Genomic DNA, 53,111 nt, shown 5'->3' on the forward strand with positions numbered 1-53,111 from the left:
ATCTGGTTTCCTGCGCTCGACTTGCATGTATTAGGCACGCCGCCAGCGTTCGTCCTGAGCCAAGATCAAACTCTCCATGAAAGTGTTGATGCTTTGCTCGTTAGAGCTGACGTTGATCTTAATGATCATGTCGTTTAGTTCGTAATTGGTTGTTTTGTTCAGTTTTCAAGAATCAAGTTGTTGCCGCTTGTTTCAGCGACTAGAACATCTTATCATGTCTCAGTTGTTTTTGTCAACGACTTTTTATAAAAAACTTGATAATCTGTTTGGCGTGTTTTTTCGTCTTACCTTAGCGCCGTTTAACAGTATACGACCTATTTCGATATGAGTCAACAGCTTTTTTCTATTAAATTTCAAAAGCCGCCCAGAGGCCCTTGTATGAAGCTCTCTGGCCTTAGGAGAATAATGGTGTTCCCAACTCTAATCAGCTTATTTTAGCATAAAAAAAGCCCCGTGCATAACGGAGCTCTCCTGGTTTTATCTGATTCTATTGCGTATAGCTTTGATGATTTCCATCAAGATGACAGCTGCCAGGGCAAGCCCTGCGGCAATGGACAATTCCTCCAACCGAAAGCTTCCGGAATTGAAAAGATACTGCGCACCCCCGGCAATATGTAATCCCGTAAAGTAAGAAGCAAATAGCTACTGCACCGAGTACGTACTTATTTAGTCAGAAAACCTACTTTGAAAATCGTCTGCGTGTTTGATCTTGCAGAAAATGTCTGAAGTGTCCTTGCAAGTATAAGCGTCGCTCATCACTTAATGGCTGTTCCATTCCATCAATCAAGATGTGGGTGCATCTTTCGAACATGACATCGGATTCGCCTTTAGTCAGCATCAATCTTTTTTTCATCCAAATGATAGACAGTCGACATCATTTTCCGGTCAGAATCGAATGGCAGCTCCATTCCCGCTCATTTTTCTTCTCGCAGGCGAGCGGGATCCAGTCCCATATTCTTACCGAAATGAATCAGCGCCGTTTCTGTGGGATCTCCAATTTTGGGCTCCTTCCTCACTTACACTGGAGTCGTTACAGAGTACCGCGATGTCAAGAAGCAACTGCTCCGATTTACTCCGCTGGGATGCATCTTCTATCGTTTGCCCTGATTGTCCTGGAATGAATGTATCGGTTACGGTCATTTTGTTTTGCGTCAGCGTCCCTGTCTTATCGGTACAGATAACGCGTGTGGAACCTAACGTCTCTACAGCCCGGAGCCTGCGTATGATCGCCTGCTGCTTGGCCATCTTGGTCGTCCCGACAGCCATGACGATTGTAAAAATGGAGGATAATGCTAATGCTTCCGGTATGGCCGCCACCGCGACTGCAACCGAGAAAGTAAAGGCATTTAGGAAACCCTGGGTCATATCCGCTTGACCATCCCCGAACCAAAGCCGGGCAGCTTGGGAAGCGAAGATCAAAATACACAGTATCAGGACAGCAATCCCCAGTTTCTTACTGAATTCATCCCGCTTCTTCTGCAGGGGCGTCTGCTTGGATTCAGCTGTCTCGATCATATCGGCAATCCGGCCAATCTCCGTATCCTGGGCATAATAGCAGTTACGACAAAATTTCCTCTGCCATTTACTACAAGTGATCCGCTATGTACCATATTGACACGATCACCAATAGAAGCTTCTTCATCAATCACTTCGGTATTCTTCTCTGCTGCTTCCGACTCTCCGGAGAGCATACCTTCATTGATCTTCAACGCTTCACCGCTTATCAGCCTTCCATCAGCAGGCACGTAGTCCCCTGCATCAAGTTGGACGACCCCCCCTTTGTCAACTCTTTGGCGGGCACCGTCTTACTTTCTCCATTACGTACGACTTTAGCTGATGGAGCCGATTTCCAATGAGCTTTCTGCTTTCTTTGTCTGAACCACACTGATGACGCTATTGAGTATAATCACCAAGAAGATGATGACGGATTCGACCACTTCCCCCAATGCCAGCTGTACCGCAGCTGCGACAAGCAGGACGATGACCATCGCATCCTCAAAAGTGCCAAGGAACAGCTTCCATACCGGATCCTTTTCCTTCCCTTTTAATTCATTGTATCCATCCGATTCAAGTCTCCGCCGAGCTTCCTCTTCCAATAACCCTTCTTTCAAGGTCCCTAATTCCTGTAAGACTGCTTCTGTATCCATGCCGTGCGCCTTCACTTCATCGCTCCTTTCTAAGTTTCCCTCCTATTTGTTTCCACCAACTGACCGAAATGGAATCAACTTTTTTGTAAAGATACTGTCAGTTGTATTATCAGATAGCAGACAAGCATCATGTTTGAGGACAGGCATGCATAGAATGGAACTACTACGGGAGCAGCGAAGGGAATGATATGCATGCAGCACTTTTATGTATTCCGTTTCAACAAATGGAAAAGATGGGCGTTCGTCGTGGCAGCAGCAATGTTCACGGCATTGATCATCTGGATGGAGACGAGCAGTTCATTATCCGTCTTTTCTTCAAAGGAAAAGCCGGCAGCATTGACACAAGGAAGCAAGGATGAGCCCAATATCGCCCTCACCTTCAATATAAGCTGGGGAGATACACAAGCTATCCCTATACTGGATGAATTGAAGGAACAGAATGTGAAAGCAACCTTCTTCGTCAGCGGCGAATGGGCGGAGCGTCATCCGCAGATTGTCGACCGGATCGTCGAGGATAAGCATGAACTGGGAATGATGGGATACCGCTACAAGAGTTATATCGAACAAGAGCCCGCTCAAATCAGAAAAGATCTCTCCTACGCAAAAGAGATTTTCCGTAAACTCGGGCACGAAGATATCGAATTGCTTCGTGCACCAGCAGGAGATTTCAATACCGAAATCATTCAATTGTCTGAAACACTCGGCATGAAAGTGATCCAATACAGCGTGAATCCACAGGACTGGCGCAACCCAGGCACGCAGCTCATCGTGGATGAAGTCATGGAAGAAGCAAGCAATGGCGATATCATCCAGCTGCATGCTTCTGATTCAGTCAAACAGACCGAAAAGGCCTTGGAAACCATCCTGCCGGCACTGAAGAATAAAGGCTACCATTACGTGACCGTCAGTGAATTGATTGCCGGGGGATCTCCGGAACTGAAAGAAGTGAACTGATGCATAATCATTGCTCCTTCTGCGCAAAGTAAGAGTACTTACTATAGAGGAAGGAGCACGTGATTATGTTTGTAAGGTTAGTGCCGATCCTGATATTATCCCTGTTCGTGCTTGCTTCATGTACAGGCGGCCAAGCCGCAGAAAACAGCCAGCCGGATTATGATACGACCAAGCAGATGGTCGCAGATATATTGAAAACAGACGAAGGCAAGAAAGCCATTTCGGAAGTGATGTCTGATGAGACGATGCAGGATTTGGTTTCATTGGATGCCAGCAAAGTAGAAGATGCTATCAATAAATCGTGGACCTCGGAGGAAGGACAGAAATTTTGGAAAGAGCGCTTTGAGGATCCGGAATTTGTCGCCGCCTTTGCGAAGAATATCGGACCCGAGCAGAAAAAGCTCGTCAAAGATCTAATGAATGATTCCGATTTCCAAAAACAGATGCTGCAGCTCTTACAAGACCCGAAAGTACAGGAGCAAATGCTCCATGTCATGAAAAGCCAGGATTTCCGCAAAGAGCTGGAAAAGACCATCCAGGAATCAGCCGAAACGCCGATGTTTGAACAAAAGCTGATGCAAACTGTCCAAAAGGCATTGGAAGAAGCACAGTCCAAACAAAAAGAAAAACAATCATAAATAGCTTCCCCAAATAAAAATAGCTGAGAGCAAATCGCTCTCAGCTATTTTTATTGCATGTATTTTTCCAAGATCGCTCTTGCCAAGTCATCGTACGCATCTCCAAGCGGATGATCCTCCTGGTAGACAGCCGGCGCAAAAACATCTTCTTCTTTATAAGGCTGTGCAAGCGGCAAGCGGCCGATCACTTCTGTATCAAGTGCATCCGCGAGCTTGTCCCCTCCGCCTTGTCCGAATACATATTCCTTCTCACCCGTTGCCTGTACTTCGTAGTACGCCATGTTTTCCACTACACCTAGGATTTCATGCTCGGTGCGGATCGCCATCTGTCCCGCGCGTGCTGCGACGAAGGCCGCATTTGGATGCGGTGTAGTGACGATGATTTCCTTGGAGGACGGCAGCATTGTGTGGATATCCAATGCGACATCCCCTGTTCCTGGTGGCAGGTCGACAAGCAAGTAATCCAGATCATCGCCCCATTGTACTTCCTTGAAGAAGCTTGTCAGCATCTTACCGAGCATTGGTCCACGCCAGATGACTGGGCCGTTGTCCTCGACGAAGAAGCCCATGGAAATGACCTTCACGCCAAAGCGCTCCACTGGTGTGATTTTGTCATCGACAACTTCCGGCCGTTTCTCGATACCCATCATTTCCGGAACACTGAAACCATATATGTCCGCATCGATGATACCGACTTTGAAGCCGATTCGTGCCAGCGCCACTGCCAAGTTAACAGTTACAGTTGATTTGCCGACACCGCCTTTGCCGCTGGCGATGTTGATGAATTTCGTTTTCGTATCCTGGTCCAGCAACGATTTCTGTTTACCGGATGATTGCGTTTGGCTGTAGCGCTCGACTATTTCCTGTGGAAGCTGGTCGAAGCGCAATCCCACTGTTGCAGCACCCGCACTTTTCAGGACATTAACAATTTCTTGCTGCAGCTGCATCTGTTCTGCTGTATTCGTTTTACCAACCAAGATTTTCACGCTGACATGCCGTTTCTCTTCTTTGATCCGGATATCGGCGATGGCGCCGGTTTCCCCCAGCGTCGTATGTAGAAAAGGATCTTCGATATCATTCAGAAGCTCCCTTACTTTTTCTTCTGTCACCATGTGAACGCCCCCTACCTAGCTTGTTCCGGAAAACGGTTTCCAGACTGCTTTTACCGCTAGTATAACACATTCTGAACAAGGCTAGGCAAGCGGCGCTCGGTCATTCATCTTCCGGCATCTTCTCAGTTGTATAGCGGAGGATACCTTCATAAATACTGAAGGCCATTTTGTCCTGATAAACGCTGTCCTTCAAAAGCTCCAACTCCCGCGGGTTCGACATGAAGCCAATCTCGACAAGCGCACCCGTAGGTTCCGTATGTTTCAGAAGATACATCGTATTCAATGACAGCGGTACTCGTTTCGTATTCTCCAGATTGCGTTTGATTTCATCCTGGATGAATGTTGCCAACGCTTTACTACCTGTTCTATCTTCATTATAAAACGTCTGGGCTCCTGACCATTTGGTAGAGAGCAATGCATTTGTATGGATGCTGATATAAAAGTCCGCTTCCTTTTCTTCAATAAAAGCCACTCGATTCCGGATATCCTCTGATTTCCGATTGGAAAGCCCTTTTGTATCTTCATCCGCAAGATCCACATCATCTTCCCGGGTTAAATAGACAAGTGCTCCGCCCTGTTGCAAATAGTCCCGCAACATTTGCGAAACCGCTAAAGTTATACCCGCTTCCTGCGTTCCATCTGCACCTTCTGCACCGCCATCCACACCGCCATGGCCCGGGTCGATTACGATTGTCTTCCCGGCCAATGGCAAGGACCAGGAATGAGATGACTCTTCCGTCGTGACGATTTTCGGTACATAGTACGCGAGCAGCATGATAAACAGCGCAGCTGCTATTGCTCCTGCAATCCATCTTCTAGTCATTCATACTTCCTCCCATACCGCGCATTTGTACACTATATGGGACAACCATTCCGGATATACGCTCTTCTTTGGAAATCATGCCGGCACTGGTATAATGAAGCTAGCATTACCAAGTATGATAGAAAAGGACGTACAACATGAAATTCGATAATCAAACGAAACGCTTATATTTGAATGTTGGCATTTATATCGTGTTGGGTGGTTTGAGTGTTTTGCTCTACTTGCTCCATGACAACTTGATCATTGTGGGTATCTGTTTGCTTGTCAGCTACTTGATCAGTTACGGTATCTCCAATTCACTTTTTCCTCGCAGCAAAGATACTTTCTACCCAAAAGATGAAAGGAAGTAGTTAGGTTGGCAAACTATATCATGGATTTACGCGAAATGGTCGGCAGACGTCCGCTCGTCATGGCTGGTGCCGGTGTCATTGTCCGGAATAAGGAAGGCGAGCTGCTGTTGCAGCTGAGATCGGATACAAAAGATTGGGGACTTCCAGGGGGTGCGCTGGAGCTCGGAGAATCATTGGAAGGTACAGCCAGACGCGAGCTTTTCGAGGAGACGGGGCTGCACGCAGAACGCTTCAGCTTTTTGCGAATATGTTCAGGGCCCGAGTTCTATGCTCAGTATCCAAACGGAGACGAAGTGTACAATGTTATCTCTGTTTATGAGGCCAACGGCATTTCAGGTGAATTCTCCATGACTGATGGCGAAAGCTTAGACCTCCGCTATTTCCCGCTTGATGATCTACCTGAACTCAACCATATCACCCGGAAGATGCTTACAGACTTACTCATTCCATAAAGGGGCACGAGCATGACAAGAAAAACGTGGATGTACTTATTCATCATGCTGAGCGGTTTTGCAATCGGCATCTACAACAACTTCACCAACATCGGAACACTGCTGCTCATGACGGTGCTCATTGCAGCCGCAGTAATCATGATCCTTGTCAACATCAGTGTATTGCTTAAGAACCGGCGACAAAAAAAACGATAGGAGTGTTTACCGTGAATCAAATCAATCTTATTTGTTTAGGCGTCAAAGACATGCAAGCCTCACTCGCATTCTACCGCAATGGCCTGGATTTTGAGACAAGCGTCAAGGAAAACTCACCGAATATCGTATTTTTCAATAACAGAGGGACGAAGCTGGAACTGTATCCGCTTGAAGAATTGCAAAAAGATATCCATGCTGCTACCCCGCCCCAAGCAACTGCCGGATTCCCGGGATTTACACTGGCTTATAATGCCAAAACCGCGCAAGAAGTCGATTACGTGATTGACAAGGCGGCACGAGCTGGTGCCACAATCGTCAAGCAGCCACAGCGTGTCGATTGGGGCGGCTACAGCGGTTACTTCACTGATCCTGATGGGTATTATTGGGAAGTTGCATTCAGCGAGCATTGGAAGTTCGACGAAAACAATATGTTGATCATTGATTAAAGCAAAAAGCCAGAAGCATGTACGCTTCTGGCTTTTTATTGCGGCTCGACATGGACATTGACCCAATAGACACCGTGTTCCCGTTTCAGCGTCTTCTCGACTGTCGTCGCCACATCATGGGCTTTTCGGATATCCAGAGTGGAGTTGACCAAGATTTCTGTATCGACAATGGTATTATTGCCATAGCTTCTTGCTTTCATTGTCTTTATGCCCTTTACCCCTTGAATTTGCATAATGGTTTCTGTATAAGCTGCCATCAAGGTTTCATCAAAACCATCGGTGAGCTGGTGGGAAGAGGAAGTGAAAATTTCCCACGCTGTCTTACAGATAATCAAACCGACAATGATTGCTGCCAACGGATCCAGCCATGGCAAGCCTAGCTGGGAGCCAATAATACCAATAACCGTTCCAATACTTACAAGTGCATCCGATAGATTATCCTTTGCCGCTGCCTTAACAGATTGACTGTTTATTTTTGTTCCTAATCGCATATTGTACCGGTATACGAGGAACATGACGATTGCCCCGAATATGCCTGTCCAAGCCGCCATCATATCCGGCGCCTCATTAGAACCGTCAAACACATTCAATACCGCTGTATACAATACTTGCAGGCCGACTGTCATCATGATGAAGGAAGCAATGAGACTTGCTACTGTCTCCGCTTTCCAATGTCCGTATGGGTGATCGGCATCCGGCGGTTTCCGCGCCAGCTTCAACCCAATCAGCACAGCAACAGAAGCCACGATATCCGTAGCATTATTCAAACCGTCCGCCCGCAAAGCAGCCGATCCGCTTATGAATGCAATGATCAATTTTAAACAGGACAAGACAAGATAAGCACCGATGCTGATATAGACTCCGCGCTCTCCCATCCTCAGTTCCTTGTATTTTTCATTTTCCAACGCCTCGTCAGCCCTTTCATTCCAGTTCCATCATCATATCAGTCAACCAACAGGTGGGTCTATAGCAACGTTTTTTCAAGCTGCCATATGAATAGACGCCAGCTAATAGTTTTTCCTTGGGCAAAAGCGCAGACAATTCCTAAAATGTGAGCTAATCAAACGATTGATCAAAATAGGCACCATCCGCCCATCCGCGCATAAGCTAGCGTGAGGAAGGAGCGATGATCAGTTGAATAACAATAATACTGTCATTGTCGATGAGGAAAGATATGAGTTCATCGCAACAGTCATTTCTTATATAGGCTTGATTCTGACAGTGATTGGCGCAACGATTGCCTTGTATATTTCGTATGCCTCCTATAAAAGATCAATAAAGAATGCTGGTAGCGGAGACGGATATGACGCTGTTACAACTGCTGTTATTGCATAAGCATGAAGATGCCTCTTGTTTGCTACAATGGTAACAGAGGCTCTTTTTATGAAGAGTTTCGAAGGCAAGCCTAAGGAGGATGAAGAATGAAGGAAGACTTGGAACAACGCATCCGATTGCTCGAGCTCGAGGTAGAGAAAATGAAAGAAGAAAACAAACAATCCAGACACACCTGGATATGGGCCTTCGTTCCAATCCTTGCATTGTTAATCCCGATAGCAGCCATCTTTCGCGATACCTTCAATTAAAAAAGTAACTTCATTAGGCTGCTGTACTGCGCCTTCCGCTCTTGCCCTTCATACAATGGCACAGAAAGGAAGGTGTTTTTCATGCAAGAACAAAACCATACGCTTGTACCATATCAAGCTGACGAACAAGTTCACTATTCGTATCCGGTTTACACGGATGAATACCGACGTCGCCCAGGATTTGGCTTCGGTGGCTTCGGTCGCCCGGGATTCGGCTATGGACGTCCCGGTTTCGGTTATGGCGCCCCATTCCTTGGTGGTGTCGTTGGTGGATTGATCGGCAGCAGTTTGCTTTATCCGCCTTATTATTACCGGCCACGACCTTACCCATACTATCCTTATCCATACCCGTATTACAATTACCCTTATTACGGATACGGATATTAATATACGAAAGAGGGACGACACTCCCTCTTTTTATTTTTGTATCGTATTCAGAACCCTTTCAGTGATAGTTAGAATATCGTTTTCATCTCTTATGACGAATAGATAATCTGCCTAATCTGCCGAAGGCTCACTCGCTTCATTCATCTGCCTGTCCAAAACCTGCTCGAATCCGGGAACTGTCCGGAGTATGGCTGTGTCCCGATTTCCTTTAGCCATCCGTTTCCTGAGCGTCATAGTGAAGAATCTCTCCATATTCCCCTCCAATACACCAATCCACAATTTGGATTTTCGTGTTATATTTAGTGTGTCAGAGAGGTGGAATGTATGAAAAGATTCCTGATTATTTTCATTCCGTTATTCCTGCTTGCCACATCTCTTGGTGTGGGCGGACAAGACCTTGCATACTGGATGCAAAACCACGTGTATGATATGTGGCCAATCTATTATGTGACCATTTTTTGCGTGATTAGTATTGTGTTATACCTTATTGGGATCATTCTTTTAATCGTTTATCTTTATAAACAAAAGAAACAGATCTTTATATACATATTAGGTTATCTGATCATAGCCGGTAATGTATCGTTTTGGTCCTTCATCGCGACTGTTATGTGGTGGGGTTGAGAAAATGAAATTGAGTATAAACTTTGAATTCAACTCTGATTTCAATCATCTCTCCTCCCGTGAGAGAAGACAATTCGCCAACTTCCTGCTTGTTGAAGGTCTGTTGGAAATCAAGATAGATGGTATTGCATATTTTTACGAGGAAGGATGTCCCTTGCTGGAGTTATATTTGCAATTGGAGAGATGGCTGAGGAAGCCTTTCTCGAAACGCGGTGACTTCCTTTATCATACGCTGGAGCTGGATGGGGAGGAACCTTATTTAGCTATCCTTCACTTTCAGGATTTTGCCCGCCTGCGTGTCATTTGGCCGGAAACAGAATTGTACAATGTCTTTCATGCCACATACTTGCATAAGAAATTGGAAGAGCTTCGAGATCGGCTCGGACCCGTGATAGAGCAGCATTATCATTTAAAACTGAGACATTTCCGCTGAAGAAAGCACACCGATGTCTGCGGTATGCTTCCTTCAGTAACTGCTTCCTCTGCGGCTCATTTTCACAAATGCCGCGATGAGCATCAATGCACCCGGCACGAGAAAGTATAATAGCACGCCATAAATACCGACTGCTGCTGCCACAATCAAGAGAAATCCAGCGAGCATCGGTTTCCGCTCAATCAAGATAGCAGCGATGATACCAAGAATACCAGCTGCAATTCCAAGCAGTCCAAAGTTGCCTACAGTATACGAATCGTCGATTAAGGTGAAAAACATAGCGAGGAGTGAAGCGATGATCCCGAATATGCTTCCCACGGTTGCGACTGTTTTCATAGAAAAACTCCCTTCTTTGCTGCATAATATCTCTATATCACCCCAGACCGAAGCTAAACATACCGCCACAAAAAAAGGAATAAATCACTAGCTATGATCTATTCCTTCATCACATTCATCAAATATGCCGGATTATCAGAGAAGATACCATCTACTTCATGTTGGAGCATTCTCTTGGTCCACTCTCTTTCGTCACCTCGGTAATAAGCATGGATCTCCAATTCGTGCTGCTGAATCAGGTCCACTGTTGCTTCGTCCAAGATTCCTGCATAAATCCCGACACCAAATGCTGTCTCTTTCAATGCTTGAAGATCCTTTTCATTCAACTGCTCTGCGTCTTTCTTTTTCAGCAGCTGTACAAGCGTAAGTTCCGGATCCAGTTCATGCAAGGTGCGAATGCTGTCTTTACTGAACGACTGCAGGATCACTTGATTCCTCGGGATAGCATATTGATCCAGCAATTGCAGTAATCCCTCCTCCATCACAAGCTCTCCTGCTTCATCCTCCCGTGTCTCGATATAATAATACACTCCACTGCCATACCAATCCAGAATTTCTCCCAACGTAGGTACCGTTTGCCCTTCTCCGGCATCGAGTGCCTTTACCTCCTCCAAGGTCAGCTCCTCGACCAAGCCCTTGCCGTCAGTCGTCCTATCGACAGTTTCGTCATGCATTGCAACCAGTTCACCATCCGCCGTCCTGCGCAAATCGATCTCGATATAATCTGCTCCATCTTCCAGCGCCTGATCATAAGCAAAAAACGTATGCTCAGGCTGGACGGCCGAAGCTCCGCGATGTGCGATGATCAATGGTTCATAGTCCGTAACGCCTGAAGCCTCCGATTGAATCGAGGAACAGCCAGTCAGCAGCAACAGACCTGCCAATAATAATGTAATAGATTGTCTCATACTGCTAACTTAATGGAGCACGATACGAATTACCATGCAGGCAGTGTTAAGATTAAAAACACAGGCCGATTACAATTTACATTGTCTTTATATTGGAATGATATGTATCGATGATTGGATGGAATTCGCTGCATATTTCTCTTAACTTCCCTTGATCCGTCATAGCCAAGTCCAACACATCGGCACTGATATATAACACACGATCTTCTGTATGGAACATTAGATTGGAACACTTTCTGCCTTGGGCGGTTTGTTTACATAGGGCATACACAGCGTCTGCGGTAATGTCTTTAACCGTCATGGCCATGTATTTAGTTCCTCCCTCGTCTGTCAGGTAAGTTTCCTTCCAATTGGAAATTCTGACGGCATCCTTCAAGTGCTGCTTCTCCCAAATTCGCGTCGAGCCTATATAGTAACCAATAATGCCTGTCATAGATATGAGTGAATGTACAGGAAAGATAGAGTGAACAAAAGCCCGAAGTATAGGCAGATTCGAATTATTCTCGAAATCAGAAGTCAACAGCCGCAGCCGATGGGAAGCGGGCGTTTGAAAATAGATCGTAGTATCAATATTGAGGAAATCCAGTTGTTCAATCGAAAAGCTCATGTAGAACTCCTTGTCTTTTAAGTGAATTATGTTATGTTGCTAGTAAAAGGAGGGATTTCCATGACCGCATCCGAATGGCTGCTGGCACAAGGTCTATCTTTAAGAGATATCGATTTCATTGAAACGATGATCGTAAATCAATCTGTCTACGAACAAGGAGGATTGCATCAAGAACAATTAGTGACACTCATGCTCCGGCAATTCCCACACCATACATATTGTGTCTATCCAATCATGACCATGACTGATTTCAGCAAGCTGCTGGTAACGAACAAGCTTTCCGTCAATGGTCGGGAAATCATCAGCCGTTTTCGTGAACAGGGCTTATGTACAGCATTATGTATCCGTATGCTCGAAGAATGAGTGATATCTTTTCGTTGATAGGCAAATTATGATTTTTTCACCTCGTAATGCAGTTCCACAAACTGATTGAATGTCCTCGTCTGTTTTAAATTAAGGCTAGCCTGGTACTCTCCTTCTTTGAACAAAGGTATTCCACTGCCAAGAAGTACAGGTGCCAGTGTAAGAATCAATTCATCGACTAACTGCACTTTCATAAATGCAGAGAGAAGTTCCCCGCCGCCAACAATCCATATACTTTTTCCCTCTTGCTGTTTCAGCTGATTGGTAAAGGATACAATATCCCCATGGACAAACTGTACATGTTCCGTACCTTTTTCATCGGTACGCGTAAAGACATAACAAGCTTTATTCTGATAGGGAAAGTCTTCTGCATGGTCCATTATCCAATCATATGTCCGCTTCCCCATCAACACCGTATCAACCGATTCATAGAATTCTGTATAGCCGTTATCTCCTTCCACCGAAAAAAGCCAATCCAATGAATCTTCCTTGGTTGCTATATAGCCGTCAAGACTTGCTGCGATAAATAGTATTAGTTTGCGAGTTTGCATTACAGATCCTCCTCAAAACTAGAATCCTTTATTCAAGTTTATCAAAATATGCAATACGTTAGTCATATAAGTAAGAGATTGTCACACTACCCGTACTTTTAGATAAAACAGCCAACCAAATGGTATTCGATTAAAGGTATTAATGATTATATGGAAATATAGAGAATTAGTATTTAATTGAATATGATTACACATAAACTCACTTCTATTATAGGAAAGCGACCTTTTAGTGATTTCATCAAACTTTTCACTTTTAGTTCCTTCACCACCCCTAAAATGGTTTGACTATTCAGTTGAACTGTATTATCCTTTTATTAAGTTGAACTATATAGTCAAACTGAATAAAGGATGAGCTTATGAAACATAAATTATTACCGTTATCCGAAACCATGCACTATATCTTATTAGCTCTGCGTGAGCCGCTCCATGGCTATGCTGTAATGCAGAAAATAGAAAAAATAAGTAACGGTTCAGTCATTTTAGCAGCTGGAACGTTATACGGCGCAATCGAGAACTTGCATAAGCATGGTTGGATTGAACCTGTTGGAGAGTCCGGTCGAAGAAAAGTCTATATGATAACTTCAGAAGGAAATGCCATTTTGAAGATGGAACAAAATAGGTTATTGCATATTTTATCTCTTTACGAAAGAAGTGAATCGAATGAGAAAATTTAAGATGTTCTTTGATATTGAAAAACAAGAACAATGGCTGAACAAGCAGTTGCACAAAGGCTATCGTTGTACCCATATCAGCGGGTTAGGAATATACACGTTCGAGGAAACTGATAAAAGATATGTAATGCGAATGGACTATCAAGATTATCTATCAAAGCAAAAATTCAAAGATTATAAAGGGCTATATGAAGATTTTGGTTGGGTATATATAGCTGGATCTCGGCTTGGCGGGCATTATTGGCAAAAAGAAGATGATAATCAAAATGAAATCTTCTCAGATCGCCAATCAAGGAGTAATTATTATAAAAGGCTGATGAATTATTCAGCTGGCTTCGGTTTAATGCTTCTATTCATTTCTTATCTTATTTTCAATGATTCAGGATTATATTTAGCTGATGGCCTTTGGAGTATGGAAGGTACTTTATTTTGGAAAGCATTTTTATTTGAAACTCCATTTGTACTTTTGAGATCGATTCCCTTTCTGATGGCCGTTTTCTTTGGCTGCAGTTTCTATAAAGCTTTTCGAAAGTATTCAACGTTGAGGGAAGGATAAAACAAGGAATACGTAATACTTTAAATCATATAGATAACAAAAAAAGACCCCCAACCAAATGGTTGAGAGTCTTTCGTCCGTATCCCAAAATTAACGTTTTGAGAACTGTGGAGCGCGACGTGCACCTTTAAGACCGTATTTTTTACGCTCTTTCATACGTGCGTCACGAGTTAGGAAGCCAGCTTTTTTAAGTGTTCCGCGGTACTCAGGATCTGCTTCAAGAAGCGCACGAGAGATACCGTGACGGATAGCACCTGCTTGTCCTGTGAATCCACCACCCTGTACAGTTACAAGAACATCGTAGTTGCCAGCAGTTTCTGTTGCAACTAGAGGTTGGTTGATGATTGTACGAAGTGTTTCGTATGGGAAGTAATCTTCCGCACTACGGTTGTTTACTGTTACTTGACCTGTGCCTGGTACTAGACGTACGCGGGCAGTAGAGCTTTTACGGCGACCGGTGCCGTAGTATTGTACTTGTGCCACTATCGTTTACCTCCTTTTTAATTAACCGCGAAGTGTATAAGCTTCTGGTTGTTGTGCTTGGTGTTTGTGCTCAGCGCCACGGTATACGTGAAGCTTTTTGATCATTTTACGTGCAAGTGGTCCCTTAGGAAGCATGCCTTTAACAGCAAGCTCAAGCATTTGCTCAGGGTATTTTGTACGCATTTCGTCAGCTGTACGTTGTTTCAAACCACCTGGGTGGTTTGAGTGACGGTAGTAGATCTTGTCAGCAAGTTTGTTACCAGTAAGTTCAATTTTCTCAGCGTTGATGATGATTACGTTATCACCAGTGTCGGCATGTGGAGTGTAAGTTGGTTTGTGCTTACCGCGCAGGATAGCAGCAACTTCACTTGCAAGACGACCAAGAGTTTGGCCTTCTGCATCCACAACAAGCCATTTGCGTTCGATATTGCTTTCGTTCGCCATGAATGTTGTACGCATGTCATTTCCTCCATTTTTTCGATTGAATCGTTCATTTATTATTCTACACAATTAGTCTTCCGGGGCTAATCGTGGTATAGAAATAAAATGCCATGAACCATAGTATATCATCACAGACCCACATGTCAAGAGCATGTAACACCCGAACGCGTTGTTTTAGAAAAAAGTTTTCAGTAGTCCACTTTCCACAGGCACAGGCCGCTCGCTGCAGCGGTTTTGCTTGCCTCGTGCCGGTCCTTGGACGCGAGGATCCTAGCCATGTCTTCGGGCTCCTTGCGGCCGTTCCCGATGTCGATCAGTGTACCTGCTAAAATACGCACCATATTATAGAGAAAACCGCTGCCCGTAAACGTGAAGACAAGCATGTCCTCTTGCTTTTCACATACGGCTCCATAGATGGTCCGGATTTTATCTCCTTTGACTCCTGTCCTGGCGGAGCAAAAAGCGCTGAAATCATGTGTTCCTTCGATTGCTTTGATTGCCTGCTGTATCCTGGATGTCTCCAGCTGATAGGGTACATGATGCACATAGTGCCGCTTGAACACATCCTGCTCAGGCGCATTATGGACAAAGTACTTGTACTGCTTGCGCTTCACGCTGTAGCGCGCATGGAAACCTTCCTCTGCTTCCGTTATATCCGTTATCCTGACATCATCCGCAAGCAGCGTATTAAGTGCCTTGCGCCAGTTGTAGTCGCCCATTCGGAGTTCCGTATCAAAATGGATGACCTGGCCTCTGGCATGCACCCCCGCATCTGTGCGGCCTGATGCTTGGATCCTGATTGGCTGGCCTTTATGGATTTTCATAAGCGCCTTTTCCAGCTCACCCTGCACCGTACGGTTTTTCTCCTGCACCTGGAAGCCGGAAAAATGCGTGCCATCATAGCTGACTGTCGCCTTCATTCGTTGCGTCATCTTCGTAACTCCTAACTGTAATCTCTCGTTATCAAGGCCGCAGCGACCACCACAATGAAAAGGATAAGTGCCGCAACATCCCGCTTCATCACGCGCAGTTCCCGGAGCTTGGTCCGTCCTTCTCCGCCGCGATAGCCTCGAGCCTCCATTGCCATAGCAAGCTCCTCTGCCCGCTTAAACGCACTGACAAACAAAGGCACCAATAATGGGATAACGGCCCGTACACGCTCCCTGAATGGGCCTGTACGGAAGTCCACACCTCTGGAGGCTTGCGCATTGGATATCTTTTCGGTTTCCTGAAGCAAAGTCGGGATGAACCGCAAGGAAATGGACATCATCAATGCCAGTTCATGCACCGGGAACTTGAATCGGCGAAGTGGTCCAAGCAAGGACTCGACGCCATCAGTGATTTCAATCGGTGTTGTCGTCAGCGTAAGCAGCGATGTCAAAAGGATAAGCAAAAAGAATCGCAGCGAGATGACAGCTCCTTGCTCCAGTGCTCCGCTATAGATCGGCAGCCCGAATATATTCACTAATACAGTGCCTTCCTTTGTGACAAATAAGTGCAAGATAAAAGTAAAAACGATCAGGAACCATACCGGTGTTAATCCTTTGGCAATGAAACGCCATGGCACCTTCGTCAAGAGCGTACCCCCGATCGCAAACACCGTGAAAAGCGCATAACTAAAGACATTATTGGCAAAGAAAATGAAAATCACATAAAAGAAGATGATCAGCATCTTGATCCGTGGATCCATTCGGTGAACGATGCTGTTTGTTGGAACATATTGACCGATAATCAATAGATTGTTCATTCTCTCTCACCTGCCAAATCCGCCAGCTGCTTCGCTAGCCTGTCGATATCCTCTCCTTCATAAACGACCGTTTTACCGAAACGCTCAGATACTTTCTGAAGGAATTGAAATATCTCCGGCACATCAAGCTGCACTTTTTGAAGAGCCTGCCGCTGCTGGAATACTTCGACAGGAGGTCCTTCCATATACTTTTCCCCCTTATCGAGTACAAGCATATGATCAGCATAGGTGAGCGCATCCTCCATACTGTGCGTCACCAATATCGTCGTCAGCTCCTGTTCCTTATGAAGGCGATGGAACATGTCCATGATCTCCCGCTGACCACGTGGATCCAGTCCTGCCGTAGGTTCGTCCAGGACGAGAACACGCGGCCGGACGGCAAGCACACCCGCAATGGCTACGCGACGCATTTGACCACCGCTCAGCTCGAAGGGGGATCTGCTTAGCAAGGATAAATCCAACCCTACCGCTTCTGCACTTTCTTCTACCCGCTTGTGAATCTCTTTTTCCGGTACCCCGAAGTTACGCGGTCCGAAGGCAATGTCTTTCTCCACCGTCTCTTCGAATAGCTGATGTTCCGGATATTGGAATACGATCCCGACTTGTTTGCGGAGCTCTTTGGCTTGCTTGGGCTTCTTATTCGGTTCCAGCGTATGCCCCCCGATCCGCACGCTTCCGCTGGTAGGTCTGACGAGTCCGTTCAAGTGCTGCAGCAAGGTGGATTTGCCGCTGCCAGTGTGTCCGACGATGGCGGTGAAGCTCCCTCCGGGCAGATGGAAGGATAAATCTTTCAGTGCCTTGTGCTCAAACGGGGAGTTGGCCTGATACGTATAATCTACTTGTTCAAATGTAATGTCCATAGTGCATCCAACAACTCCTCGTGATCAATCGGCTGCTCAGTCAGGCTGATGCCCTGACTTTCCAAAGCATGAGCAAGCTGGGTGACAAACGGCACATCCAAGCCAATCTGCTGTAATTCTGACTGCCTTTTCACTAATTCCCTTGGCACAGTAGTCGTCCATATTTCCCCATCATTCATCACCAGCACCCGATGCGCCTGCATCACTTCATTCAAGTCATGGGTGATCGTAATCAAACCAAGTTGCTGCGCTGCTTGAACACGGTGAACAGTATCAAGTATTTCTTTCCTCCCAAGAGGATCAAGCATCGCAGTGGCTTCATCCAGTATGATGACGCTTGGCGAAATAGCCAATACACCTGCAATGGCCACACGCTGCTTTTGTCCGCCTGATAAACGATATGGCTCGTGCAGTAAGTATTCCTGCATCCGCACCTGCTCTAGAGAAGAAGTGATTCGGTTCATCATCTCCGAACGAGGCACGCCACGATTTTCTAAACCGAAAGCTACATCATCCCGCACAGTCGTACCGACGAATTGATTATCGGGGTTTTGGAATACCATACCGACCTGGCGCCTTATCTCCCAAATACTCTCTTCACTCAGCGGTATACCATTGATGAGAATTTCCCCTTCAGTCGGAAATAACAGTCCATTCATCAGTTTAGCAATCGTTGACTTGCCTGAACCATTATGTCCAATGATCGCCAGCCATTCCCCAGCTTTCACTTGGAAACTGACGTTGCGAAGTACATAGGGCTGCTCCTCTTCATAGCGGAAAGAAACATTCTTGAATTCAATCGCGTACATGCATTTCGTGCTCCTTCGTCATTACCCGACTATTTCCGGGGAAATACTTAAACGTGTCTGTCCGTTCCTGTCATTTCTATAGCTAGTATAAAGAAATCAGGCCAAAAAGAAAAGCAAGCGCACGTTAAAGGCGCTTGCTTCGTCTGTAAAAGAAAAAGGGCCGGAATACACCTCGTGGTAGAGATTTTCCTGCCCTTGTATTGCTTTATACTAGTTCAATGATTGCCATAGCCGCACCGTCACCACGACGCTGTCCAAGTTTCAACACGCGTGTGTAACCTCCTTGACGTTCTTCATAACGTCCGGCAATATCGCTGAATAGTTTTTGTACTGCGTCTTGGTTCTCATCTGCTTTAGTACCGTATAGGAAAGCTGCAGCTTGACGACGAGCGTGAAGATCTCCACGTTTGCCAAGAGTGATCATTTTTTCTACTACAGAACGAAGCTCCTTCGCTTTCGCCTCCGTTGTTTCCAATCTTTCGTGAACGATAAGATCAGTTGCAAGGTTGCGCAAAAGCGCCATACGAGCATCAGTAGTACGTCCTAACTTTCTAGCCATAGGTTATCCCTCCCTTTCCTGGTGTCAAAATGCTCCGCTAGACGGGATCAGTCTTCTTTACGAAGACCAAGTCCTAAATCGATTAGTTTCTTTTTAACTTCTTCTAATGATTTACGTCCTAGGTTACGCACTTTCATCATATCTTCTTCAGATTTATTAGCAAGCTCTTGCACCGTGTTGATACCAGCACGTTTCAGACAGTTGTAGGAACGGACAGACAAGTCCAATTCTTCGATCGTCATCTCAAGAACTTTTTCTTTTTGGTCTTCTTCTTTTTCAACCATGATTTCGGCATTCTGTGCTTCATCTGTAAGACCTACGAAGATATTCAAATGCTCCGTATAAATCTTCGCACCAAGAGAAACTGCCTCTTCAGGTCGGATACTGCCGTCAGTGTAAACGTCCAACGTCAGTTTATCGAAGTTAGCCAGCTGGCCAACGCGCGTGTTCTCCACTTGATACGTCACTTTTGAAACTGGCGTAAAGATGGAATCGATCGGAATGACACCAATCGGCTGATCTTCATGTTTATTCTGATCAGCTGGACGGTAGCCACGGCCGCGTTCAGCCGTTAGCTTCATATGGAAATGAGCGTTTTTGCCCAATGTCGCAATATGAAGATCCGGATTCAACACTTCCACATCACTATCGAATGTGATGTCAGCAGCGGTTACTTTCCCTTCACCTTGTACATCGATCTCCAACGTTTTTTCTTCATCGGAGTAGATTTTGAGAGCCAGTTTCTTCAAGTTCAAAATGATGGTTGTCACGTCTTCTACTACGCCTTCAATCGTAGAGAATTCATGGAGCACGCCATCAATTTGAATGGATGTTACAGCAGCGCCAGGAAGTGAGGATAATAGGATACGACGCAAGGAGTTTCCTAGTGTAGTACCATATCCACGTTCAAGCGGTTCTACAACGAACTTTCCAAATGTAGCATCATCGCTGATCTCAACCGTTTCAATCTTTGGTTTTTCAATTTCGATCATTTATAAAGCCCTCCTTTAAAACGTCGAAACCCCGGTTAGAATCGCTCCTAACCGAAATTCCCCATATTGCGGTTCCCGTTTCTGCATCTTGACGATACGGTCTTACTGTATGACCTGATCGCTTTTAAGCTATCATAACCCATTATAGACACGGATACAAATTCTATACAGCAAGCAGGAAAAACTTATACGCGACGACGTTTTGGCGGACGGCAGCCGTTATGTGGAACTGGAGTGACGTCACGGATCGCTGTCACTTCAAGACCTGCAGCTTGAAGGGAACGAATCGCAGCTTCACGACCAGCACCAGGGCCTTTAACTGTTACTTCCAAAGACTTCATGCCGTTTTCGACAGAACCTTTAGCAGCAGCTTCAGCAGCCATTTGTGCAGCAAATGGAGTAGATTTACGGGAACCTTTAAAACCAAGGGAACCTGAGCTGCTCCAGCTGATTACGTTACCTTGTACATCAGTAATCGTAACGATTGTGTTGTTGAAAGTAGAACGGATGTGAGCAATACCTGTTTCGATATTCTTTTTCACACGACGTTTACGAGTTTGTTGTTTACGAGCCATGTTCATTTACCTCCTTACTTATTTTTTCTTGTTAGCGATTGTGCGGCGTGGGCCTTTACGAGTACGAGAGTTGTTCTTCGTTTTCTGACCACGAACCGGCAATCCGCGACGGTGGCGAAGACCACGATAAGAACCGATCTCAATCAAACGTTTGATGTTAAGGGATACTTCACGGCGAAGATCACCTTCAGTAGTGTAGCTGTCAATTGCCTGACGGATTCTGGATAGTTCGTCTTCTGTAAGATCACGAACGCGCGTATCTTCAGAAACACCAGCTTCTTTTAGTACGTTTTTAGCTGTAGTTTTTCCAATACCATAGATGTATGTTAGGGAAATAACTACGCGTTTGTCACGTGGAATATCAATACCTGCTATACGTGCCATTAGCTACGTGCACCTCCTTGTATTATCCTTGTTTTTGCTTATGCTTAGGATTTTCACAGATTACCATTACTTTGCCTTTACGACGAATGACTTTGCATTTTTCGCAAATCGGCTTTACAGATGGTCTTACCTTCATCATCTATTCCTCCTTTAGTATCGGAGCTAGTCAAATTATTTATAACGGTACGTAATACGTCCTTTAGTCAAGTCGTAAGGGGAAAGCTCTACCGTTACTTTATCTCCAGGAAGAATTCGAATGAAGTGCATACGAATTTTACCGGAAACATGTGCTAAAACGGTGTGGCCATTCTCTAACTCCACCTTGAATTGCGCATTCGGCAATGTATCGGTGACAGTTCCTTCTACTTCAATTGCATCATCTTTCGCCATCGGTCTATCTCCCTTCTTCAAATCTCTTCACGGTATGATTGACATAAGTAGATATCGCAAATCGCAGTTTACCATTGGTTACGCGACCAGCTTCTAGAAGGCTGCGGCGGACTTCCGGTGATACGTAAGGCAGCAGATCCACATGGCGCAAAGCCTTGCGCTTCGGTGAATCGAACCTGCGTTTCTCCCCGTCGGCAAGCAACACAAAACGACTGTCAATTATTCGAATGACAATCGCAAGCTGGCCTGCTTCTCGCCCATGTACGATACGAACAACCTGACCGATCCGTGGACTTGCATCCGTTTCGCTCAAACATGATCACCTTCATCATAGCTTATTTCGAAGCTGTGCGTAAGTTAGCATTATATGCTGCAAACAAAGAGCATATTCTACCACTTTTCTGCCTGGAAGTCCAGGTTAGAAAAGCTGCATGTTAGGGAATCTATATTAAGTCCACAAATTGAATCACAATTTGTTTCATGATTGTTCATATTCAGCCTTGTCAATTAGCGTCAGGATATCAGTAAGGCTCGGTTCCGATGATGGAAGCTTGAACGAATCTCATATTGCAGATCGTTTCAACTCTACCACGAGGTCTATTATACTCTATCAAGGGACAGAATGCATCCTTACGCTATCTCGAGTGCAAAGAGCGATTCCATCCGTACAAAAGAGTATAGTTTGCACACCTGTATCAGCGAAGATTTTTCAAGCGCTGATCGATGTCGTGGAAGACCTGATCGATTGCTTGGTCACCGTTCACTGTTACAAGATAGCCCTTATCGTTGTAAAAGTCCAATATCGGCTTTTGCTGTTCGATATTGACTTCTAAACGTTTTTTCACCGTTTCCGGCTTATCGTCGTCTCGCTGGATCAGCGCCGTACCATCCTTGTTACAGACCCCTTCTTCTTTCGGAGGATTGAAAACAGTATGATACGTAGTGCCGCATGTCGGACAAACCCATCTGCCAGATAAACGCTCCACCAATTTCTCCTGCGGAACCTCTACATGTAAGACGTAATCTACATTAGCATTCAATTCGTCCAGCAATGCGTCAAGCGCCTGGGCCTGAGCAAGCGTACGAGGAAAACCGTCAAGTAAAAATCCGTTATTGGTGTCATCCTTGCCCAAACGGTCTCGGACTATACCAATTGTTACTTCATCCGGAACTAGTTTCCCCTGGTCCATGTAAGCTTTCGCTTCACGGCCAAGCTCCGTTCCTTCTTTTATTGCAGCTCGGAACATATCTCCTGTTGAGATATGAGGGATGCTATATTTATCAACAATCTTATCTGCCTGAGTACCTTTACCGGCACCTGGCAGACCCATAAGAATCAAGTTCAACGAAATTCCCCTCGCTCTCGTCTGTTTGTAGACTGTTCTCTATTTCATGAAGCCTTTGTAATGACGCTTCACTAACTGGCTTTCTAACTGCTTCATCGTCTGTAACGCTACCCCTACCACGATCAGTAGGCTCGTTCCTCCGATTTGGACAGAAGTCGGCAAGTTGGCAATAGAGCCTAATATGATAGGCAATACAGCTACAGCAGCCAAGAAGAGAGACCCAACGAAGGTTAAACGATACATCACACTGGTGAGGTACGTTTCCGTGCTTTTCCCTGGGCGTATACCCGGGATGTAGCCACCTTGCTTGTTTAAGTTCTCTGCCATTTGTTCCGGGTTCACCTGAACAAATGTGTAGAAATAACTAAATGCAAGAATCAGGACTACATAGATGACCATCCCAATTGGTTGCGTATAATCGAATACGTTCTCGATCGTAGTTGCTACATTTCCTTCAAAGAAGCTCGCGATGGTACGCGGTGCATAAATAAAGGAAACTGCGAAAATTACAGGGATTACTCCAGCAGCGTTCACTTTAATCGGTAAGTGGGTGGACTGTCCGCCTACTTGTGCACGATTGGAAGTACGCTTCGAATACTGGATTGGAATTTTACGAAGTGCCTGCGTGATATAAATCACACCTACAATTACGGCAATGATCACAATAGCGATGATTGCAACGATCACGACATTCAGGAATAGATCATCCCCTGGATTGCTGAAATACTGTTCCCAAAGCTGGTTCAAACCATTCGGGATCGCAGCAGCGATACCGCCGAAGATGATAATGGAAATCCCATTACCTACACCATGAGCTGTGATCTGTTCTCCTAACCACATCAAGAATGCTGTTCCCGCAGTCAAAACAAGTGCTATGACAGCGAATTTGTAGAAACTTGGATCGGATATCAGCATGCCGCCGGACAACTGGTTGAAGCCGATGGACATACCGACCGCCTGTATTAACGCTAGCACGATGGTGGCATAACGAGTCACCTGTGCCAACTTACGACGACCCATCTCCCCTTGCTTTTTCCACTCACTGAATGTCGGTACGACATCCATTTGCAGAAGCTGCATGATGATCGAGGCAGTGATGTATGGCATGATACCCATTGCTAAGATGGAGAAATTCTGCAATGCACCGCCGCCAAAAGTATTCAGGAAGCCGAATACGTTCTGCTGGTTCATGAAATCGATCGCTGTACGATCGGTGAACGGAACCGGAATGAACGTACCGATCCTGAAGATAATCAGCATAAGCAATGTGAAGATGATTTTATTTCGTATATCTTTTACACGCATAAAATTGGAGATTGTACGAAACATTAGATCACCTCTGTTTGACCGCCCGCTGCCTCGATAGCTTCTTTAGCAGAAGATGAGAACTTGTGAGCTTTAACAGTAAGTTTCTTTTCGAGTTTCCCGTTTCCAAGAACTTTGATACCGGCTCTCAATTTGCTTACAACTCCGCTTTCAAGTAGAAGCTCTGGAGTTACCTCTGTACCCTCTTCAAAACGGTTAAGGGTTTCAAGGTTGACAATTGAGTACTCAGTACGATGGATGTTAGTGAATCCACGTTTAGGAAGACGTTGGAATAGTGGCATTTGTCCACCTTCGAAACCTAGACGTACACCGCCGCCAGAACGTGCTTTTTGTCCTTTATGTCCACGGCCGGATGTTTTACCGTTACCAGAAGACATACCGCGACCTACACGATTGCGAGTTTTACGTGTTCCTTCTGCTGACTTCAATTCATGAAGTTTCATACTGGCACCTCCTCTTATTTACATTAAAATCATTATACTTCTTTAACTGATACTAGATGAGAAACTCTGTTGATCATGCCGCGAACAGTTGGATTGTCTTCCAATACAACTGTTTGACGGATCTTTTTAAGACCTAGAGCAGCGACAGTTTTGCGCTGTTTGTCAAGTCTTCCGATCGTACTGCGCGTGAGGGTGATTTCTAATTTGTTAGCCATGTGCTTTCCCTCCTTATCCTAACAGTTCTTCTACAGACTTTCCACGAAGTTTCGCAACTTCTTCTGCACGTTTCAATCTGCTAAGTCCGTTTAGAGTAGCACGAACCATGTTGATTGGTGTGTTGGAACCTAGTGATTTGGAAAGGATGTCTCCGATGCCACCAAGCTCAAGTACCGCACGTACAGGTCCACCGGCGATAACTCCAGTACCTTCTGCAGCTGGCTTCATCAAGATGTTGCCCGCGCCGAATTCACCGATGATTTCATGTGGAATAGTTGTACCGACGATAGGTATAGTGATTAGATTTTTCTTCGCGTCTTCAATAGCTTTACGGATTGCTTCTGGTACTTCTTGTGCTTTACCAGTACCGAAACCTACATGGCCGTTTTTGTCACCCACTACTACAAGAGCAGCGAAGCGGAAACGACGACCACCTTTTACTACTTTAGCAACACGGTTAACCGTTACTACGCGTTCTTCAAGATCAAGTTTGTTCGGGTCAATGTTTGTACGCAAGTTGTGTCCCTCCTTTTTGGATTAGAATTTAAGACCAGCTTCACGAGCTGCTTCAGCCAATGCTTTAACACGTCCGTGGTAAAGGTAGCCTCCACGGTCAAATACGATTGTTGTTACGCCAGCTTCTTTCGCACGGTTAGCAACTGCTTCTCCGACCTTTTGAGCTGCTTCAACATTGCTAGTAGCTTCCAAGTTAAGGCTAGCATCCTTAGTAGAAGCATTTGCAAGTGTTTTACCTGTTGTATCATCGATCAACTGTGCGTAGATGTGCTTGTTGGAACGGTAAACGTTCAAACGAGGACGCTCAGATGTTCCTGAAATGCTTTTACGAACACGATTGTGTCTTCTCTTACGCAATTCGTTTTTTGCAGGTTTTGTAATCATTCAGGTCACTCCTTTCTGGTTTAACAAAAACCTTATTTCGCTGTTTTACCTTCTTTACGACGTACGAATTCACCTTCGTAACGGATTCCTTTACCTTTGTAAGGCTCTGGAGGACGGATTGCACGGATGTTAGCAGCTACTGCGCCAACTGCTTCCTTATCGATACCTTTAACAACTACACGAGTGTTAGCAGGAACTTCGATTTCAATACCATCACGGTTCTCAACTTCAACTGGATGAGAGTAACCAGCGTTGATCACAACTTTGTTGCCTTGTTTTGTGGCACGGTAACCTACACCAATGATTTCAAGAGCTTTCTCAAAACCAGTGTGTACGCCTTGTACCATGTTTCCGATAACGGCACGAGTAGTACCGTGAAGAGTACGGTGTTCTTTACTGTCAGATGGGCGTTCAACAGTTAGAACGTTCTCTTCGATTTTAATCACCATATCTTGGTGGAATGTACGAGTCAATTCCCCTTTAGGACCTTTAACAGTCAACGTATTGTTATCATTTTTGATTTCAACACCAGCAGGGATTTCAAGAATCTTTTTACCTACGCGGGACATATGTGCACCTCCTTACTAATTGTTGGGAATTACCAAACGTATGCTAGCACTTCGCCGCCGACAGCTTGCTCACGTGCTTCTTTATCAGACAATACGCCTTTGGAAGTTGAAACTACTGCAATACCAAGTCCGTTAAGGACACGTGGGATTTCAGTGGATTTCGCGTAAACACGAAGACCAGGTTTACTGATACGTTTGATACCAGTGATAACACGCTCGTCGTTTTTACCGTATTTCAAAAAGATGCGTAGTACACCTTGTTTGTCATCTTCTACGAATTCGTAATCGCGAATAAAGCCTTCACGCTTAAGGATATCAGCAACATCCTTTTTCAACTTAGAAGCAGGAAGCTCCAGTTTTTCATGACGAACAGTATTTGCATTACGAATACGAGTTAGCATATCTGCGATAGGATCTGTCATAACCATTAATCATTACCTCCTTCCCTGATTTAGGGGATTACCAGCTTGCTTTTTTAACGCCAGGAATTTGACCTTTATAGGCTAGTTCACGGAAACAAATACGGCATAGCTTGAATTTACGTAGTACAGAGTGTGGACGTCCGCAACGTTCGCAGCGAGTGTACTCTTGTACTTTGAATTTCTGTGGGCGCTGTTGTTTCGCGATCATAGATTTTTTAGCCACAATATTCCCTCCTTTTTACCTTTATTTTTGGAAAGGCATGCCTAGCTGAGTAAGTAGCTCACGAGCTTCTTCGTCAGTGTTGGCTGTAGTTACGATAACGATGTCCATTCCACGTACTTTGCTTACTTTATCGTAATTGATTTCTGGGAAGATTAGCTGTTCTTTAACACCTAGCGTATAGTTTCCACGACCGTCAAACGCTTTGTTTGAGATCCCACGGAAGTCACGTACACGTGGAAGGGAAACTGCGATTAGCTTTTGAAGGAATTCGTACATACGCTCACCGCGCAATGTAACTTTCGCCCCGATTGGCATACCTTCACGAAGACGGAAACCGGCGATGGATTTCTTCGCTTTCGTGATGATTGGCTGCTGACCAGCAAGCAAAGCCAATTCCTCCACTGCAGAATCAAGTGCTTTTGAGTTTTGAACGGCGTCACCGACACCCATATTTACAACGATCTTTTCGATCTTTGGTACTTGCATAACAGATTTATAGCTGAATTTTTCCATTAGGGATGGAGAAATTTCACCTTGGTATCTTTGTTTCAATTCATTCATCGAGTAGCCCTCCTTTCAGAAGAAATTATTTATCGATAGCTTGACCGGATTTCTTAGCGATACGGACTTTTTTGCCGTCTTTCACTTCGTAGCCTACGCGAGTTGGCTCTCCAGTTTTAGGATCGATCAGCATTACGTTAGAAACGTGAATGGCTGCTTCGATTTCAAGGATTCCGCCTTGCGGGTTATCCTGGGAAGGTTTCGCGTGTTTTTTGACGATGTTTACACCTTCGACAAGAACACGGTCTTTCTTCGGATAAGCTTCAAGGATGGTACCTTCTTTACCACGATCTTTACCAGTGATTACTTTAACTTTGTCACCTTTTTTTACATGCATGTGTACTGCACCTCCTTAACAAGGCATTGAGTTGTATTACAATACTTCAGGAGCAAGGGATACGATCTTCATGAACTTAGCGTCACGCAATTCACGTGCAACTGGTCCGAAGATACGAGTACCTCTTGGGCTCTTGTCATCTCTTATGATAACAGCTGCATTCTCATCGAATTTGATGTAAGAACCATCTTTACGACGAACACCGCTTTTCGTACGTACGATTACCGCTTTAACAACTTCACCTTTTTTGACAACGCCACCAGGTGTTGCTTGTTTCACCGTACAAACGATCACGTCACCAATGTTAGCTGTTTTACGGCCAGATCCGCCTAGAACTTTAATAGTTAGGACTTCACGAGCACCAGAGTTATCAGCGACTTTCAAACGAGTCTCTTGTTGAATCATACGAGTGTTACCTCCCTTCGGAATCCTTCCGAGCGATCTTTAATTAGATAATTACTGCTTCTTCTACTACTTCAACCAAACGGAAACGTTTCGTTGCAGACAATGGACGAGTCTCCATGATACGAACCAAGTCACCAGTTTTTGCTGTGCCGTTCTCATCATGTGCTTTGAACTTTTTAGAGTACTTAACACGCTTGCCGTACAGCTTGTGAGTTTTGTAGGTTTCAACAAGAACAGTGATTGTTTTATCCATTTTATCGGATACAACACGTCCAACGTAGACTTTACGATTGTTACGTTCACTCATGTCGCGAACCTCCTCTCGGAATTTAGTTATTTACGCTTAATTCTCTTTCACGAACAACTGTCTTCATGCGAGCAATTGTCTTGCGGACTGTGCGAATACGTGCAGTATTCTCAAGTTGTCCTGTAGCTAATTGGAAGCGCAGGTTGAAAAGTTCTTCTTTAAGAGACTTAACTTTTTGTTCAATTTCGGCAGTGGTCAGTTCTTTGATTTCATTAGCCTTCATTGATTTCACCACCAATTTCTTCACGTTTTACGATCTTTGTTCTTACTGGCAGTTTGTGAGAAGCAAGACGCAATGCTTCACGAGCCACCTCTTCAGATACTCCAGCGATTTCGAACATGATCTTACCAGGTTTCGTTACAGCTACCCAGCCTTCAGGAGAACCTTTACCGGAACCCATTCGGACTTCTAGAGGTTTTTTCGTGTATGGCTTATCCGGGAAGATTTTAATCCATACTTTACCGCCACGTTTCATGTAACGAGTCATAGCGATACGGGCAGATTCGATTTGACGGCTAGTGATCCAAGCTGGATCAAGAGCTTGAAGACCCCATTCACCAAATGCGACTTCTGTACCGCCTTTGGCACGGCCATTCAATTTACCACGGTGTTGTCTACGATATTTTACGCGTTTAGGCATTAACATAATGCTTTTCCCCCTTCCTTATCGGTTGTTTTTAGTTGGAAGGACTTCGCCACGGTAGATCCATACTTTAACGCCAAGCTTACCATAAGTTGTATCAGCTTCGGCTGTGCCATAGTCGATGTCAGCACGTAGAGTATGAAGTGGAACTGTTCCTTCGCTGTAAGATTCTGCACGAGCGATATCTGCTCCGCCTAGACGACCGGAAACTTGTGTACGGATACCTTTGGCACCAGCACGGATTGCACGTTGCAATGTTTGTTTCTGAGCACGACGGAATGAGATACGGTTTTCAAGTTGACGAGCGATGTTGTCTGCTACCAATTTAGCATCAAGATCGACACGTTTCACTTCTACGATGTTAATGTGAACACGTTTGCCAGTAAGGCTGTTCAATGCTTTACGAAGTGCTTCCACTTCGGAACCGCCTTTACCGATAACCATACCAGGTTTACCAGTATGAATAGAGATATTTACACGGTTAGCAGCACGTTCGATTTCCACTTTGGAAAGCGCAGCATCTTTCAAACGTTGTTCTAGATAATCACGGATTCTAATATCTTCGTGTAGCAAATCGGCGTAATCTTTGCCACCGTACCACTTGGAATCCCAGTCACGGATGACGCCGACGCGAAGACCTGTCGGATTTACTTTTTGACCCACTGCTTAACCCTCCTTCTTTTCTGTAACAACCACTGTGATGTGGCTAGTACGTTTGTTGATTTGGCTTGCACGGCCTTGTGCACGTGGACGGAAACGTTTCAATGTAGCACCTTCGTTGACGAATGCTTCAGAGATAACAAGGTTATCCGTATCCATTTCATAGTTGTGCTCTGCGTTAGCAACTGCAGAACGAAGTACTTTCTCTACTGCCAATGATGCACCACGTTGAGTGTGACGCAGGATTGCAATAGCTTCTCCGACATTTTTTCCTCGAATTAAATCAACAACTAAGCGAACCTTACGAGGAGCAATGCGAACTGATTTTGCCATAGCTTTTGCTTGCATTTAGGATTGCCTCCCCTCTTAGCGTTTTGTTTTCTTGTCGTCCGCTGCGTGTCCTCTGTACGTGCGAGTTGGCGCGAATTCACCAAGTTTATGACCTACCATATCTTCAGTAACATAAACAGGTACGTGTTTACGGCCATCGTACACAGCGATCGTGTGTCCAACGAATGTTGGGAAAATAGTAGAACGACGAGACCAAGTTCTGATTACTTGTTTTTTGTCGTCTTCATTCAATTTGTCGACTTTCTTTAGCAAATGGTCATCTGCGAAAGGTCCTTTTTTCAAGCTGCGACCCATACATAAACCTCCCTTTGCGATATGGAGACGGGTGAAAATCCCCGCCTTGCTACCACATTATTTTTTACGCTTACGTACGATAAATTTATCGGACTGCTTGTTACGTTTACGTGTTTTGTAACCAAGTGTCGGTTTGCCCCATGGAGACATTGGTGATTTACGTCCGATTGGAGCGCGTCCTTCACCACCACCGTGTGGGTGATCATTAGGGTTCATTACAGATCCGCGAACTGTAGGGCGTTTGCCTAACCAGCGAGAGCGTCCTGCTTTACCAACAGTGAGTAGTTCATGTTCCAAGTTACCAACCTGACCGATTGTCGCACGGCAAGTACCTAGTACTAGACGTACTTCACCAGAAGTTAGTCTTACAAGAACATATTTACCTTCACGGCCAAGGATTTGTGCTTGTGCACCAGCAGAACGAGCCAGCTGCGCACCGCGGCCTGGTTTCAACTCGATGTTGTGGATGATCGTACCAACTGGGATTGTAGCAAGCTCCATAGCGTTACCCACTTTGAAGTCAGCACCTTCACCAGAATAGATCTCCATTCCTACTTCCAAGCCTTTCGGAGCAAGGATGTAGCGTTTTTCACCATCTACATAGTGAATTAGAGCGATATTCGCAGTACGGTTTGGATCGTACTCGATTGTAGCAACGCGTCCTGGTATTCCATCTTTGTCGCGTTTGAAGTCGATGATACGGTATTGACGTTTGTGTCCACCACCTTGGTGACGTACTGTCAATCTACCTTGGTTGTTACGTCCGCCACGTTTATGAAGCGGTGCAAGCAATGATTTCTCAGGCTTGTCAGTTGTGATTTCAGCAAAATCCGATACAGACATGTTACGACGTCCGTTAGAGGTCGGTTTATACTTTTTGATCGCCATCGTTGTTTCCCTCCTTCTCTTTTAGTTCTTAAACACCTTCGAAGAAGTCGATTTCTTTACTGTCTTCTGTAAGTGTCACTACTGCTTTTTTACGATCTGGGCGGTATCCACCATAACGTCCTTGACGTTTGAATTTACCTTTTAGGTTAAGAGTGTTCACTTGTTCCACTTTCACACCAAAGATTACTTCAACCGCTTGTTTGATTTCGATTTTGTTGGCACGTTTGTCAACTTCGAAAGTGTATTTCTTATCGACCATAAGGTCAGAAGAATGTTCCGTAATTACAGGGCGCTTAATAATATCACGTGGTTCTCTCATTATGCAAGCACCTCCCCTGCTTTTTCAGCTGCCTCTTTCGTTAAGATCAGCTTATCATGCGTAAGCAAGTCAAGAACGTTAACTTCGCTTTGAGTCAACACTTTAACGTTTTTAAGGTTGTTTGCAGAACGTGCAACAGTTTCGTCTTTATCTGCAGTAACGATCAATACCTTGCTATCTACGTTCAGTGCGTTAAGCATAGCAACGACATCTTTCGTTTTTGGAGCATCGAATGCAAGGTTCTCCAATACTAAGATGTTTTCTTCTTGTACTTTAGAAGATAGTGCTGATTTAAGCGCTAGACGACGAACTTTTTTAGGTAGTTTGTAGCTGTAGCTGCGTGGAGTCGGTCCGAAAACTGTTCCACCGCCAACCCATTGTGGCGAACGGATGGATCCTTGACGCGCGCGGCCAGTACCTTTTTGACGCCATGGCTTTCTTCCACCGCCTCGTACTTCAGAACGTCCTTTTACTTTATGCGTACCTTGACGCATGGAAGCACGCTGCATTAGTACTGCTTCGTGTAATACATGTGTGTGTGGCTCGATACCGAAAACGGAATCGTTCAATTCGATTTCACCGACTTGAGATCCGCTCTGGTTGAATAGTGCTACTTTAGGCATGATATATCCTCCCTTCGTATTGTGAATTAGTTACCTTTAACGGCACTTGATACTTTCACGTAAGATTTTTTCGCACCAGGTACGTTACCTTTAACAAGGATAAGGTTGCGCTCAGCGTCAACTTTAACGATCTCAAGGTTTTGAACAGTGATTTGCTCTCCGCCCATTTGCCCTGGTAGTGCTTTACCTTTGAAAACGCGCATAGGGTCAATTACACCCATGGAACCTGGTCCTCTGTGGTAACGGGAACCGTGTGACATAGGTCCGCGGGATTGGTTGTGGCGCTTGATCGAACCTTGGAATCCTTTACCTTTAGAAGTACCTGTTACATCTACTACGTCTCCAGCTGCGAAAATCTCTACGCTAACCTCTTGCCCAACTTCGTGTTCGTCAAGAGCAGCGTCACGGATTTCACGAATGTAGCGCTTAGGTGTTGTGTTTGCTTTCTCAGCATGGCCCTTTGCGGGTTTGTTAGAGTTGTTTGCTTTCTGATCAGCAAATCCTAGTTGCAATGCGTTGTAACCATCAGTTTCGACAGTTTTCTTTTGAAGAATTACGTTTGGTTCAGCTTGGATAACTGTTACAGCTTGAAGTTCACCACTTTCAGTGAATAGCTGTGTCATGCCGATCTTGCGTCCCAAGATTCCTTTCGTCATCCGTTACACCTCCTATTTTGTGTAAAATTATAGTTTAATTTCGATGTCCACACCGGACGGTAAGTCAAGTCTCATCAAAGAATCAACTGTTTGCGGTGTCGGACTAACGATATCGATAAGACGTTTGTGAGTGCGCATTTCGAACTGCTCACGAGAGTCTTTGTATTTGTGCACCGCACGTAGAATTGTGTATACAGATTTCTCTGTAGGAAGCGGAATCGGACCTGATACGTTAGCACCAGAGCGTTTCGCTGTATCTACGATTTTTTCTGCAGACTGATCAAGAATTCTGTGATCGTATGCTTTCAAACGGATTCTGATTTTCTCTTTTGCCATTATTTTCCCTCCTTTATCGCCCTTATTATTTAGGACATTCTCAGCGGAAATTAACTTGACCACCCTGCCATGGCAAAGGGGCCTGGTGTGCCAACAACCTCCCGCATCATCGCCTTTAAATGACCAACATTATAATTATATAGAAAAAACGTGGTCAATGCAAGTCTTATCTAAGTTTACAGCCTAATAGACTGCAATCCCCATAAGATGACACTTTATGTATTATACAGAGCCTGCAGTGGGTTTTCAAGTCATTTCAGCATTTTTTACATTTATCTGGTGTTGCCAATCTCTGGATTTTCATATACATAGAAAAAACAGACAGCACGTCTGCTGTCTGTTTTTTCTATAGTGTTATATCAGCTTACGCTTCGATAACAGATACAACGCCTGATCCAACAGTACGGCCACCCTCACGGATAGAGAAGCGAGTACCGTCTTCGATAGCGATTGGAGAGATAAGCTCAACGGACATCTCTGTGTTATCGCCAGGCATTACCATTTCAGTACCTTCTGGAAGGTTAACTACGCCAGTTACGTCAGTTGTACGGAAGTAGAACTGCGGACGGTAGTTAGTGAAGAATGGAGTGTGACGTCCACCTTCATCTTTAGAAAGAACATAAACTTCTGCTTTGAACTTTGTGTGTGGAGTGATTGTACCTGGTTTAGCAAGTACTTGACCACGGTTTACATCATCACGGGAGATACCGCGAAGAAGTGCACCGATGTTGTCTCCAGCTTCAGCGTAGTCAAGAAGCTTACGGAACATTTCTACACCAGTAACAGTTGTTTTCTTAGGCTCGTCGTTAAGACCGATGATGTCGATTTCGTCACCGACTCTAACTTCACCGCGCTCAACACGACCAGTTGCTACTGTACCACGACCAGTGATGGAGAATACGTCCTCAACTGGCATCATGAATGGTTTTTCTTTGTCGCGCTCTGGAGTTGGGATGTATGCATCAACCGCATCCATAAGTTCGAAGATTTTAGCTTCCCAATCAGCTTCGCCTTCAAGTGCTTTAAGAGCAGAACCTTTGATAACTGGTACATCGTCACCAGGGAAGTCGTATTCGCTTAGTAGATCGCGAACTTCCATTTCAACAAGCTCAAGAAGCTCTTCGTCGTCAACCATGTCACATTTGTTAAGGAATACAACGATCGCAGGTACACCTACGTTACGGGAAAGTAGGATGTGCTCGCGAGTTTGTGGCATTGGACCATCAGCAGCAGATACTACTAGGATAGCTCCGTCCATCTGTGCAGCACCAGTGATCATGTTTTTAACATAGTCAGCGTGACCTGGGCAGTCAACGTGCGCATAGTGGCGAGTTTCAGTTTCGTACTCAACGTGTGCAGTAGAGATTGTGATACCACGTTCTCTTTCTTCTGGAGCACCATCGATTTGATCGTAAGCCATCGCTTCACCAGAACCGGATTTCTTGTGAAGTACAGTTGTGATAGCTGCAGTTAGTGTTGTTTTACCATGGTCAACGTGTCCGATTGTACCAACGTTAACGTGGGATTTGGAGCGGTCGAATTTTTCTTTACCCATTAGTAATTCCTCCTTAAATATGGAAATATCTCATGTAATAGATAGTATGTTTCTTGTACTTCGGAAGCATACGCGTACGCACGCTTCCAATACAAGTTATACTTGATTACTGGCAAAAAATCAATTATTGACCAGCGTTTTTCTTGATAATTTCTTCTCCAACGCTTTTCGGCACTTCTTCATAGTGGTCGAATGTCATTGTGTAAGTTCCGCGACCTTGTGTGTTGGAACGCAACGCTGTTGCGTAACCGAACATTTCAGCAAGCGGCACGAATGCATTGACAACCTGAGAAGCTCCGCGTGTATCCATACCTTCTACACGTCCGCGACGGGAAGTGATGTCTCCCATGATGTCTCCCATGTATTCTTCAGGGATGACAACTTCCACTTTTACAAGTGGTTCCAAGATGACTGGGTTACATTTGTTCTTGGCGTTTTTAAGCGCCATGGAAGCTGCAACTTTAAAGGCCATCTCGTTGGAATCGACATCGTGGTAGCTTCCATCAAATAGAGATGCTTTAACGTCGATTAGCGGATAACCAGCCAATACGCCGTTTTCCATTGCTTCTTTGATACCAGCTTCAACAGATGGGATGTATTCACGTGGAACTACACCACCAACGATTTTGTTTTCGAATTCGAAACCAGCGCCTTCTTCGTTTGGCTCGAATTTGATCCAAACGTGTCCGAACTGACCGCGACCACCGGACTGACGTACGAATTTACCTTCGACTTCAGCAGCTGCACGGAATGTTTCGCGGTAAGCAACCTGTGGAGCACCTACATTTGCTTCTACTTTGAATTCACGACGCATACGGTCGACGATGATATCCAAGTGAAGCTCACCCATACCGGAGATGATAGTCTGACCAGTTTCAGGGTTTGTTTCAGTTCTGAATGTAGGATCTTCCTCAGCAAGTTTACCAAGGGCAACGGACATCTTATCTTGGTCCGCTTTTGTTTTTGGTTCGATCGCAACAGAGATAACTGGCTCTGGGAATACCATGGACTCAAGGATAACAAGTGATTTTTCATCACATAGAGTATCACCAGTCGTAGTATCTTTCAAACCAACTGCTCCGGCGATATCACCAGCGTAAACTTTGGAAATCTCTTCACGGCTGTTAGCGTGCATTTGCAGGATACGGCCTACGCGCTCACGCTTGTCCTTCGTGGAGTTTTTCACGTAAGAACCAGCTTCCAATGTACCAGAGTACACGCGGAAGAAAGTAAGTTTACCAACGAACGGATCAGTTGCAACTTTGAAGGCAAGTGCACTGAATGGTTCACTGTCACTTGATTTACGTACGATTTTCTCTTCAGTACCAGGAACGATACCTTCGATAGCCGCTACGTCTGTTGGTGCCGGAAGATAATCGACAACACCGTCGATTAGGAGCTGAACACCTTTGTTTTTGAATGCTGATCCACAGAATACTGGGTAGAATTCAACGGAAAGAGTCGCTTTACGAACAGCATTTTTAAGCTCTTCGTTAGAGATCTCTTCTCCTTCAAGATAGCGTTCCATAAGATCTTCATCTTGCTCCGCTACTGCTTCAATTAGATTCGTGCGGTATTCTTCCACAAGATCTTGCATGTCAGCAGGGATTTCGCGAGTCTCGAACTTTTGTCCAAGATCATCGAGATAGAAATGAGCTTCCAATGTAATCAAGTCGATAATTCCTTCGAAATTATCTTCTGCACCAATTGGAAGTTGTACCGGGTGCGCGTTAGCGCCCAAGCGCTCGTGCATCGTCTTAACGGAATAAAGGAAGTCTGCACCTGTTTTATCCATTTTGTTGACGAATACGATACGAGGTACACCGTATGTTGTAGCCTGACGCCAAACCGTTTCAGTTTGCGGCTCAACACCGGACTGTGCATCAAGAACAGTTACCGCACCATCAAGTACACGGAGAGAACGTTCTACTTCAACTGTGAAGTCTACGTGTCCTGGTGTATCGATGATGTTGATACGGTGACCTTTCCATGAAGCAGTTGTTGCAGCGGATGTGATTGTGATACCACGCTCCTGCTCCTGCTCCATCCAGTCCATCTGAGAAGCACCTTCATGAGTTTCTCCGATTTTGTGGATACGTCCTGTATAGAATAGAATACGCTCTGTTGCAGTTGTTTTACCAGCATCGATGTGAGCCATGATACCGATATTACGCGTATTTTCTAGGGAGAACTCTCTAGCCATTCGGTATTTCTCCTTCCTAGAGTTAATTTAAAATAGATCTTACCAGCGGTAGTGAGCAAACGCTTTGTTCGCTTCCGCCATTTTATGCATATCTTCGCGTTTTTTAACGGATGCACCAGTGTTGTTGGAAGCATCAAGAATTTCGTTGGCAAGACGTTCTTCCATTGTCTTCTCGCCGCGTAGACGGGAGTAGTTCACAATGTAACGAAGACCTAGTGCTTGACGACGCTCTGGACGTACTTCAACCGGTACTTGGTAGTTGGAACCACCTACACGACGTGCACGTACTTCAAGTACAGGCATGACGTTCTTCATGGACTGTTCGAAAACCTCCATTGGATCGTTTCCACTACGTTCTTTAACTAGTTCAAATGCTGCATAAAGAATCTTTTGAGCTTTACCGCGTTGTCCGTCAACCATGATTTGGTTGATCAAACGAGTTACCAATTTGGAGTTATACAACGGATCTGGCAACACATCACGTTTCGCTACAGGACCTTTTCTTGGCATATGTTCTCCTCCTTTCCTATGATGGTTAATTTATTTGAGTTTTATTTTTTAGGGCGTTTCGTACCATATTTGGAACGACCTTGCGCGCGGCCGTCAACACCTGAAGTATCAAGCGCACCACGTACGATATGGTAACGTACACCCGGTAAGTCTTTTACACGTCCGCCGCGAATCAAAACAACACTGTGCTCTTGCAAGTTGTGTCCGATACCAGGAATGTAGGCAGTAACCTCGATTCCGTTTGTCAAACGTACACGTGCATATTTACGCAATGCGGAGTTCGGTTTCTTCGGAGTCATTGTACCAACACGAGTACAAACACCACGTTTTTGTGGAGAAGACTGGTTAGTCAAAGATTTCTTGAAGCTGTTGTACCCTCTGTTCAATGCTGGAGAGTCAGATTTCTTTGTTTTGCTTACGCGACCTTTGCGTACTAATTGGTTAATAGTAGGCATGTTTTTTCCTCCTTTCAAAGCTTTTTGTAATACCACACATCCAGGTGGTTCATTTTTGGGCAAAAAACAAAGCTTTCACGAGCTGAGCTAGCATCAGCTGCGCCAAAACTATTTTTTGATTGCCACAGTAGCTGTCCCTACATCTATGCCACAAGCTTCACCTAATCGTTTCATAGAATCGACTTGGATCGCCAGTATGCCTAATTCTTCTGCCAGCTTTCTCACCTGGCTGGTAATATGCTTGGCAGCGTCATCTGCAATGACAACTGATTTCACTTGGCCTTGCTTCATGGCCTTGAGTGTTTGCTTGGTTCCGATAACGATTCCCGTTTTAGCTTGTGCTACTTTTTCATAAGACATCTGCATATCCTCCAAAGTATACAAGGAGAATCGGAAGCACCTTGAATATATTATCACTCAAGCAAGCTGATGTCAATCACCTTTACGAGAGATTTATAGTGCTTCCGACATTTTTTTGTTTCCTTGTTTATTAGGGACCGTTACGGTGTTACAGATTCGATTTCCTGTTCCTCTGTCACTTCTTCAGGCGTTTCCAATTTCGCTTTGATCTTGCGGTACTGCGGCATACCAGTACCAGCAGGAACGAGCTTACCGATGATGACATTCTCTTTCAAGCCGAGAAGTTCATCGCGCTTACCTTTTATGGCTGCATCGGTAAGGACACGAGTTGTTTCCTGGAAGGAAGCAGCAGACAAGAAGGAATCCGTTTCAAGAGAAGCTTTTGTGATACCAAGCAATACTGGCTTACCGCTGGCTGGCTGGAAACCTTCTCGCAAGACTTCACGGTTTGCTTCTTTGAATTGGTGGATCTCAAGAAGTGATCCTGGCAATACATCTGTTTGACCAGAGTCGATGACACGTACTTTACGAAGCATTTGGCGAACCATAACTTCGACGTGTTTATCGCCGATTTCTACCCCTTGCATGCGGTATACTTTCTGCACTTCTTTCAATAGATACTGCTGAACGCCGGCTACACCACGAACGCGAAGCAATTCTTTCGGATCGACAGAACCCTCTGTAAGTTCCTGACCAGCTTCGATCGCATCTCCTTCGGCTACACGCAGACGTGCACCATATGGAGCTGTGTATGTCTTTGTTTCAACTGTACCTTGAATAACGATCTCTTGTTTTTCTTTCACTTCATTGATCTCGATGACTGTACCTTTGATCTCAGAGATGACAGCCTGACCTTTAGGGTTACGCGCCTCGAACAATTCCTGGATACGCGGCAAACCTTGTGTAATATCGTCACCGGCTACCCCACCTGTGTGGAATGTACGCATTGTAAGCTGTGTTCCTGGCTCACCGATGGATTGTGCAGCGATGATACCGACTGCTTCGCCGACTTCCACGTCGCTACCAGTTGCAAGGTTGCGGCCGTAACATTTCTTACATGCACCGTGTTTTGTGTTACATGTGAAGACTGTACGGATGGCAACTTCTTCGATACCTGCATCAACGATTTGTCTTGCTGTATCTTCATCTATCAATTCGTTCTTTTCGATGATCACATTGCCTGTTTCCGGATGTTTGACATTCTCGAACGCAGTACGGCCGACAAGGCGATCATACAATGGCTCGATCATTTCAGTTCCTTCTGTCAGTGCACGGACTCTCAAGCTGCGGTCGGTTCCGCAATCTTCTTCACGGATGATGACATCTTGCGCTACGTCAACAAGACGACGAGTCAAGTAACCGGAATCGGCAGTTTTCAGGGCTGTATCGGCAAGACCTTTACGCGCACCATGTGTAGAGATGAAGTACTCGAGTACTGTCAGACCCTCACGGAAACTGGACTTGATCGGCAACTCAATGATCCGACCAGCCGGGTTGGCCATCAAACCACGCATACCAGCAAGCTGCGTGAAGTTGGACGCGTTACCACGCGCACCGGAATCACTCATCATAAAGATTGGGTTACGGTTGCTCAAGGACTTCATCAAACGTTCCTGGATGTCATCCTTCGCTTTGGACCAAATGGAGATGACACGGTCATAACGCTCTTCTTCCGTGATCAAACCACGACGGAACTGTTTCAGCACTTTATCCACACGGGATTGTGCTTCATCAAGGATTTCCGTTTTCTCTTTCAATACGACGATATCGGAGATACCAACCGTAATACCTGCTTTAGTGGAATAACTGAATCCAAGGTCTTTCATGCGGTCAAGCATTTTAGACGTTTCACTGATCTTGAAGCGTTTGAACACTTCTGCAATGATGTCGCCTAGGAAACCTTTTTTGAACGGGGAGATAATGTCGCGTTTTGCGATCTCCTCTTTGATATTCGCACCCTTCTCAACGAAGTAGTGTACAGGTGTTTTTTCTTCCAAGTTTTCGCGAGTCGGTTCGTTCATGTAAGGGAACGAGCTCGGCAAAATCGTGTTGAAGATAAGTTTACCTACTGTTGTAAGCAGGATTTGGTTGTTTTGCTCTTCTGTGAACGTTTCATTGTTCAAAGAGCCGGCATCTACTGCTACACGTGTGTGTAGGTGCACATAACCGTTCTGATAAGCAAGCATTGCTTCATTAACATCTTTGAAGACTTTACCTTCGCCGATTGCACCTTCACGCTCAAGAGTAAGGTAGTAGTTACCTAGTACCATATCCTGAGACGGTGTTACGACTGGTTTACCGTCTTTCGGGTTCAAGATGTTCTGTGCAGCAAGCATAAGGATGCGAGCCTCTGCTTGTGCTTCTGCAGATAGAGGTACGTGAACAGCCATCTGGTCACCATCGAAGTCAGCGTTATAAGCTGTACATACAAGCGGGTGAAGACGGATCGCACGGCCTTCCACCAATGTCGGTTCGAATGCCTGGATACCTAGGCGGTGAAGCGTAGGTGCACGGTTAAGCAATACTGGATGCTCGCGGATGACTTCCTCGAGTACATCCCATACTTCCGGATGCAGGCGCTCGATTTTCCGTTTTGCGGATTTGATGTTATGCGCAAGTCCTTTTTCAACCAATTCTTTCATGATGAATGGTTTGAATAGCTCAAGCGCCATTTCTTTCGGAAGACCACACTGATACATCTTCAGATGCGGACCTACGACGATTACGGAACGTCCGGAGTAGTCTACCCGTTTACCAAGCAAGTTCTGACGGAAACGTCCTTGTTTCCCTTTCAGCATATGAGAAAGAGATTTCAATGGACGGTTACCAGGACCTGTAACAGGACGACCGCGGCGGCCGTTATCGATCAACGCATCAACAGCTTCCTGCAGCATACGTTTTTCATTTTGTACGATGATGCTAGGTGCACCAAGGTCCAATAGACGCTTCAGACGGTTGTTACGGTTGATTACCCGACGATAAAGATCATTCAAGTCGGATGTAGCAAAACGTCCACCGTCAAGCTGTACCATTGGACGAAGCTCAGGAGGGATGATTGGAAGTACATCCAACACCATCCAAGAAGGTTCGTTACCGGAATGACGGAATGCTTCCATCACTTCCAAGCGCTTGATCGCACGCGTTCTGCGTTGCCCTTGTGCTGTTTTCAATTCTTCGCGAAGTGTCTCCACTTCTTTTTCCAAGTCGATGTCTGAAAGAAGCTTGCGGATCGCTTCTGCACCCATTTGAGCTTGGAATGTGTTGCCGTATTTCTCACGATAGAGGCGGTATTCTTTCTCGGAAAGAAGCTGCTTCTTCTCAAGAGCGGTATCACCGGCGTCTGTCACGATGTACGCTGCGAAATAAATAACTTCTTCCAGTGCACGAGGAGACATATCCAGTACAAGACCCATACGGCTCGGAATACCTTTGAAGTACCAAATGTGAGACACAGGAGCTGCTAGCTCGATGTGTCCCATACGCTCACGGCGTACTTTGGCTTTGGTAACTTCCACGCCGCAGCGATCACATACGACGCCTTTATAGCGAACGCGTTTGTATTTACCGCAATGACATTCCCAGTCCTTTTGGGGACCGAAGATGCGCTCACAGAACAAACCGTCTTTTTCAGGCTTCAACGTACGGTAGTTGATCGTTTCCGGCTTTTTAACTTCTCCGTAAGACCAAGAACGAATCTTATCAGGTGAAGCCAAACCTATTTTCATAAACTCAAAATTATTAACATCTATCAAGGGGCCTACCTCCCTTTTAGTATCCCATTACTGCCCTGCAGTCGATGTTTTGGGCGCCTTAACCTTCCTGTACATCAAGATTGATGCGGTCAGGTACTTGCGTCTCGTCTTCATCTTCGAGTTCTCGCATTTCTACTTCTTCTTCATCGCCATTGAGGATCTTGACATCCATACCAAGACTTTGAAGCTCTTTAATCAATACTTTGAACGATTCTGGTACACCAGGTTCCGGTACATTATCACCTTTGACAATCGATTCATACGTCTTCACACGTCCGACTACGTCATCGGATTTGACAGTAAGAATCTCTTGAAGGGTATATGCTGCACCGTATGCTTCCAGTGCCCATACCTCCATCTCACCGAAACGCTGTCCACCGAACTGTGCTTTACCACCGAGCGGCTGCTGCGTAACTAGTGAATAAGGACCTGTGGAACGCGCATGCAGCTTGTCATCAACCATGTGGGCAAGCTTGATCATGTACGATACACCGACAGATACACGGTTATCGAACGGTTCACCAGTTCTGCCATCATAAAGGATCGTCTTCGCATCACGCGGCATGCCAGCTTCTTCGAGCGTTTCCCAAACATCTTCTTCACGCGCACCATCAAATACCGGTGTTGCAACGTGGATGCCCAGCGCACGGGCTGCCATACCCAAGTGAAGCTCAAACACCTGTCCGATGTTCATACGAGATGGTACCCCTAGTGGGTTAAGCATGATATCTACAGGTGTACCGTCCGGCATGAACGGCATATCTTCTTCAGGAAGAATTTTGGAGATAACCCCTTTGTTACCGTGACGTCCAGCCATTTTATCCCCTTCAGAAATCTTACGTTTCTGAACGATATAAACACGAACAAGCTGGTTTACACCTGGAGGAAGTTCATCGCCATCTTCACGATTGAAGATCTTGACATCCAATACAATACCGCCGGCACCATGAGGCACACGAAGGGATGTATCACGGACTTCGCGGGCTTTCTCACCGAAGATCGCATGTAATAGACGTTCTTCTGCAGATAGCTCCGTTACACCTTTAGGCGTTACTTTACCAACTAACAGATCACCATCGGAAACTTCAGCACCAACACGGATGATTCCGCGCTCATCAAGGTTCTTCAATGCGTCTTCCCCAACGTTCGGGATGTCGCGAGTGATTTCTTCTGGTCCAAGCTTCGTATCTCGTGCTTCTGATTCGTATTCCTCGATATGGATGGATGTGTATACATCATCTTTCACAAGGCGTTCGCTCATGATGATGGCATCCTCGTAGTTGTAACCTTCCCATGTCATGAAGGCAACAAGTACGTTGCGTCCAAGCGCAAGTTCACCGTCCTGCATGGAAGGTCCATCGGCAAGGATTTCACCTTTTGTCACACGGTCGCCGACGCTGACGATTGGACGTTGGTTATAACAAGTTCCTTGGTTGGAACGATTGAATTTTTGCAGACGATAGCGATCTGTATCGCCTTTGACTTCACTGCCGCCAACTTCCGTGATACGGCGAACAATGATTTCTTTTGCTTCGACGCGTTCTACGATACCTTCTGCTCTGCAGATGACCGCTGCACCGGAGTCTTTACCGGATACATATTCCATACCAGTACCTACGATTGGTGCTTCTGGCTGCATCAACGGTACTGCTTGTCGCTGCATGTTCGCACCCATCAATGCACGGTTGGAGTCATCGTTTTCCAAGAACGGGATACACGCTGTCGCGGCGGATACAACCTGTTTCGGTGATACGTCCATGTAATCGATACGCTCACGGGCAACAATTGTATTCTCTTCACGGAAACGGGCAACGACTTCTTCGTTTTCAAAGCCGCCTTCTTCTGTCAGTGGAGAGTTCGCCTGTGCGATCACGTAGTTATCCTGCTCATCGGCAGTCAGGTAATCAATTTGTTCCGTTACACGGTTCGTTTCCGGATCGACGCGGCGATAAGGTGTCTCGATAAAACCGAATTTGTTCACTTTCGCATAAGTGGAAAGAGAGTTGATCAACCCGATGTTCGGACCCTCCGGCGTTTCGATCGGACACATTCTGCCGTAGTGGGAATAGTGTACGTCACGCACTTCGAAGCCTGCACGTTCCCGAGTCAAACCACCAGGCCCCAAAGCAGAAAGACGACGTTTGTGTGTCAATTCACCTAGCGGGTTGGTCTGGTCCATGAACTGGGAAAGCTGGGAGCTTCCAAAGAATTCTTTGATGGATGCAATCACCGGACGGATATTGATCAGCTGCTGCGGCGTGATGGCGGATGTATCCTGAATGGACATGCGCTCACGTACCACACGCTCCATACGGGATAGCCCGATACGGAATTGGTTCTGAAGCAATTCACCGACAGAACGCAATCTTCTGTTACCAAGGTGATCGATGTCATCTGTGTCGCCAACTTCATAAAGTAGATTGAAGAAGTAGCTGACTGCTGCCACGATATCGGCAGGGTCAAGATTCTTCACGCTGTCGTCAACGGAAGCGTTACCGGTGACGTTCAACGTACGTTCGCCTTCCGGATCTGTTGGGTCGACGATTTTGATCGTCTGAACCATGATTTGATCTTCCACTACACCATCATGCGGCTCTAGGATGTTCTCACCGAATTTACCATTCGTACCATCAAGATGAGGAAGAATCTTATCAAGCAGACGACGGTCCAGTTTGTCGCCTTTTTGTGCAAGCACTTCGCCAGTCTCTTCATCAACGATAGGCTGAGCCAATGTCTGATTGAATAGACGGTTTTTGATATGAAGCTTTTTATTCATTTTATAACGACCTACATGCGCAAGGTCGTAACGCTTTGGATCGAAGAAACGGGAAACAAGCAAGCTCTTCGCATTCTCTACGGTAGGCGGCTCTCCCGGACGAAGACGCTCATAGATTTCAAGCAATGCTTTTTCGGTAGTTTCCGTGTTATCTTTCTCCAATGTGTTGCGAAGGTACTCATTCTCGCCTATGAGATCGATGATTTCCTGATCGCTTCCGAATCCAAGCGCACGAAGCAGGACAGTGATAGGAAGCTTACGCGTACGGTCGATGCGGACATGGACTACATCCTTTGCATCCGTCTCGAACTCAAGCCATGCACCACGGTTAGGAATGACAGTCGCTGTATGGCCGCGTTTCCCGTTTTTGTCGAATTTCTCACTGAAATAAACACTAGGGGAGCGAACAAGCTGTGATACGATTACGCGTTCAGCACCGTTGATGATGAACGTACCTGTATCTGTCATCAATGGGAAGTCGCCCATGAATACTTCCTGTTCTTTTACTTCGCCTGTCTCGTTGTTCAACAAGCGGACTTTCACACGAAGCGGAGCGTTATAGGTAACGTCTCTTTCTTTTGCTTCATCTACTGGATATTTCGGTTCGCCAAGGCTATAGTCGACAAATTCCAGCGATAAATTACCCGCGAAATCCTCGATCGGGGAAATATCCTGGAACATCTCTCGTAATCCTTCTTCTAAGAACCATTCATAAGAAGCGGTTTGAATCTCGATAAGATTCGGTAACTCTAGCACTTCACTAATACGTGCATAGCTTCTGCGCTGGCGGTGTCGTCCATACTGAACTACTTGACCTGTCAACAGCTTCACCCCTCAAATCAAACATTAGTAATGTATTCAAGCTGCAATCTTAAAGACCGCAGTAAATCAACATCCTGCAGCAAGTTTCCCTTGCTGTCTACTTCCTGTGCGACCAACCTTTTTCGGATAAAGGTCTGCCTGAATTGCCGGAATGCCGATTGACTTTCCAAGCAATAAATTATATATTGTAGCTAACATAAATGAATCGCCACAATATTTGCATTGTTCACATCTTCCGTTTACATAGAAAAGCATTCGCATAAATACGAATGTGATGTGAATGTTGTAATGAGACGGGCTTTTCCTTCCTGTTTAACAAACATCAGAAAGTGGTATAGTTCCAACAGCGAAACACTCCGACTGTCCTTCCTGCGTCGCCTACAAGCTAAAAGCGAAAAAGGTTTTTTCATAAAAACCGTTAAAAATTCAGCTTGCTAGCTCCTCCGAAATGGCGACATAACCCTGATCATACATATTTAGATAAAATCGACAAAGGCAAAAATACAATATTGATAGCAGTCTTGCCAATTGGCCGACAGTTTAAACACGACCCCCAAAGAAAATTATAATCCTCTCCGAGTATCGTTATCTATTGGCATTTTACAATACTACCACAAGCTTTTATGCGAGTCAATCTTTTTTGGCTAATAGAATGTAATAGCCTTTATCCTTCTTCACGATTTCGCATGAGCCGAACAGCTGATTCAATTTTTCCTGAGCAGATGGGGCACCTTGTTTCTTTTGAATGACAACCCAGAGCTCACCTTGAGGGAGCAATGCCTGGTAGCTCTCTTCAAATATCTGATGTACAACCTTCTTGCCTGCCCGGATTGGAGGGTTGGTAGCAATTGCCGCGAATTTCCGGTCCGAAAAAGCGGTCAAGCGATTACTCACATAAAATTGTGTATTACTCGCCTCATTCGCTTCAGCATTCTGTTTTGCAAGTGATACTGCACGTTCATTGACATCACTCATCACAATAGAACGATCTGCGAAAGCTTTTGCAAATGAAATGCCGATCGGTCCATATCCACAACCAAGGTCCAGTATATCCCCTTCTATTTCCGGCTCTCTGAAAACATCAATCAAAACCCTGGACCCGAAATCCACTTCCTTCTTGGAAAATACTCCGCTATCCGAAGTGAACACAAGTTCATTGTCTTTCAGTGTGAAGCGCCATGTAGCAGGAGCACTCTTAGATTGCGGCTGATTGGTATAATAATGATCCGACATAATTGGTCACCTTCTTTTCAGGATCCATTCACGATTGCCATGGAGAGATAGATAAAAGGAAAGCTCGCCCGAGGGCGAGCTTTCGTGTTATTACTTAACTTCTACAGAAGCTCCAGCTTCTTCAAGTTTAGCTTTAAGTTCTTCAGCTTCGTCTTTAGATACGCCTTCTTTGATGTTGCCAGGAGCGTTATCTACAAGATCTTTAGCGTCTTTAAGACCTAGGCCAGTTGCTTCGCGTACAGCTTTAACAACTTTGATTTTGGAAGCGCCAGCGCTTGTAAGAACAACGTCAAATTCAGTTTGCTCTTCAGCAGCTTCAGCAGCACCGCCACCAGCAACTGCTACAGGAGCTGCAGCAGTAACGCCGAATTCTTCTTCGATAGCTTTAACAAGATCGTTCAATTCTAGAACGGACATACCTTTAATCTCTTCAATGATTGTCTCTTTGGACATGATATTTCCTCCTTGGAAAATGTTTTATTTTGTATGGAAGCCTCAGGCAGCCTTAAGCGCCTTGCTCTTCTTTTTGTTCTGCGATTGCTTTCGCTGCATAAGCGAAGTTGCGAACCGGTGCTTGTAGCACGCTAAGCAACATAGAAAGCAAACCTTCGTAGTTCGGTAGATCCGCAAGTTCTTTAACTTGTTCTACAGAAGCTACATTACCTTGGATGACACCAGCTTTGATTTCAAGCGCTTCGTTCTTTTTAGCGAACTCGTTCAAGATCTTAGCAGGAGCAATTACGTCTTCATTACTGAAGGCGATAGCAGTTGGGCCTGTCAAGTTCTCGTCTAGTTCAGTCAAACCAGCTACTTCAGTAGCACGGCGAGTCAACGTGTTTTTGTAGACTTTGAAATCCACACCAGCTTCACGAAGCTGTTTACGAAGTTCTGTCACCTCAGAAACAGTAAGACCGCGGTAGTCTACTACGATTGTAGATTGGCTCGCTTGGAATTTCTCAGCGATTTCATTTACAACCTGTTTCTTTTGTTCGATGATCTTGGACATATGTTCCACCTCCTGTTAGCTTGTTCACCATTATACCTGGAGTTAACATGAAAAATGCCTCCATTCGACATGGAGGCATGATCATAAGGAACAGTCGGAACAGACTGCCTGTTTTATCTCACACACCTCGGCAGGAAATTAAGCCCTAGGGCACCTGCTGTCTTAGGTATAACGTTTATTAGGTTTTAACCACAGTTGATTATATAGTGTTTCCAATTAGATGTCAACAGACAATTAACGGAAAGGAGCTACGTCAACTTTGATTCCAGGACCCATAGTAGAAGCAACGGCTGCGTTCTTCATGTAAAGGCCTTTGGAAGCTTGTGGTTTCACTTTAATAAGCTGCTCGATCAATGCAACAAGGTTTTCTTCCAATTTCTCTTCAGAGAAGGAAGCTTTACCGATTGGTACATGGATGTTGGACTGTTTGTCAACGCGGTATTCTACTTTACCAGCTTTGATTTCCTGGATAGCTTTTTCCACGTCAAATGTAACAGTGCCAGTTTTCGGGTTAGGCATCAGACCTTTTGGTCCTAGCACACGGCCCAATTTACCAACTTCAGCCATCATGTCCGGAGTTGCAACGATAACGTCAAACTCGAACCAGCCGTCGTTGATTTTCGCGATTAGATCTTGTTCGCCGACGAAGTCAGCACCAGCAGCTTCCGCTTCTTTTGCTTTGTCGCCTTTAGCGAATACCAATACACGTTGTGATTTACCAGTACCATGCGGCAATACCATTGCACCGCGAATTTGCTGGTCAGCTTTCTTAGGGTCTACACCCAAACGGAAAGCAGCTTCGATAGTTTCATCGAATTTAGCAGTTGCAGTCTTTTTGACAAGGGCAACAGCCTCTTTCACTTCGTACAATTGCGTACGATCAACAAGCTTAAGTGCTTCTTGTTTCTTTTTGCTTTTTACAGCCATTTCCTTTTCCTCCTCGGATTGTGGTTTTAACGGTAGGACCTCCCACTTGTTAAAGCGGAACGGACAGAGTCCGTCATTGCCGGAAATGCCGGCTTTTAAAAAGGCTGCGAAATGGGATCCTCCATTCACGCAACCTCGTCATTTTCCTTGGTTGAAATGGAATTAGTCTTCGATGACGATTCCCATACTGCGAGCAGTACCTTCAACCATACGCATTGCTGCTTCAACACTTGCAGCATTCAAATCAGGCATTTTAGTTTCCGCAATCTCTTTAACTTTATCGCGTTTAAGTGTAGCGACTTTGTTACGGTTTGGTTCACCAGATGCTGATTCGATACCAGCTGCTTTCTTAAGCAAGACTGCAGCAGGCGGAGTTTTGGTGATGAATGTAAATGAACGGTCTTCGAATACCGTGATTTCAACTGGAATGATCAAGCCAGCTTGTTCTTGCGTGCGGGCGTTAAATTCCTTACAGAATCCCATGATGTTCACACCTGCTTGACCTAGTGCCGGTCCTACTGGTGGAGCTGGATTCGCTTTCGCTGCAGGAATCTGCAATTTTACAACTTTGATTACTTTTTTAGCCACGAGACACACCTCCTTAAGTCCGTGATGTGGTAATAGGGCTTGTCACCCTCCCACTCAACATGTCTGTATAGCTATAGATAGCATAACACTATAGTCAATAACATTAAGATTCTAGCATTTATCCATAAACAATGCAAGGGGCTTCCAAATAAATTCCGATTGCAGGATTATAATTTCTCGATTTGTGAGAAATCAAGCTCCACCGGTGTTTCGCGTCCGAACATATTGACGTGGACTTTGACCTTCTGTTTATCCATGTCGATATTTTCGATTGTTCCTGTGAAGTCTGTGAATGGTCCGTCGGTGACACGAACACTTTCCTTCTCTTCGAAATCGAACTCTGTCAATGTCTCATCCATGCCCATCCGTTTTAGGATGACTTCCACTTCCTCATCCAAAAGCGGTGTTGGCTTGGAGCCCGAACCAGTCGATCCGACGAAACCTGTAACACCTGGTGTGTTCCGTACGACATACCAGGAATCATCCGTCATGATCATTTCCGTCAATACGTAACCAGGGAAGACTTTCTTCATCGCTGTTTTACGTTTACCGTTCTTGATCTCTGTCTCTTCATCTTCAGGGACGACGACACGGAAGATCTTATCTTCCATACCCATGGAATCGAGTCTTTTCTCCAGGTTGGCTTTTACTTTGTTTTCATATCCAGAATAAGTGTGTACGACATACCATCTTTTTTCCATGTTGTCAGGACAAGCGCTTGTCCTTCCCTCCCTTTGTTTAGTTATTGCCGATACTGGGCAAAAAAGACCAATTTAAAAAACCCGTACGCAACGGGTTTTTCTCTACGAGCAATATTTAATACCATTATAGCATATATCAGTGAGTATTATTCAAAAGAATAAATTTAAAATCTCAGAGATCCCTAAATCAACCAAGCCGAAGAATATAGCAGCGAACACGACGGTTAAAACTGTCACGATCGTGTAGCGATACAGCTCTTTGCCAGTTGGCCAGCTGACCTTCTTCATCTCTTTTGATACATTTTTCAAAAACGTAACAGGATTCACGGTACTACCCCCAAACTCTCGCCGACAGGCATTGTTGTCTATTTTGTCTCCCGATGGACGGTATGCTTGTCGCATCGTTTGCAGAATTTCCTAGTCTCTAAGCGTTGTGATTGATTTCCACTTTTGGCGGTGGAATAGTTGCGGCTCAAGCATTCCGAGCACGCTAATGTAACTGTTTTACGCAAAAATCTTCACCCTCTCGGGTATTTTGACACAATTTTACTCTAGCACGCATGAAATCGCTTGTCAACGGAGCTATAATGTCACTTCGCTGATCTCAAGATAGCGTTCCAGCTTTCGTTTCACCCGCTGCAAGGCATTGTCGATCGACTTGACATGCCGCTTCAATTCCTCGGAAATCTCTTGATAAGATCTGCCATCCAAATAAAGAGCAAGCACCTGTCTTTCAAGTTCACTCAGGAGCTGGGCCATCTTCTCCTCCATATCAAGGAATCGCTCCTGATTTATCAGGACATCTTGCGGATCCCCGGCTTTGGAGCTGACGATGATATCAAGCAGCGTCCTGTCCGATTCCTCGTCATAGATCGGCTTGTCCAACGATACATAAGAGTTGAGTGGTATATGCTTCTGTCTGGTCGCCGTCTTGATTGCTGTGATGATTTGTCTCGTCACACAAAGTTCGGCGAATGCCTTGAATGAAGCAAGTTTCTCTCCATTAAAGTCACGGATGGCCTTATAAAGGCCGATCATCCCTTCCTGGACAATGTCTTCCCGGTCGGCTCCGATCAGAAAATACGTACGAGCTTTCGCTCTGACAAAATTTCGATACTTGTTAATCAGAAAATCTAGGGCATCAACATGACCTGCTTTAACTAAATCTACAAGAACACTATCTTCCATCACTGCGTAATCCTGGTCTTCTGTCCGCTGTTTGACAATTGTCACTTAAGGATTCCCCCTGACCATGTATACCGCGAATTTATACGGTCATTATACAGGCGCCCCAAATAACCGTCAATATACTACTTTGGTTATTTCTTCCTTCTGCGCCATGCTTCGAGCGTATCCCGAACTTCGGGTTTCAAGGGTATTTTTGGCTGAAATTGTCGACTATTGTATTCCCTGATTTCCTGGTTGATTTCCCGTTCGATCTGCTTGATTTCCAGATATAGTTCCCTGGAAGATTTACGAAGTGCTCCTTGCCCAAATATAGTACGCTGCTCCGCATAATCGCTTGTTGCGACATAGACTTGGGTCTTGACATTTTTCAACGTTTTAATCAATTTTTCGATACGGTCATCTGCTGTCTCTTTTTCTTTTGTATAAACAACTTCAATCTTAAAGTTTTCGTATTTTTTCTCCAAGCCTCTCACGTGATAAGCATCGAATACGACGATGACTCGATGACCTGTGTATGCCTGATACTCGGCCAGCTTCTCAATCAGCAGCTGGCGGGACTGTTCAAAATCTTTATCGCGGAGTGCATGAAGTTCTTCCCATGCCCCGATGACATTATAGCCATCGACCACCAAGATGACCATGATTATTCCCCTAGCGGATGACGCTGGCGGTTTACTTCATACATGAGAAGACTAGCCGCAACACTGGCATTGAGCGATGTGACTTTGCCTTGCATCGGTAGTGAAACTGTCCAGTCACATTTCTCCCGGACCAGCCGGCTGATACCTTTTCCTTCATTTCCAATGACAAGGGCGATTGCTCCTACTGCATCGAGACGGCGGTAATCAATCGCCCCCTCCGCTGCTGTCCCGGCAATCCATACATTCCGTTCCTTGAGCTGATCGATCGTCTTAGCCAAATTCGTTACACGCGCCACCGGAATGTATTCAATCGCACCAGCGGAAGTCTTCGCTACAGTAGCTGTCAGACTGACGGAACGACGCTTCGGAATGATGACACCGTGCGCTCCGACCGCATCCGCTGTCCTCAGGATCGAACCGAGATTATGCGGATCCTCCATTTCATCCAAGATGATGAAGAACGGCTCCTCTCCCCGTTCCTCTGCCACATGGAATAAATCATCCACTGTACTGTATTCATAGGCTGCAACCGAAGCAACAATCCCCTGATGGTTCCCCTCGATCAATTGATCCAATTTCCGTTTCGGCACTTTTTGCACAATGGTACCATGCGTTTTTGCAAGCTCCTGTATCGACTGCCATGTCTTTGGCTGCAAATGTTCCGAAACCATGATTTTGTTGATTGATCGTCCGGATCGCAACGCTTCTGTGACAGGATTCTTACCGATTATCCATTCATCTGCCATGCTTGTGACTCCTTTCTTCTACGTATGTGATAGCTGCTTGTATAAGGCTCTCGAGACGATCTGTATTTTCCAGCAGATAGTGATACCCGATAAGCGCTTCAAAGCCTGTACTATATCTATAAGTCTGTACATCCGTGTTTTTAGGCACCGTACCGGACTTGGCATTACGCCCTCTCCGAAAGACCGCCTGTTCTTCCTCCGACAGCATGTCCTGCTCGAGCCAATCCCGAATCACCTTCGCTTGCGACTTGGCGGAAACGAAGGTGACAGCCGCATGATGCAGCTGATTTGGTTTGACCTCTCCCTTTTGCAGCAGATGCCGGCGGACATAGATCTCATAAACAGCGTCCCCCATATAAGCGAGTGCCAGACTTTTCATTTGTTTGACGTTCATGCATTATCCTCTTTTCCAGCGCGTACCCTGCGATGTATCCTCCAGGATAATATTT

At 45.3% G+C, this 53,111-nt stretch carries 79 protein-coding genes, 1 rRNA gene, 2 pseudogenes and 1 other annotated feature (1 of these 83 running past the window's edge); of the genes and pseudogenes, 14 read left to right on the forward strand and 68 right to left on the reverse strand.

Translation table 11 applies throughout. The annotated features are described in order from the left end of the window. The 3 genes and pseudogenes from BLQ53_RS19090 to BLQ53_RS17105 form a co-directional block, all read right to left on the reverse strand. Positions 1-81, reverse strand: a 16S ribosomal RNA gene (locus BLQ53_RS19090); the annotation flags it as partial. A gap of 396 nt (positions 82-477) precedes the next feature. Further along, positions 478-749, reverse strand: a pseudogene (locus BLQ53_RS19480) (cation transporting ATPase C-terminal domain-containing protein); the annotation flags it as partial. 2 nt (positions 750-751) lie between these two features. Beyond that, positions 752-2,162, reverse strand: a pseudogene (locus tag BLQ53_RS17105) (cation-translocating P-type ATPase); the annotation flags it as partial. 177 nt (positions 2,163-2,339) lie between these two features. Between BLQ53_RS17105 and pdaB the strand changes: the two are divergent. Continuing rightward, the gene (gene pdaB, locus BLQ53_RS17110) at positions 2,340-3,101 is read left to right on the forward strand and encodes a polysaccharide deacetylase family sporulation protein PdaB (protein WP_093728535.1); all 762 of its coding nucleotides are present in this window, start codon (positions 2,340-2,342) and stop codon (positions 3,099-3,101) included. Positions 3,102-3,166: 65 nt separating this feature from the next. Continuing rightward, a complete protein-coding gene (gerD, locus tag BLQ53_RS17115; RefSeq protein WP_093728536.1) occupies positions 3,167-3,739 on the forward strand; it encodes a spore germination lipoprotein GerD in 573 nt (190 codons plus the stop codon). A gap of 50 nt (positions 3,740-3,789) precedes the next feature. On the opposite strand, the gene BLQ53_RS17120 is transcribed toward gerD, so the two are convergent. After that, a complete protein-coding gene (locus tag BLQ53_RS17120; RefSeq protein WP_093728537.1) occupies positions 3,790-4,851 on the reverse strand; it encodes an Mrp/NBP35 family ATP-binding protein in 1,062 nt (353 codons plus the stop codon). Positions 4,852-4,951: 100 nt separating this feature from the next. Continuing rightward, a complete protein-coding gene (gene cwlD / locus BLQ53_RS17125; RefSeq protein WP_093728538.1) occupies positions 4,952-5,674 on the reverse strand; it encodes an N-acetylmuramoyl-L-alanine amidase CwlD in 723 nt (240 codons plus the stop codon). A gap of 137 nt (positions 5,675-5,811) precedes the next feature. Between cwlD and BLQ53_RS17130 the strand changes: the two genes are divergently transcribed. Genes BLQ53_RS17130 through BLQ53_RS17145 form a run of 4 tightly spaced genes read left to right on the forward strand, consistent with a single transcriptional unit; the run spans position 5,812 to position 7,117 of the window. After that, complete coding sequence (locus tag BLQ53_RS17130) at positions 5,812-6,024, forward strand: hypothetical protein (protein ID WP_093728539.1); 213 nt, start codon at positions 5,812-5,814, stop codon at positions 6,022-6,024. Positions 6,025-6,044: 20 nt separating this feature from the next. Further along, positions 6,045-6,476 carry an NUDIX hydrolase gene (locus BLQ53_RS17135; RefSeq protein WP_093728610.1) on the forward strand — a complete coding sequence of 144 codons (432 nt, stop codon included), beginning with the start codon at positions 6,045-6,047 and terminating at the stop codon, positions 6,474-6,476. Between the two features lie 12 nt (positions 6,477-6,488). Beyond that, on the forward strand, positions 6,489-6,671 hold the full coding sequence (locus BLQ53_RS17140) for a hypothetical protein (RefSeq protein WP_093728540.1): 183 nt from the start codon (positions 6,489-6,491) through the stop codon (positions 6,669-6,671). Between the two features lie 11 nt (positions 6,672-6,682). Beyond that, positions 6,683-7,117 (forward strand): VOC family protein, encoded by a 435-nt coding sequence (locus BLQ53_RS17145; RefSeq protein ID WP_093728541.1) that lies wholly within the window; start codon positions 6,683-6,685, stop codon positions 7,115-7,117. 35 nt (positions 7,118-7,152) lie between these two features. Here the strand turns inward: BLQ53_RS17145 and BLQ53_RS17150 are convergent, their stop codons facing one another. Continuing rightward, on the reverse strand, positions 7,153-8,022 hold the full coding sequence (locus BLQ53_RS17150; protein ID WP_093728542.1) for a cation diffusion facilitator family transporter: 870 nt from the start codon (positions 8,020-8,022) through the stop codon (positions 7,153-7,155). Positions 8,023-8,251: 229 nt separating this feature from the next. Here BLQ53_RS17150 and BLQ53_RS17155 point away from each other — a divergent pair, with 229 nt between their 5' ends. From BLQ53_RS17155 to BLQ53_RS17160, 3 genes are all read left to right on the forward strand, one after another. Next, complete coding sequence (locus BLQ53_RS17155) at positions 8,252-8,452, forward strand: hypothetical protein (protein ID WP_093728543.1); 201 nt, start codon at positions 8,252-8,254, stop codon at positions 8,450-8,452. Positions 8,453-8,538: 86 nt separating this feature from the next. After that, entirely contained in the window at positions 8,539-8,700 is a 162-nt protein-coding gene (locus BLQ53_RS19020; RefSeq protein ID WP_170829757.1) for a hypothetical protein, read from the forward strand. Between the two features lie 81 nt (positions 8,701-8,781). Then, positions 8,782-9,087 (forward strand): spore coat protein, encoded by a 306-nt coding sequence (locus tag BLQ53_RS17160; protein WP_244499391.1) that lies wholly within the window; start codon positions 8,782-8,784, stop codon positions 9,085-9,087. A 111-nt stretch (positions 9,088-9,198) separates the two neighbouring features. On the opposite strand, the gene BLQ53_RS19025 is transcribed toward BLQ53_RS17160, so the two are convergent. Continuing rightward, positions 9,199-9,339, reverse strand: a complete 141-nt coding sequence (locus tag BLQ53_RS19025; protein WP_170829758.1) for a hypothetical protein — start codon at positions 9,337-9,339, stop codon at positions 9,199-9,201. Between the two features lie 72 nt (positions 9,340-9,411). On the opposite strand from BLQ53_RS19025, the gene BLQ53_RS17165 reads away from it, so the two are divergent. After that, positions 9,412-9,708, forward strand: a complete 297-nt coding sequence (locus BLQ53_RS17165; protein WP_093728544.1) for a hypothetical protein — start codon at positions 9,412-9,414, stop codon at positions 9,706-9,708. 4 nt (positions 9,709-9,712) lie between these two features. Next, the gene (locus tag BLQ53_RS17170) at positions 9,713-10,141 is read left to right on the forward strand and encodes a DUF7878 domain-containing protein (RefSeq protein ID WP_093728545.1); all 429 of its coding nucleotides are present in this window, start codon (positions 9,713-9,715) and stop codon (positions 10,139-10,141) included. Positions 10,142-10,174: 33 nt separating this feature from the next. Here the strand turns inward: BLQ53_RS17170 and BLQ53_RS17175 are convergent, their stop codons facing one another. The 3 genes from BLQ53_RS17175 to BLQ53_RS17185 form a co-directional block, all read right to left on the reverse strand. Further along, positions 10,175-10,477, reverse strand: a complete 303-nt coding sequence (locus BLQ53_RS17175; RefSeq protein ID WP_093728546.1) for a hypothetical protein — start codon at positions 10,475-10,477, stop codon at positions 10,175-10,177. Positions 10,478-10,575: 98 nt separating this feature from the next. Next, positions 10,576-11,385: a glycerophosphodiester phosphodiesterase family protein gene (locus BLQ53_RS17180; RefSeq protein WP_093728547.1), complete on the reverse strand. Its 810-nt coding sequence runs from the start codon at positions 11,383-11,385 to the stop codon at positions 10,576-10,578. Positions 11,386-11,461: 76 nt separating this feature from the next. Continuing rightward, the gene (locus BLQ53_RS17185) at positions 11,462-11,992 is read right to left on the reverse strand and encodes a hypothetical protein (RefSeq protein WP_093728548.1); all 531 of its coding nucleotides are present in this window, start codon (positions 11,990-11,992) and stop codon (positions 11,462-11,464) included. Between the two features lie 60 nt (positions 11,993-12,052). Between BLQ53_RS17185 and BLQ53_RS17190 the strand changes: the two genes are divergently transcribed. Then, on the forward strand, positions 12,053-12,355 hold the full coding sequence (locus BLQ53_RS17190; protein WP_093728549.1) for a hypothetical protein: 303 nt from the start codon (positions 12,053-12,055) through the stop codon (positions 12,353-12,355). 26 nt (positions 12,356-12,381) lie between these two features. Here the strand turns inward: BLQ53_RS17190 and BLQ53_RS17195 are convergent, their stop codons facing one another. Then, positions 12,382-12,906, reverse strand: coding sequence for a dihydrofolate reductase family protein (locus BLQ53_RS17195; RefSeq protein WP_093728550.1), 525 nt, complete (start codon positions 12,904-12,906; stop codon positions 12,382-12,384). 356 nt (positions 12,907-13,262) lie between these two features. On the opposite strand from BLQ53_RS17195, the gene BLQ53_RS17200 reads away from it, so the two are divergent. Next, positions 13,263-13,580: a PadR family transcriptional regulator gene (locus BLQ53_RS17200; protein WP_093728551.1), complete on the forward strand. Its 318-nt coding sequence runs from the start codon at positions 13,263-13,265 to the stop codon at positions 13,578-13,580. Then, positions 13,567-14,133: a DUF2812 domain-containing protein gene (locus tag BLQ53_RS17205; protein WP_093728552.1), complete on the forward strand. Its 567-nt coding sequence runs from the start codon at positions 13,567-13,569 to the stop codon at positions 14,131-14,133. Before BLQ53_RS17200 ends, BLQ53_RS17205 begins: the two co-directional genes overlap by 14 nt. 90 nt (positions 14,134-14,223) lie before the next feature. Here the strand turns inward: BLQ53_RS17205 and rpsI are convergent, their stop codons facing one another. The 57 genes from rpsI to cysS form a co-directional block, all read right to left on the reverse strand. Continuing rightward, positions 14,224-14,616 carry a 30S ribosomal protein S9 gene (gene rpsI, locus BLQ53_RS17210; protein ID WP_038565267.1) on the reverse strand — a complete coding sequence of 131 codons (393 nt, stop codon included), beginning with the start codon at positions 14,614-14,616 and terminating at the stop codon, positions 14,224-14,226. A gap of 21 nt (positions 14,617-14,637) precedes the next feature. After that, positions 14,638-15,075: a 50S ribosomal protein L13 gene (gene rplM, locus BLQ53_RS17215; RefSeq protein WP_093728553.1), complete on the reverse strand. Its 438-nt coding sequence runs from the start codon at positions 15,073-15,075 to the stop codon at positions 14,638-14,640. 170 nt (positions 15,076-15,245) lie between these two features. Beyond that, a complete protein-coding gene (gene truA / locus BLQ53_RS17220; protein ID WP_093728554.1) occupies positions 15,246-15,989 on the reverse strand; it encodes a tRNA pseudouridine(38-40) synthase TruA in 744 nt (247 codons plus the stop codon). Positions 15,990-16,000: 11 nt separating this feature from the next. Continuing rightward, positions 16,001-16,804: an energy-coupling factor transporter transmembrane component T family protein gene (locus tag BLQ53_RS17225; protein WP_093728555.1), complete on the reverse strand. Its 804-nt coding sequence runs from the start codon at positions 16,802-16,804 to the stop codon at positions 16,001-16,003. Continuing rightward, entirely contained in the window at positions 16,801-17,664 is an 864-nt protein-coding gene (locus BLQ53_RS17230; protein ID WP_093728556.1) for an energy-coupling factor ABC transporter ATP-binding protein, read from the reverse strand. The genes BLQ53_RS17225 and BLQ53_RS17230 overlap by 4 nt, the downstream gene beginning before the upstream one ends. Continuing rightward, positions 17,640-18,473: an energy-coupling factor ABC transporter ATP-binding protein gene (locus tag BLQ53_RS17235; RefSeq protein ID WP_093728557.1), complete on the reverse strand. Its 834-nt coding sequence runs from the start codon at positions 18,471-18,473 to the stop codon at positions 17,640-17,642. Before BLQ53_RS17235 ends, BLQ53_RS17230 begins: the two co-directional genes overlap by 25 nt. A 205-nt stretch (positions 18,474-18,678) precedes the next feature. Then, positions 18,679-19,032 carry a 50S ribosomal protein L17 gene (rplQ, locus tag BLQ53_RS17240; protein ID WP_093728558.1) on the reverse strand — a complete coding sequence of 118 codons (354 nt, stop codon included), beginning with the start codon at positions 19,030-19,032 and terminating at the stop codon, positions 18,679-18,681. Positions 19,033-19,079: 47 nt separating this feature from the next. Then, the gene (locus BLQ53_RS17245) at positions 19,080-20,024 is read right to left on the reverse strand and encodes a DNA-directed RNA polymerase subunit alpha (RefSeq protein WP_093728559.1); all 945 of its coding nucleotides are present in this window, start codon (positions 20,022-20,024) and stop codon (positions 19,080-19,082) included. Positions 20,025-20,209: 185 nt separating this feature from the next. Then, positions 20,210-20,599: a 30S ribosomal protein S11 gene (gene rpsK, locus BLQ53_RS17250; RefSeq protein ID WP_093728560.1), complete on the reverse strand. Its 390-nt coding sequence runs from the start codon at positions 20,597-20,599 to the stop codon at positions 20,210-20,212. An 18-nt stretch (positions 20,600-20,617) separates the two neighbouring features. Beyond that, positions 20,618-20,983, reverse strand: a complete 366-nt coding sequence (gene rpsM / locus BLQ53_RS17255) for a 30S ribosomal protein S13 (protein WP_093728561.1) — start codon at positions 20,981-20,983, stop codon at positions 20,618-20,620. A 22-nt stretch (positions 20,984-21,005) separates the two neighbouring features. Further along, positions 21,006-21,119 (reverse strand): 50S ribosomal protein L36, encoded by a 114-nt coding sequence (gene rpmJ / locus BLQ53_RS17260; RefSeq protein WP_003156543.1) that lies wholly within the window; start codon positions 21,117-21,119, stop codon positions 21,006-21,008. Positions 21,120-21,154: 35 nt separating this feature from the next. Beyond that, on the reverse strand, positions 21,155-21,373 hold the full coding sequence (gene infA / locus BLQ53_RS17265; protein ID WP_038565240.1) for a translation initiation factor IF-1: 219 nt from the start codon (positions 21,371-21,373) through the stop codon (positions 21,155-21,157). 4 nt (positions 21,374-21,377) lie between these two features. Then, positions 21,378-21,686: a KOW domain-containing RNA-binding protein gene (locus BLQ53_RS17270; RefSeq protein WP_093728562.1), complete on the reverse strand. Its 309-nt coding sequence runs from the start codon at positions 21,684-21,686 to the stop codon at positions 21,378-21,380. 382 nt (positions 21,687-22,068) lie between these two features. After that, positions 22,069-22,719 carry an adenylate kinase gene (locus BLQ53_RS17275; protein WP_093728563.1) on the reverse strand — a complete coding sequence of 217 codons (651 nt, stop codon included), beginning with the start codon at positions 22,717-22,719 and terminating at the stop codon, positions 22,069-22,071. A 39-nt stretch (positions 22,720-22,758) separates the two neighbouring features. Further along, positions 22,759-24,048: a preprotein translocase subunit SecY gene (secY, locus tag BLQ53_RS17280; RefSeq protein ID WP_093728564.1), complete on the reverse strand. Its 1,290-nt coding sequence runs from the start codon at positions 24,046-24,048 to the stop codon at positions 22,759-22,761. After that, the gene (gene rplO, locus BLQ53_RS17285) at positions 24,048-24,488 is read right to left on the reverse strand and encodes a 50S ribosomal protein L15 (protein ID WP_093728565.1); all 441 of its coding nucleotides are present in this window, start codon (positions 24,486-24,488) and stop codon (positions 24,048-24,050) included. Before rplO ends, secY begins: the two co-directional genes overlap by 1 nt. Positions 24,489-24,520: 32 nt before the next feature. Further along, a complete protein-coding gene (rpmD, locus tag BLQ53_RS17290) occupies positions 24,521-24,703 on the reverse strand; it encodes a 50S ribosomal protein L30 (RefSeq protein ID WP_093728566.1) in 183 nt (60 codons plus the stop codon). A 13-nt stretch (positions 24,704-24,716) separates the two neighbouring features. Beyond that, positions 24,717-25,220: a 30S ribosomal protein S5 gene (gene rpsE / locus BLQ53_RS17295; RefSeq protein ID WP_093728567.1), complete on the reverse strand. Its 504-nt coding sequence runs from the start codon at positions 25,218-25,220 to the stop codon at positions 24,717-24,719. 21 nt (positions 25,221-25,241) lie between these two features. After that, positions 25,242-25,604, reverse strand: coding sequence for a 50S ribosomal protein L18 (gene rplR, locus BLQ53_RS17300; protein WP_093728568.1), 363 nt, complete (start codon positions 25,602-25,604; stop codon positions 25,242-25,244). Positions 25,605-25,636: 32 nt separating this feature from the next. Further along, the gene (gene rplF, locus BLQ53_RS17305; protein ID WP_093728569.1) at positions 25,637-26,173 is read right to left on the reverse strand and encodes a 50S ribosomal protein L6; all 537 of its coding nucleotides are present in this window, start codon (positions 26,171-26,173) and stop codon (positions 25,637-25,639) included. Between the two features lie 29 nt (positions 26,174-26,202). Beyond that, complete coding sequence (gene rpsH / locus BLQ53_RS17310; RefSeq protein WP_038565217.1) at positions 26,203-26,601, reverse strand: 30S ribosomal protein S8; 399 nt, start codon at positions 26,599-26,601, stop codon at positions 26,203-26,205. Between the two features lie 31 nt (positions 26,602-26,632). After that, positions 26,633-26,818, reverse strand: coding sequence for a 30S ribosomal protein S14 (gene rpsN, locus BLQ53_RS17315; RefSeq protein WP_077304134.1), 186 nt, complete (start codon positions 26,816-26,818; stop codon positions 26,633-26,635). Positions 26,819-26,839: 21 nt separating this feature from the next. Next, the gene (rplE, locus tag BLQ53_RS17320) at positions 26,840-27,379 is read right to left on the reverse strand and encodes a 50S ribosomal protein L5 (protein ID WP_093728570.1); all 540 of its coding nucleotides are present in this window, start codon (positions 27,377-27,379) and stop codon (positions 26,840-26,842) included. Between the two features lie 25 nt (positions 27,380-27,404). Next, on the reverse strand, positions 27,405-27,716 hold the full coding sequence (rplX, locus tag BLQ53_RS17325; protein ID WP_093728571.1) for a 50S ribosomal protein L24: 312 nt from the start codon (positions 27,714-27,716) through the stop codon (positions 27,405-27,407). Between the two features lie 36 nt (positions 27,717-27,752). Then, on the reverse strand, positions 27,753-28,121 hold the full coding sequence (rplN, locus tag BLQ53_RS17330; protein ID WP_093728572.1) for a 50S ribosomal protein L14: 369 nt from the start codon (positions 28,119-28,121) through the stop codon (positions 27,753-27,755). A gap of 43 nt (positions 28,122-28,164) precedes the next feature. Further along, positions 28,165-28,428, reverse strand: a complete 264-nt coding sequence (gene rpsQ, locus BLQ53_RS17335) for a 30S ribosomal protein S17 (RefSeq protein WP_093728573.1) — start codon at positions 28,426-28,428, stop codon at positions 28,165-28,167. A 22-nt stretch (positions 28,429-28,450) separates the two neighbouring features. Then, positions 28,451-28,651 (reverse strand): 50S ribosomal protein L29, encoded by a 201-nt coding sequence (gene rpmC, locus BLQ53_RS17340; RefSeq protein ID WP_038565198.1) that lies wholly within the window; start codon positions 28,649-28,651, stop codon positions 28,451-28,453. Next, positions 28,641-29,075, reverse strand: coding sequence for a 50S ribosomal protein L16 (gene rplP, locus BLQ53_RS17345; RefSeq protein WP_093728574.1), 435 nt, complete (start codon positions 29,073-29,075; stop codon positions 28,641-28,643). The genes rpmC and rplP overlap by 11 nt, the downstream gene beginning before the upstream one ends. Before the next feature lie 18 nt (positions 29,076-29,093). Next, the gene (gene rpsC / locus BLQ53_RS17350) at positions 29,094-29,735 is read right to left on the reverse strand and encodes a 30S ribosomal protein S3 (protein WP_093728575.1); all 642 of its coding nucleotides are present in this window, start codon (positions 29,733-29,735) and stop codon (positions 29,094-29,096) included. Between the two features lie 3 nt (positions 29,736-29,738). Next, complete coding sequence (gene rplV, locus BLQ53_RS17355; RefSeq protein WP_093728576.1) at positions 29,739-30,080, reverse strand: 50S ribosomal protein L22; 342 nt, start codon at positions 30,078-30,080, stop codon at positions 29,739-29,741. An 18-nt stretch (positions 30,081-30,098) separates the two neighbouring features. Beyond that, positions 30,099-30,377: a 30S ribosomal protein S19 gene (gene rpsS, locus BLQ53_RS17360; RefSeq protein ID WP_038565186.1), complete on the reverse strand. Its 279-nt coding sequence runs from the start codon at positions 30,375-30,377 to the stop codon at positions 30,099-30,101. Positions 30,378-30,434: 57 nt separating this feature from the next. Continuing rightward, on the reverse strand, positions 30,435-31,265 hold the full coding sequence (gene rplB / locus BLQ53_RS17365; protein WP_093728577.1) for a 50S ribosomal protein L2: 831 nt from the start codon (positions 31,263-31,265) through the stop codon (positions 30,435-30,437). 28 nt (positions 31,266-31,293) lie between these two features. Further along, positions 31,294-31,584, reverse strand: coding sequence for a 50S ribosomal protein L23 (rplW, locus tag BLQ53_RS17370; protein ID WP_093728578.1), 291 nt, complete (start codon positions 31,582-31,584; stop codon positions 31,294-31,296). Continuing rightward, complete coding sequence (gene rplD, locus BLQ53_RS17375; RefSeq protein ID WP_093728579.1) at positions 31,584-32,207, reverse strand: 50S ribosomal protein L4; 624 nt, start codon at positions 32,205-32,207, stop codon at positions 31,584-31,586. Before rplD ends, rplW begins: the two co-directional genes overlap by 1 nt. A gap of 26 nt (positions 32,208-32,233) precedes the next feature. Further along, entirely contained in the window at positions 32,234-32,863 is a 630-nt protein-coding gene (gene rplC / locus BLQ53_RS17380) for a 50S ribosomal protein L3 (RefSeq protein ID WP_093728580.1), read from the reverse strand. Positions 32,864-32,890: 27 nt separating this feature from the next. Then, the gene (gene rpsJ, locus BLQ53_RS17385) at positions 32,891-33,199 is read right to left on the reverse strand and encodes a 30S ribosomal protein S10 (RefSeq protein ID WP_038565171.1); all 309 of its coding nucleotides are present in this window, start codon (positions 33,197-33,199) and stop codon (positions 32,891-32,893) included. Positions 33,200-33,563: 364 nt separating this feature from the next. Continuing rightward, positions 33,564-34,754, reverse strand: a complete 1,191-nt coding sequence (gene tuf, locus BLQ53_RS17390; protein WP_093728581.1) for an elongation factor Tu — start codon at positions 34,752-34,754, stop codon at positions 33,564-33,566. A 124-nt stretch (positions 34,755-34,878) separates the two neighbouring features. After that, positions 34,879-36,957 carry an elongation factor G gene (gene fusA / locus BLQ53_RS17395; RefSeq protein ID WP_093728582.1) on the reverse strand — a complete coding sequence of 693 codons (2,079 nt, stop codon included), beginning with the start codon at positions 36,955-36,957 and terminating at the stop codon, positions 34,879-34,881. A gap of 39 nt (positions 36,958-36,996) precedes the next feature. Continuing rightward, positions 36,997-37,467 carry a 30S ribosomal protein S7 gene (rpsG, locus tag BLQ53_RS17400; protein WP_093728583.1) on the reverse strand — a complete coding sequence of 157 codons (471 nt, stop codon included), beginning with the start codon at positions 37,465-37,467 and terminating at the stop codon, positions 36,997-36,999. A gap of 41 nt (positions 37,468-37,508) precedes the next feature. Beyond that, entirely contained in the window at positions 37,509-37,922 is a 414-nt protein-coding gene (gene rpsL, locus BLQ53_RS17405; protein WP_038565163.1) for a 30S ribosomal protein S12, read from the reverse strand. 108 nt (positions 37,923-38,030) lie between these two features. Then, a complete protein-coding gene (locus tag BLQ53_RS17410) occupies positions 38,031-38,282 on the reverse strand; it encodes a 50S ribosomal protein L7ae-like protein (protein ID WP_093728584.1) in 252 nt (83 codons plus the stop codon). 140 nt (positions 38,283-38,422) lie between these two features. After that, positions 38,423-42,034, reverse strand: coding sequence for a DNA-directed RNA polymerase subunit beta' (rpoC, locus tag BLQ53_RS17415; protein ID WP_093728585.1), 3,612 nt, complete (start codon positions 42,032-42,034; stop codon positions 38,423-38,425). Positions 42,035-42,092: 58 nt separating this feature from the next. Then, on the reverse strand, positions 42,093-45,632 hold the full coding sequence (rpoB, locus tag BLQ53_RS17420; protein ID WP_093728586.1) for a DNA-directed RNA polymerase subunit beta: 3,540 nt from the start codon (positions 45,630-45,632) through the stop codon (positions 42,093-42,095). Between the two features lie 66 nt (positions 45,633-45,698). Continuing rightward, entirely contained in the window at positions 45,699-45,830 is a 132-nt protein-coding gene (locus BLQ53_RS19340; RefSeq protein ID WP_280137081.1) for a hypothetical protein, read from the reverse strand. Between the two features lie 432 nt (positions 45,831-46,262). Further along, entirely contained in the window at positions 46,263-46,865 is a 603-nt protein-coding gene (locus BLQ53_RS17425) for a class I SAM-dependent methyltransferase (protein WP_093728587.1), read from the reverse strand. Positions 46,866-46,955: 90 nt separating this feature from the next. Then, on the reverse strand, positions 46,956-47,318 hold the full coding sequence (gene rplL / locus BLQ53_RS17430; RefSeq protein WP_093728588.1) for a 50S ribosomal protein L7/L12: 363 nt from the start codon (positions 47,316-47,318) through the stop codon (positions 46,956-46,958). Positions 47,319-47,370: 52 nt separating this feature from the next. After that, positions 47,371-47,871, reverse strand: coding sequence for a 50S ribosomal protein L10 (rplJ, locus tag BLQ53_RS17435; protein WP_093728589.1), 501 nt, complete (start codon positions 47,869-47,871; stop codon positions 47,371-47,373). A 39-nt stretch (positions 47,872-47,910) separates the two neighbouring features. Further along, positions 47,911-48,056: a sequence feature (ribosomal protein L10 leader region), on the reverse strand. A 49-nt stretch (positions 48,057-48,105) separates the two neighbouring features. Beyond that, positions 48,106-48,798, reverse strand: coding sequence for a 50S ribosomal protein L1 (gene rplA, locus BLQ53_RS17440; protein ID WP_093728590.1), 693 nt, complete (start codon positions 48,796-48,798; stop codon positions 48,106-48,108). A gap of 162 nt (positions 48,799-48,960) precedes the next feature. Then, positions 48,961-49,386, reverse strand: coding sequence for a 50S ribosomal protein L11 (rplK, locus tag BLQ53_RS17445; protein ID WP_139180901.1), 426 nt, complete (start codon positions 49,384-49,386; stop codon positions 48,961-48,963). 167 nt (positions 49,387-49,553) lie between these two features. Next, positions 49,554-50,087: a transcription termination/antitermination protein NusG gene (gene nusG, locus BLQ53_RS17450; RefSeq protein ID WP_093728592.1), complete on the reverse strand. Its 534-nt coding sequence runs from the start codon at positions 50,085-50,087 to the stop codon at positions 49,554-49,556. A gap of 150 nt (positions 50,088-50,237) precedes the next feature. Continuing rightward, a complete protein-coding gene (secE, locus tag BLQ53_RS17455; protein WP_038565135.1) occupies positions 50,238-50,414 on the reverse strand; it encodes a preprotein translocase subunit SecE in 177 nt (58 codons plus the stop codon). A gap of 38 nt (positions 50,415-50,452) precedes the next feature. Then, on the reverse strand, positions 50,453-50,599 hold the full coding sequence (rpmG, locus tag BLQ53_RS17460; protein WP_093728594.1) for a 50S ribosomal protein L33: 147 nt from the start codon (positions 50,597-50,599) through the stop codon (positions 50,453-50,455). Positions 50,600-50,669: 70 nt separating this feature from the next. Further along, positions 50,670-51,320, reverse strand: a complete 651-nt coding sequence (gene sigH, locus BLQ53_RS17465; protein WP_093728595.1) for an RNA polymerase sporulation sigma factor SigH — start codon at positions 51,318-51,320, stop codon at positions 50,670-50,672. An 86-nt stretch (positions 51,321-51,406) separates the two neighbouring features. Further along, positions 51,407-51,916, reverse strand: a complete 510-nt coding sequence (locus BLQ53_RS17470) for an NYN domain-containing protein (RefSeq protein WP_093728596.1) — start codon at positions 51,914-51,916, stop codon at positions 51,407-51,409. A gap of 2 nt (positions 51,917-51,918) precedes the next feature. Further along, positions 51,919-52,662, reverse strand: coding sequence for a 23S rRNA (guanosine(2251)-2'-O)-methyltransferase RlmB (gene rlmB / locus BLQ53_RS17475; RefSeq protein ID WP_093728597.1), 744 nt, complete (start codon positions 52,660-52,662; stop codon positions 51,919-51,921). Then, positions 52,652-53,056 carry a Mini-ribonuclease 3 gene (locus BLQ53_RS17480; protein ID WP_093728598.1) on the reverse strand — a complete coding sequence of 135 codons (405 nt, stop codon included), beginning with the start codon at positions 53,054-53,056 and terminating at the stop codon, positions 52,652-52,654. Before BLQ53_RS17480 ends, rlmB begins: the two co-directional genes overlap by 11 nt. Before the next feature lie 3 nt (positions 53,057-53,059). Further along, positions 53,060-53,111: the final stretch of a cysteine--tRNA ligase gene (gene cysS, locus BLQ53_RS17485; protein ID WP_093728599.1), read on the reverse strand. Its footprint extends 1,349 nt past the window's final position; only the last 52 of its 1,401 coding nucleotides appear in the window; its start codon lies off the right edge, out of view; it ends in the stop codon at positions 53,060-53,062.

This window comes from Terribacillus halophilus (genome assembly GCF_900101385.1).
In the GTDB taxonomy this organism is placed as follows: Bacteria; Bacillota; Bacilli; order Bacillales; family Amphibacillaceae; genus Terribacillus; species Terribacillus halophilus.

What these genes read in the sequence shown, in the direction of transcription:
- pdaB (WP_093728535.1), top strand. Translation starts at nt 2,340, where the DNA reads ATGCAGCACTTTTATGTATTCCGTTTCAACAAATGGAAAAGATGGGCG.
- gerD (WP_093728536.1), top strand. Translation starts at nt 3,167, where the DNA reads ATGTTTGTAAGGTTAGTGCCGATCCTGATATTATCCCTGTTCGTGCTT.
- BLQ53_RS17120 (WP_093728537.1), bottom strand. Translation starts at nt 4,851, where the DNA reads ATGGTGACAGAAGAAAAAGTAAGGGAGCTTCTGAATGATATCGAAGAT.
- cwlD (WP_093728538.1), bottom strand. Translation starts at nt 5,674, where the DNA reads ATGACTAGAAGATGGATTGCAGGAGCAATAGCAGCTGCGCTGTTTATC.
- BLQ53_RS17130 (WP_093728539.1), top strand. Translation starts at nt 5,812, where the DNA reads ATGAAATTCGATAATCAAACGAAACGCTTATATTTGAATGTTGGCATT.
- BLQ53_RS17135 (WP_093728610.1), top strand. Translation starts at nt 6,045, where the DNA reads ATGGATTTACGCGAAATGGTCGGCAGACGTCCGCTCGTCATGGCTGGT.
- BLQ53_RS17140 (WP_093728540.1), top strand. Translation starts at nt 6,489, where the DNA reads ATGACAAGAAAAACGTGGATGTACTTATTCATCATGCTGAGCGGTTTT.
- BLQ53_RS19020 (WP_170829757.1), top strand. Translation starts at nt 8,539, where the DNA reads ATGAAGGAAGACTTGGAACAACGCATCCGATTGCTCGAGCTCGAGGTA.
- BLQ53_RS17160 (WP_244499391.1), top strand. Translation starts at nt 8,782, where the DNA reads ATGCAAGAACAAAACCATACGCTTGTACCATATCAAGCTGACGAACAA.
- BLQ53_RS19025 (WP_170829758.1), bottom strand. Translation starts at nt 9,339, where the DNA reads ATGGAGAGATTCTTCACTATGACGCTCAGGAAACGGATGGCTAAAGGA.
- BLQ53_RS17165 (WP_093728544.1), top strand. Translation starts at nt 9,412, where the DNA reads ATGAAAAGATTCCTGATTATTTTCATTCCGTTATTCCTGCTTGCCACA.
- BLQ53_RS17170 (WP_093728545.1), top strand. Translation starts at nt 9,713, where the DNA reads ATGAAATTGAGTATAAACTTTGAATTCAACTCTGATTTCAATCATCTC.
- BLQ53_RS17175 (WP_093728546.1), bottom strand. Translation starts at nt 10,477, where the DNA reads ATGAAAACAGTCGCAACCGTGGGAAGCATATTCGGGATCATCGCTTCA.
- BLQ53_RS17180 (WP_093728547.1), bottom strand. Translation starts at nt 11,385, where the DNA reads ATGAGACAATCTATTACATTATTATTGGCAGGTCTGTTGCTGCTGACT.
- BLQ53_RS17185 (WP_093728548.1), bottom strand. Translation starts at nt 11,992, where the DNA reads ATGAGCTTTTCGATTGAACAACTGGATTTCCTCAATATTGATACTACG.
- BLQ53_RS17190 (WP_093728549.1), top strand. Translation starts at nt 12,053, where the DNA reads ATGACCGCATCCGAATGGCTGCTGGCACAAGGTCTATCTTTAAGAGAT.
- BLQ53_RS17195 (WP_093728550.1), bottom strand. Translation starts at nt 12,906, where the DNA reads ATGCAAACTCGCAAACTAATACTATTTATCGCAGCAAGTCTTGACGGC.
- BLQ53_RS17200 (WP_093728551.1), top strand. Translation starts at nt 13,263, where the DNA reads ATGAAACATAAATTATTACCGTTATCCGAAACCATGCACTATATCTTA.
- BLQ53_RS17205 (WP_093728552.1), top strand. Translation starts at nt 13,567, where the DNA reads ATGAGAAAATTTAAGATGTTCTTTGATATTGAAAAACAAGAACAATGG.
- rplM (WP_093728553.1), bottom strand. Translation starts at nt 15,075, where the DNA reads ATGCGTACAACATTCATGGCGAACGAAAGCAATATCGAACGCAAATGG.
- truA (WP_093728554.1), bottom strand. Translation starts at nt 15,989, where the DNA reads ATGACGCAACGAATGAAGGCGACAGTCAGCTATGATGGCACGCATTTT.
- BLQ53_RS17225 (WP_093728555.1), bottom strand. Translation starts at nt 16,804, where the DNA reads ATGAACAATCTATTGATTATCGGTCAATATGTTCCAACAAACAGCATC.
- BLQ53_RS17230 (WP_093728556.1), bottom strand. Translation starts at nt 17,664, where the DNA reads ATGGACATTACATTTGAACAAGTAGATTATACGTATCAGGCCAACTCC.
- BLQ53_RS17235 (WP_093728557.1), bottom strand. Translation starts at nt 18,473, where the DNA reads ATGTACGCGATTGAATTCAAGAATGTTTCTTTCCGCTATGAAGAGGAG.
- rplQ (WP_093728558.1), bottom strand. Translation starts at nt 19,032, where the DNA reads ATGGCTAGAAAGTTAGGACGTACTACTGATGCTCGTATGGCGCTTTTG.
- BLQ53_RS17245 (WP_093728559.1), bottom strand. Translation starts at nt 20,024, where the DNA reads ATGATCGAAATTGAAAAACCAAAGATTGAAACGGTTGAGATCAGCGAT.
- rpsK (WP_093728560.1), bottom strand. Translation starts at nt 20,599, where the DNA reads ATGGCTCGTAAACAACAAACTCGTAAACGTCGTGTGAAAAAGAATATC.
- rpsM (WP_093728561.1), bottom strand. Translation starts at nt 20,983, where the DNA reads ATGGCACGTATAGCAGGTATTGATATTCCACGTGACAAACGCGTAGTT.
- rpmJ (WP_003156543.1), bottom strand. Translation starts at nt 21,119, where the DNA reads ATGAAGGTAAGACCATCTGTAAAGCCGATTTGCGAAAAATGCAAAGTC.
- infA (WP_038565240.1), bottom strand. Translation starts at nt 21,373, where the DNA reads ATGGCGAAAGATGATGCAATTGAAGTAGAAGGAACTGTCACCGATACA.
- secY (WP_093728564.1), bottom strand. Translation starts at nt 24,048, where the DNA reads ATGTTTCGTACAATCTCCAATTTTATGCGTGTAAAAGATATACGAAAT.
- rplO (WP_093728565.1), bottom strand. Translation starts at nt 24,488, where the DNA reads ATGAAACTTCATGAATTGAAGTCAGCAGAAGGAACACGTAAAACTCGC.
- rpmD (WP_093728566.1), bottom strand. Translation starts at nt 24,703, where the DNA reads ATGGCTAACAAATTAGAAATCACCCTCACGCGCAGTACGATCGGAAGA.
- rplR (WP_093728568.1), bottom strand. Translation starts at nt 25,604, where the DNA reads ATGATTACAAAACCTGCAAAAAACGAATTGCGTAAGAGAAGACACAAT.
- rplF (WP_093728569.1), bottom strand. Translation starts at nt 26,173, where the DNA reads ATGTCCCGCGTAGGTAAAAAGATTCTTGAAATCCCTGCTGGTGTTGAA.
- rpsH (WP_038565217.1), bottom strand. Translation starts at nt 26,601, where the DNA reads ATGGTTATGACAGATCCTATCGCAGATATGCTAACTCGTATTCGTAAT.
- rplE (WP_093728570.1), bottom strand. Translation starts at nt 27,379, where the DNA reads ATGAATGAATTGAAACAAAGATACCAAGGTGAAATTTCTCCATCCCTA.
- rplX (WP_093728571.1), bottom strand. Translation starts at nt 27,716, where the DNA reads ATGCATGTAAAAAAAGGTGACAAAGTTAAAGTAATCACTGGTAAAGAT.
- rplN (WP_093728572.1), bottom strand. Translation starts at nt 28,121, where the DNA reads ATGATTCAACAAGAGACTCGTTTGAAAGTCGCTGATAACTCTGGTGCT.
- rpsQ (WP_093728573.1), bottom strand. Translation starts at nt 28,428, where the DNA reads ATGAGTGAACGTAACAATCGTAAAGTCTACGTTGGACGTGTTGTATCC.
- rpmC (WP_038565198.1), bottom strand. Translation starts at nt 28,651, where the DNA reads ATGAAGGCTAATGAAATCAAAGAACTGACCACTGCCGAAATTGAACAA.
- rplP (WP_093728574.1), bottom strand. Translation starts at nt 29,075, where the DNA reads ATGTTAATGCCTAAACGCGTAAAATATCGTAGACAACACCGTGGTAAA.
- rplV (WP_093728576.1), bottom strand. Translation starts at nt 30,080, where the DNA reads ATGCAAGCAAAAGCTATGGCAAAATCAGTTCGCATTGCTCCTCGTAAG.
- rpsS (WP_038565186.1), bottom strand. Translation starts at nt 30,377, where the DNA reads ATGGGTCGCAGCTTGAAAAAAGGACCTTTCGCAGATGACCATTTGCTA.
- rplB (WP_093728577.1), bottom strand. Translation starts at nt 31,265, where the DNA reads ATGGCGATCAAAAAGTATAAACCGACCTCTAACGGACGTCGTAACATG.
- rplW (WP_093728578.1), bottom strand. Translation starts at nt 31,584, where the DNA reads ATGAGAGAACCACGTGATATTATTAAGCGCCCTGTAATTACGGAACAT.
- rplD (WP_093728579.1), bottom strand. Translation starts at nt 32,207, where the DNA reads ATGCCTAAAGTAGCACTATTCAACCAGAGCGGATCTCAAGTCGGTGAA.
- rplC (WP_093728580.1), bottom strand. Translation starts at nt 32,863, where the DNA reads ATGACGAAAGGAATCTTGGGACGCAAGATCGGCATGACACAGCTATTC.
- rpsJ (WP_038565171.1), bottom strand. Translation starts at nt 33,199, where the DNA reads ATGGCAAAAGAGAAAATCAGAATCCGTTTGAAAGCATACGATCACAGA.
- tuf (WP_093728581.1), bottom strand. Translation starts at nt 34,754, where the DNA reads ATGGGTAAAGAAAAATTCGACCGCTCCAAATCCCACGTTAACGTTGGT.
- fusA (WP_093728582.1), bottom strand. Translation starts at nt 36,957, where the DNA reads ATGGCTAGAGAGTTCTCCCTAGAAAATACGCGTAATATCGGTATCATG.
- rpsG (WP_093728583.1), bottom strand. Translation starts at nt 37,467, where the DNA reads ATGCCAAGAAAAGGTCCTGTAGCGAAACGTGATGTGTTGCCAGATCCG.
- rpsL (WP_038565163.1), bottom strand. Translation starts at nt 37,922, where the DNA reads ATGCCTACTATTAACCAATTAGTACGCAAAGGTCGCGTAAGCAAAACA.
- BLQ53_RS17410 (WP_093728584.1), bottom strand. Translation starts at nt 38,282, where the DNA reads ATGTCTTATGAAAAAGTAGCACAAGCTAAAACGGGAATCGTTATCGGA.
- BLQ53_RS19340 (WP_280137081.1), bottom strand. Translation starts at nt 45,830, where the DNA reads ATGTTAGCTACAATATATAATTTATTGCTTGGAAAGTCAATCGGCATT.
- BLQ53_RS17425 (WP_093728587.1), bottom strand. Translation starts at nt 46,865, where the DNA reads ATGTCGGATCATTATTATACCAATCAGCCGCAATCTAAGAGTGCTCCT.
- rplL (WP_093728588.1), bottom strand. Translation starts at nt 47,318, where the DNA reads ATGTCCAAAGAGACAATCATTGAAGAGATTAAAGGTATGTCCGTTCTA.
- rplJ (WP_093728589.1), bottom strand. Translation starts at nt 47,871, where the DNA reads ATGTCCAAGATCATCGAACAAAAGAAACAGGTTGTAAATGAAATCGCT.
- rplA (WP_093728590.1), bottom strand. Translation starts at nt 48,798, where the DNA reads ATGGCTGTAAAAAGCAAAAAGAAACAAGAAGCACTTAAGCTTGTTGAT.
- nusG (WP_093728592.1), bottom strand. Translation starts at nt 50,087, where the DNA reads ATGGAAAAAAGATGGTATGTCGTACACACTTATTCTGGATATGAAAAC.
- BLQ53_RS17470 (WP_093728596.1), bottom strand. Translation starts at nt 51,916, where the DNA reads ATGGTCATCTTGGTGGTCGATGGCTATAATGTCATCGGGGCATGGGAA.
- rlmB (WP_093728597.1), bottom strand. Translation starts at nt 52,662, where the DNA reads ATGGCAGATGAATGGATAATCGGTAAGAATCCTGTCACAGAAGCGTTG.
- BLQ53_RS17480 (WP_093728598.1), bottom strand. Translation starts at nt 53,056, where the DNA reads ATGAACGTCAAACAAATGAAAAGTCTGGCACTCGCTTATATGGGGGAC.